The sequence below is a fragment of the Caproiciproducens sp. MSJ-32 genome (genome assembly GCF_018918055.1).
In the GTDB taxonomy this organism is placed as follows: domain Bacteria; phylum Bacillota; class Clostridia; order Clostridiales; family Clostridiaceae; genus Clostridium.
In genome coordinates this window covers 1-57,671 of record NZ_JAHLPS010000058.1, presented here as the reverse complement: position 1 = coordinate 57,671, position 57,671 = coordinate 1, and the positions used below count along the sequence as shown (strand labels likewise).

Here is a 57,671-nt window from a genome sequence, read left to right as displayed (position 1 = left end):
TACTATATCCACCTTTTCGTTTTTCGAAAAGCCCTTATCAACACAATCGAATACTTTATTAGAGAATTTAACTTTGTAGTCTTCAAGTATTATAGCATCAAATATATTACTTTCGCCGATAAATCCAGCAACAAAAGCATTGGCAGGCTCATTATATATATCTTCTGGCGTTCCCATTTGTTGTATTTTACCTTTATTCATAACAACTATTTTATCTGACATAGTTAAGGCTTCTTCTTGATCATGAGTTACAAAAATAAATGTAATTCCAAGTCTTTTTTGAATTTTCTTTAGTTCTAATTGCATTTCCTTTCTTAGTTTTAAGTCTAATGCACCTAGAGGTTCATCAAGAAGCAATACTTTTGGTTCATTAACAAGAGCTCTTGCTATAGCAATTCTTTGTTGTTGGCCACCGCTTAATGATTCTATATTTCTTTTTTCAAAACCCTCTAAAGAAACAAGTTTAAGAATATTTTTTACTTTATTATCAATTTCAGATTTCGAAAGTTTCTTTATTTTAAGGCCAAAAGCTATATTTTCATAAACATTCATATGAGGAAATAGAGCATATTTTTGAAATACGGTGTTTACTTGCCTTTTATAAGGAGGTAAAGTGGATATATCTGTACCATTAAATAATAATTCACCACTATCACTTTCTTCAAAACCAGCAATAATTCTTAAGGTAGTAGTTTTACCGCATCCACTTGGGCCTAATAATGTTAAAAATTCATTTTCTTTAATACTCAAATTAATATTATCTAAAACTAGGTTATCATCAAAAGCTTTAGAAATCCCCTTAAGTTCAATAATGTTTTGTTTCAATTAAAACACCTCTTTACATATAAATTAGAATGATGGCGGCGTACTAATCCAAAGGACTTTAGCCTGAGTTTTACCATTATTAGAAATATAATGATTTGATTTAGGTTTAAAATAAAAACTTTCTCCTTTTTTTACTTTAAATTTTTTATTTCCTATATGAAGTATTATTGATCCTGAAAGGACATATCCAAATTCTTCACCTTCATGAGGTTCTTCTTCAATGTATCGACCATTAGCTTCTAAAGTAATCATAATAGGTTCCATTTGATTTTTTTGAGCATTAGGTATAAGCCATTTGATCTTATACTTAAGTTCTTCATTTTCAGTTTCGAACATATCCTCATAGGTGAAAGTGATTTTTTCTTCACTAGCATCACTAAAAAATTCTGTTAGATTTGTTCCTAAGGTTTCTAATATATCTACTAAAGTAGCTATTGAAGGTGAGGTTAATTCGTTTTCTACTTGAGATATGAAACCCTTAGAAAGTTCACACCTATTTGCGAGTTCTTCCTGAGTTAATTGTTTTTCAATACGTAATCTACGTATTTTTTCTCCAATATTCACAAATACACCTCTATTTACTAATATTTTTATTATTGTTTATTAAGAATGACAATTATTTAGCAGAATTATCTTCTTCTTAATACTAAACACTAAGTTTATGATTACTAAACAAACAATAGATATTATATCTATTAATAAAATATAAATCAATATTTTTTTGAAAAAATATTAAAAAATTTTTTGAAAAATAATCTCTGGAACCCTTGAAAACATTGAAATAGAAGAGAATAAAGAAAAATTGAGTTTAATAAAACAACACTTGGAGTTTAGTAAAACTAAATTATTTTGTTTTTGTAATTTTTGTGAAAAAATTCTGAAAAATATTCTGTAGAAAACTGTTATTTAATAAAATAAGAAAATAAGTAGATTTTTGTAAATTATCTTTCTTGATAAAATTGCTAATTTATGAGATAGTAGTTTATATTAACTAAGATAATTAAGCAAACAGATAGGTGGTATCATGGATAAAAAATATAACTTATACATAAGGCGGGGAAATAAAGTATATATTCGTAATCCTGAATTTAAAGAATTATCTTTTGTTGAAAAATTATGGGGTTGTGAAGAAAATATGAAGGATATAGGAGGAGCTTATTCTTTTCCTAAGAAAAAATGGGAAATGTTTTATAAGAAAATGGTTTATCCAACAGATGGGAAAAATTTTTTCTGCCTTATTTATGATTTAAAGGATAATCCTGTAGGAGAGGTTAGTTTTCACGGATATAACTCAATAACTAAAGTAGCAAGAATAAATGTAAAAATAGATTATAAGCATAGAGGGCGTGGTTATGCTAGTGAGGCCTTAAAGCTGCTATTAGAGTATTATTTTTGGACTTTTGGCGGAGAAGCTATAATTGATTCGGCAGATACAAAAGAAGCAAAAAGAATATTTGAGAAATTAGGTTTTGAAATTATAAATAAATTTAAAGATCAGGTTACGTATAAATTAGATAGAAATAAGTTTGCAGCTTATAATGAAAAGGAAAAAAGGGATGTTTATATTTTATGCTATGATAATATGAATATATTAGATTATTCAATAGCAGTAAAAATTTTTATTACAGCAAATAAAGTATTGAATAATTCTTATTTTAATATTTACCTAGTTTCAAATAATAAAGAAGTGCAAACAGAAGATAAAATATTTATTACTGTTGATAAAAGTTTTAAGGAAAATGTTAATGAAAAGAGCATTTTAATAATTCCTGGAACTGATAGTGAAGAATTTAATTTGGACAGGTCCTATATTATTGATTTTATTAAAAAGGAGTATTTAAATAGTGACTATATTCTTTTATTTTCGAAAGAATTAAAGGAATTAGAAAATATATTTGATATTGAAGTTATTGAAGATAAAAATTTAATAGATTATGGCAAAATAATAATAGCGAGAGATTATAAAGAAAATATAAATGCTTGTATAAATATTATAAGAAATATTTTAGGAGAAGAAATTGCTTCAAATATTAGGTATTATTTTATATAAATAATTTAGCTTTTAGTATGGCAAGGAGAATGAGGGTAGATTTTAGCAGCTTCAAATATGCCCTCATTCTACTAGTATATTTTATAAATTTCTTACTTTTTTAAAAGATTTGAAAAATATCCAGGCTTGATTAGGCCTTTTTTCATACCTTGAATCACTGATAAATATGTTGCAGTAGTATCAAACCTTGCATCATGATAATTTCCACTACCTTTAAAAAGATCATTAGCTTTTTGAATTATTTGTTCTTCGCTTATTTTAAGAAAATCTACGACTTCAGATAATTTTGGATTTTTAATGTTACCAGTTGGACTAGGAATTTTACATATATTTTTATAATAAGACATAGTGCAAAATGTATTTTTAGGTTCCCAATTTTCTTCAATCATTCCAGCATCCCAAAGTTGCTGTATTTCATGTTTTAAAAATTTTATATCAAATTGAACGTTATGTCCAATAATAAAATCAGCTTCATAAAAATCAGGCATAAAATCTTGAATAAAATCTATAAATTCACGTCCTTCAGATAATTCATATAATTTTTCAAGGGAGAAGCCGTGTACTGCTTCAGCACCTTCATCCATATTATCTACAGTGAAAAAAAAGTTTTTACCTATTGTAGTTTGTGGTTTAGTAGAAGCATCAACAAGTATATAACTCAATTGACATATATTACCTGGTTTTATGCTGGTCGTTTCTGTATCAAAAAATAATAATTTCATTTTATCCTCCTAAGGTACTAGTTTATAAATTATATAATAACATAAATTATATCACTACTGTTTAATCTTTGATTAAAATTTCCATTGACAATTTTGATATGGTTATAATTTGTCCAATTACCATAAATTTAGACGTGAAAGTAGCCAGTAACCTTTGGTTTAATGTAATCACCACAAAAACTATAAACCTAAAGGAGGTTACTGGCTACGTGGTTAATTATATCAAATTATTTGATAAAATTATAGAGTTTATCAATTGGAACACATTGAAACATTCTGCATTTATGTTAAAAACAGATAATAAAGTTTCTAAATTTTTTACTAAAGATCATTTAAAAGCAATGATTTATTATCATATAATGCAAAAAGATAGTTTAAGAGATCTAAGTTTTGGCATTCGTATGTCTACCAAAGTAAAATCAATCGTAACAAGCGTTAGCTTGAGTACAGTGTCATACCATAATAATAAGCGCAATTACGAAGTGTTTTTGCCAGTTTTAACTGAGCTTATTAATAAAGCTTTAAATATAGGGTCAGCAAATGAATCTTTAAAGCGCTTTGGTTCTGTTAAACTAATTGATTCTACTACTATAAGTATGAGTTTAAATCTCTACCAATGGGCTCTATTTAGATCAAGCAAAGCTGGTATAAAAATTCATACTAGATTTGATTTAAATAAGGGTATTCCGGATGCATTTGTTGTTACAAATGCTGTCGAGCATGATAAAACTGCTATGGATACATTAATAGATACAAAGCATTGTATTTACGTATTTGATAAAGGCTATTTAGATTACCAAAAATTCGATCAATACACAAAGGATGAAAAATACTTTGTAACTAGGTTAAAGGATAACGCCGTAGTTACTGAAATTAAAGATTTAAGAATAAGCCACAGCGATAAACGACTTTTGGATGTTGGAACTCAAATAGTCTGTGATAAGATAGTAAAATTGGGTTCTCAATATACTTATCAAACAAAAGAAGAATATCGCCTTATAAAAATTATAGATAAATATGGTAAAGAACTAACCTTTATAACAAATATTGATGAACTTTTAAGTGAAGAAATAGCATGGCTTTATAAAAAGCGCTGGGAAATAGAACTTTTCTTTAAATGGATAAAACAAAACTTAAAATTCAAAACTTTTATAGGTCGCTCACTAAATGCAATAATGATTCAAATTATTACCGGTATCATGACCTTTACTATATTTAAGCTTATAGAGCCGCTAATGGAGAAGAAAATTACTATGATTGAAATAAAGCGAGCTATAAAAGATAATCTATTTGAGATTTACGAAGTTAACAATTATAAATGGTCTAACATTTTAAATAGTTGCTGATATAATTTCAAATAGAATCCTTCAAAACCAAATAATTCTATAAAAAATTCTGTTTTTATAACCAATTTTAATGGTATTATATTCCATATAATCATGTAGTGGAATATTTTAAAAAGTCAATGGAAATATTCACTAATAATTAAACACTAGTGAAATTATATAATAATATGAATTATAAAAAAATAACCAATAGATAAAAAATAACTCTATTGGCTATTTGTTATAAGCTTATTATACTAGACAACTAAGCTATCAGATATAAAATTTATATTTGATATTTTCTCCATAGATTTAGATGTTACTTTTAATAATTCTAAACACATTTCTAGTGTTCTATTATTTTTGTCAAGTAGAGGATTAAATTCTACAAAATCCATTGCTCTAACTAAAGAAGTATTAAATATTCTTTCAATTATCTCTTTTCCTTCTGAAAAGGTTAGTCCATCTTTGACAGGAGTACCTGTTCCAGGAACAAGAGAAGAATCTAAACTATCTATATCAAAACTAAAATGAATATTAGCTATATTTCTTGTATATAAGGTTTTAATTAATTCATCTAAAACTAAAGTTATGCCTTTGTCTTTAATTTCTTTCATTGGCCATACATTTAAATTATATTCTTTGATTAACTCTAATTCACCCGCATCTAAGTCTCTACAGCCTAATAGAAATACATTTTCAGGTTTAACTTTTTGTCCTTGATAGAAAAGATTTACTAAGCTTTCATGACCTATTCCCATGGAAGCAGCTAAAGGCATACCATGTATATTACCAGTTGGTGAGGTTTTATCTGTGTTTATATCACCATGTGCATCTATCCAAACAACGGCAATGTCATTATTAAAATATTTGCTAGATCCAGCAATGCTCCCTAAAGCTAGTGAATGATCTCCGCCTATAATTAATGGGAGACTAGAATTCGATAAAGATTCATATACTTTAGAAGCTAATAAAAAATTTGCTTTAATAACTTCATCTAAATACTTCATTTTTGCATTAGCTGTGTATTTATCCTTTGAAGAAACATTATTTACATGAACTTCACCCATATCACAGACTATATGACTTTGATTAAAGATATTTAGAAGGTTGTTTTCTCTTAAAATTTTTGGTCCTTTTTCCACACCAGGTTTATCACAGCCTAAAAATAAAGGCATATCTATAATACTAATTTTCATTAAACAAACCTCCAAATAGAATAAATTTATTGGATAACTTATTGGGCAACTTATATATTAATTGCAAATGAGGAAGTTGTAAATAGAAAATTATTGATATTTATTATTAAAATAACTAAATTATTTTACATAAAACATATTTAAATGTTTACAAAAATATAAACTACTAAAACTTACTATTATATATAGCATATGTTTTAGTAGTTAAATATTGTATATCTATGAAACCATTTCACTTAATTTTATTAATGCTTCATCTTTTGTATCAAAGAAAAATTTATTGTTTTTTATAGCTTCCTGATCTATTTCAGGAAGATCGCTTAAAGGTTTGAATTCAGTATAAACTCTTTTTTCTTCTTCAATTACTTTTCCATTTTCATCTGTTTTAAATATGCTTATATAACCTTCCTCCGCTCCTAAATAATATTTATTAGGCTCTAAAGTAGTAGAATTTACTTCTTCTGATCTTGTATAAATTATTTTTTCTTCATCCCAATCAGAAAGCTTATAGCCAACTTTTGACAATTCTTCACTTAAAGCATCTAGAGTTAGCTTACCTTCTAGATTTAATATATTTTTTAAGTTTGCCAAAGTTTCAGAGAAATCGATTTTATCTATGGTTTTAAGGGTAATAAAAGTATTTTCATCTAAATAATTTGCTGTTTCATTATAAACAGTTTTGTTATTATTGATATCGTCGTTTACTCTATATTTTGGGTTTGTAAGATAATCAGAAACAAAGTAACTTATTAAGAAACAAATAATAAATAAAGAAATAATAAAAATTGCTACAGAAATTTTCTTTTTTAATTTGATAAACTTATTTATCTCTTTGTTATTCATATAATCACCTCTCATTGAAATTATTAACAAAATTTTTAAAAAATAAACATAAAATATATAATAAACTTGAATTCTTGAGAAAATAAATAATTAAATTGAAATAAAATTGTAATGAAATTATTATCATTTTTTGATAAAATATTTATTAATTTGATAAAATATTTATTAAGTCTTATAAATAGTAATTTATTCCTAAGATTATTAGGGGAGGAGTATAAAATGAATAGCGAGAATCTAGATATTGATAAGGATAAAAAAAAGAAAAAAATTAGTAAAAAGAAGATTATTATTACAACTATTTTGGTTGTTTTGGCAGCTTTTTTAATTGCTGGAGTATCAATTTATAATAACCTTAGAAATAAAATTTATGATGAATATATTCCAGAAGAAAAAAAGGAAGAAAGTTATTCTGAAGTTGAAGGAATAACAAATGTTTTGTTAATAGGAATTGATGGAAGAACTTTAGATGAACCATCCAGATCCGATTCGATAATTATTGCAACTTTAGACAATAATAATAAAAAAATAAAATTAACATCTATTATGAGAGATACCTTAGTAAAAATACCTGATTATGATGAATATAAGATAAATACTGCCTTTTATTTAGGAAGTTTAGAAGAAGATGAAAATGGAAAGCCAAAGGGAGCAGAAGGTGGAGCGGCCTTATTAATGAAGACCATAGAAGAAAATTTTAATTTGCATTTAGATAAATATATAATCGTAAATTTCTGGGGCTTTGAAGATATAATAGATGAACTTGGAGGAATAGATGTAGATGTTAAGGATTATGAAATAGATGAAGTAAATAAGTTTATTGGAGAAGTAACAGGATTAAAGTCGCCTTTATTAACTGAACCTGGATATCAGCATTTAAATGGACAGCAGGCTTTGGCTTATGCAAGAATTAGATATGTTGGTAATGGCGGATTTGAAAGAGCAGAAAGACAAAATAGAGTATTATCAGAAATTGCAAGCAAATTTAGAGAAATTAATCCATTAAAATATGTTAGTTTAGCCAATACAGTGGCAGACTATGTAAAGACTAATATTGATATACCACTTGCTTTAAATTTAGCATATACAATATATAAACTGCCAGCATTAAATATTGAACAATTACAAATACCTCAAACAGAGTTAATTGCTGGAGATCGCCCATATAAGGATAAGGGATGGTGTTTATTAATAGACTTTGAGCAAAATTCTAAGGTGCTTTATGATTTTATTTTTAATGATAAGCTTCCTAATGTAGAAGAATTTGATTTATTGGCAGTACAAAATTTGGCGGCGCAATATGATGCTGAAGAAGCAGCTTATAATGCAATATACAACATAAATCCGGAAGATTATAATGATAGAGATAAAGAAGATATAATAGATTCTGGCAAAAATGAAGAGGAAAAGAAAGAAGAAACTTCATCAGGAGAAAAAGAAAAAGAATCAAATGAAGGAAATAAGGGAACAGAAAATAAGAATAATGGTTCTAATGAGTCTGGAGAAAATAATGGAGGCCAAGAACAAAATAATGTTCCAAATAATCCTAATAATTCTTTTGGAGATAAAAAAACAGATAATCCTAGTAATAATGAAAATACCAATACTAATACAATAGACAATAAGCAGAATTGATATTAAAAAGTATTAGTATAAAGTTCACAGCTAGGCTTAACTTTAGATTATTAAAGAGTTTTAGCTGTGGACTTTTATATTTAATTTTATAAATGACTGTTAATAGTTATTTAACATATAATAGTATTTAATTTTCATAATTATGGTATAATACAAATGTGAGGAGGTAATTATGAATAATTATTTATTACAAAAAGTTTTAGTAATTCCGGGAATTTTAATAGCCTTTACAGCTCAAGGCTATGCAAAGGCAAAGATGGCAGATAAATTAGGAGATAAAACACCAAGATTTCAAGGGAGGTTAAGCTTAAATCCTTTAGACCATATAGACATTATTGGATTTATTATGATATTAATTGCTAATTTTGGATGGACAAAACCTGTGGAAACTAATCCTAGTGCCTATAAAAATGGATATAAAGATGCTGTTAAAGTTACCTATGCATCATTATTTTCTACATTAATTGTAGCCTTTATATTTTCATTAATATTTACTTTATGGCTAAAGTTGGGAATATATTTAAATGTATCAAGTTTTATGATTATAACTTATGCTCTTAAGTTTATAATAGAAATAAATATAAATTTATTTATATTTAATTTATTACCATTACCAGGACTTGCATGTTTTGATTTATTTAGATATTTAAGTCCTAGAAACTTTTATAAATATTCTGGAATGATATATGATTATCAGCTTTATATTTTAATAGCATTTGTAGTTTTAGGTAAATATGTTTTAGCGATACCATCTGGATTAATAGAAGGATTATTCTTAAAAATAGCTGGACTATTTTTTGGAATGATTTAAAGCCTAGATTTAAATAAATTTCTTGCAATAATTTTGCTGCTTTTGTATAATTAGCTTGATAAAATAGAATATTAATATTATCGTTGAGAAGAAGAGTAGTGTATTAGATTCTTTAAGCGAGTAAGGGATGGTGGAAGCCTTATAAGATATAATACATGAAGAGAGCCTTTGAGATAACTATTTATAGTCGTTTAGCTGCGTTAAAGCATAGAGTGGCATTTTATGCAATTAGAGTGGTACCGCGGAAATATTATCCGTCTCTTATTATTAAGAGGGGGATTTTTTATTTATAAGTATGTATTTTTAAGGAGGAAAAGATGGATTACAAAAAGATAATAGCAGAACTATTAAATAAAGAAATAGATCTTGACTTAGAAACAATAGAAAAATTAATTGAAATACCGCCTAAGCCAGAATTAGGGGATTATGCTTTTCCATGTTTTCAATTAGCAAAAACCTTTAGAAAAGCTCCTAATATGATTGCTGAGGAATTAATATCTAAATTAAATAAAGATGGTTTTGAAAAAATAATCAATGTAGGTCCTTATGTAAATTTCTTTGTAGATAAGAGTATATTTACAAAAAATGCAATAGAAAAAATCTTAATAGAAGGCGAGGAATATGGTTCCTCTAATATTGGAGGGGGAAAAACAATTTGTGTCGAATATTCCTCACCTAATATAGCAAAACCATTCCATGTAGGTCATCTTTTTACAACAGCTATAGGAAATTCCTTATATAAGTTATTTAAAAAAGAAGGATATGAAGTTCAGGGCTTAAATCACCTAGGAGACTGGGGAACCCAATTTGGTAAGTTAATATCTGCTTATAAAAGATGGGGAAATGAAGAAGCTTTGGAAGAAAATGCGATTAATGAGCTGTTAAGAATATACGTAAAATTCCATGATGAAGCAGAAAAGGATAAAGCTTTAGAAGATGAGGCTAGAGCATACTTTAAAGCTTTAGAAGATGGAGATGAAGAGGCAACAGCCTTATGGAAAAGATTTAGAGATTTAAGTTTAAAAGAATTTGAAAGAATATATGACATATTTAATGTTAAATTTGATTCTTATGCTGGAGAAGCCTTCTATAATGATAAAATGGATGCAGTTGTAAATGAATTAAAAGAAAAAGGACTTTTAGTTGAAAGTAATGGAGCTCAAGTTGTTATGCTTGATGAATATAATATGCCTCCATGTATAGTATTAAAAGCTGATGGTGCATCTATATATGCAACAAGAGATTTAGCTGCTGCAATTTATAGAAAGAAAACTTACGATTTTTATAAATGTATATACGTAGTAGGTTTACCTCAATCTTTACATTTCAAACAAGTATTTAAAGTATTAGAACTTGCAGGATATGAATGGGCAAAGGACTGTATACATGTAGGCTTTGGAACAGTAAAATCAGCAACTGGTAAAATGTCAACAAGAAAAGGAGAAATGATTCTTCTTGATGATTTAATAAATGAAGCTATAGAAAAATCTTTAGAAGTAATAAATGAAAAAAATCCTAAGTTAGAAAATAAAGAAGAAGTTGCTAAAAAAATAGGAATTGGATCCATATTATTTACTTATCTTAAAAATTCTAGAGAAAAAGATATTATATTTGATTGGAAGGAAATTCTTTCTTTTGATGGAGAAACTGGTCCATATGTGCAATATTCTTATGCAAGAGCAAATAGTATTTTAGAAAGAGCTGGTGAAATTAAGGGAGAAGCAGATTATTCAAAGCTTGCTTCCAAAGAAGAATTTGAACTTGTTAAAACTTTAGAAAGCTTTGAAAACTATATTCATTTAGCAACAGAAAAGCTTGAGCCTTCAGTTATTACTAGGTATGCTATTCAAGTAGCGAAAGATTTTAATAAATTTTATAATGCTCATTCAGTATTAAATTTAGAAGATGAGCAATTAAAGCTTGCAAGAATTAATTTAGTTAAATCTACAAGTCAAGTTATAAAAAATGCGTTAGCTTTACTAGGAATTGAAGTTGTAGAAAAGATGTAATAAAAGGATGCTGTAATTTTTACAGCATCTTTTTATAATTTTAACGTTTAGTAATTGATATATTTGATGAACAGCCTGAACAATTAGTTGAACTTTTATCACTACAGCTGCAGCCACCTTTTGAGGCTTTTTTAAAGTTTTTATAAAGAACTGAAATTGCAAATGCAACAATTAATAAAGTTATCAATATTTCCATAAAAACACCTTCTTTTAAGTTTTTATAATAAAAATATTATTTTAGATGTCGATATAAGCAATGTTCTTTAAAATGAAAATCATTATCATATAATTAGTATATATAGTTATAAAATTTTAGTCAATATCTTTTGATAGAATATTTGTTTATAATTAGAAGAATTAAATATTAATATAGTAGAAGCTATATAAAATCATATAATAATATAACTATTTATTTTTTAAATATTACATATTCTTATATTAAATTAAAAATGATATAATGTTATAAGATAATAATAATGCAAGGTGATAATGATAAAGAAGAAAGAGTGGTAATGTGATTATTCGAGAAAATATAATAGATGTAGAACCCACACTTGAAGAATATATGCTAAAGACGGAAGAGATTGATAAAAATCCTGAAGAGCTTATATTTTTTGATTTAGAGCATTACGTTTATAAAAAACCTAAATGTATTGGTGTTTTTGGAGCCTGTATTTTTGAAAATAATAAGCTCCATGTTACTCAATATATGATAGAAAATAAAAGTGAAGTTATTCAAATACTATATTTAGCAAAAAAATATTTTGTTAAGATGAAAAGAAAAGGTAAAAGTGCGATAGTAACTTTTTCAGGAAATAATGATTATACAGTAATAAATTATCTTTTTGAAAAATATAATATTGATTTTAACTTTTCAAAAGAATTTCAAGATATTGATATTCAAAAAGAGTATGAAAGAGAGAAGAAACATTCTATAGGACTTAAAAATTTAGAAAAGGAATTTGGAATAATAAGAGAAGAAAGAGATTTAATAAGCGGTTCAAACTTAGCAAAAACTTTTCATAAAATATTAAAAGATAGAGAATATATTTTAAGAATGCCAAAAGAAAAAATAGAAACTATACTTTTATATAATGAAGGAGATGTAACAAATTTATATTATATTTATACTTCCTGGAAAGAATTTATTAATAATAGTAATGAGGAAAAAAAACTACAAGAAACTGTTGAAGTTGAATAATATAAATTTAAGTATTATAGAATTTTCAATTTAAGAAGAAATTCTTAAATGATAGATGCTCCTAAATTTTAGGAGCATCTATCATTTTTAAAGACTTTCCATCAGAAAGAATAAGGATTGTGCCCTTTTGGTCTGTTCTTAATATTTTTGAATTTTTTATAGTTTCTAAGACTTTCTTTGTAGGATGACCATATGAGTTATTTTTCCCTACAGAAATAACAGTTATACTAGGATTTACTTTATAGAAGAATTCTTTGCTTGTTGAAGAAGATGAGCCGTGATGACCAATTTTTAAAAGATCAGACTTTAAATTATAATTAGAATTAATAACTTCCTTTTCTATAAGTTCTTCTGCATCTCCAGTAAGGAGGAAGGAATTATTCCCGTGAGAAATTTTAATAATAGGCGAATAATTATTAATATTTTCATAGTTATCTGAAGAAGGAGAAAAGACTTCTACTTTTGTGTTTTTTCCAAGAGAAATAGATCTTATGCCTGCTTTTATTACATTAATTTTTAAGTCCTTTCTTACTAAAGCTTCTACCATTGTTTCAAAGGATTTTGTATTATTTGTTATTTTAGGAGCATAGAAATTTAATACATTATATTTATCAATAATATAAGCCATATTACCTATATGATCTTCATGGGGATGAGTGGCAATTACGTAGTCCAAGTTATTTATATTTAATAAAGATAAATAATCTAATAGATTTTCTCTACTATCTGCAGGTCCTGCATCAATAAGCATATTTTTATTATTTACCTGTACCAGAATAGAATCCCCTTGCCCTACATCAATAAAGTGAAGGAGCATATTATCTGAACTTATATTTCTAAGATTTTTATTTCGATTAAAATTAGAAAATAATAAAGTTAATAATGAGAGTATTATTAAGAATATAAAAGGCAAATAGTATTTTTTATTCAATTTACATACCCCTTAAAAAAGTTCTTTATGTAAGTATGGACATTTCAGAAAGAAAATATAATTGAAGAAAGAAAGAAATAACATTATAATAAACATAGAAAAATTATGGTGGTGAGGAAATGAATTTTATAAAGTATATTAATTATGGGTTTTATATGGCTGTTATTATGCCTTGTAAAATACTTAAACACAAATATATTAAGAAAACAAAGGGAGAAAAAGCAGCAAAAGAGTATTGTGCAAAAATTGGAGAAAAGTGGGCTGAATTTACAATAAGAACAATAGGAATGAAAATTACTGTTATAGGAAGGGAAAATATCCCAGATGTTCCGTGCTGCTATATAGGAAATCATACTAGTATTTTGGATATACCAATATTAATAAATTCAGCAGGAAGATGTATGGGATTTATAGCTAAAAAGGAAATGGCGAATACACCTATATTAGGATACTTGATGAAAGAATATAATTGTGTTGCCTTAGATAGGGAAAATGTCAGAGAAGGATTAAAATCTATAAAAGAAGGAGTCAATAATATAAAAGCTGGTTATAGCATGGCAATTTTTCCTGAAGGAACAAGAAGTAAAAATGGAAAAATGGGACAGTTTAAGAAGGGCAGCTTAAAATTAGCCACTATGGCAAAAGCTCCAATAGTACCAGTTGCTATAGAAGGAGCTTACAGGGCTTATGAAGAAAACAGAAAATTTAAGCCAATAGATATAAAAGTAATTTTTTCAAAACCTATTTTTACTGATAAACTGACTAAAGAAGAAGAAAAAGAACTTCCAGAAAGAATAAGAAGTATAATTGCAAAAAATTTAGGAGAAGAATAATCTTGAAAGTTATATTATTATAATTTATATTATAATGGTATAACTTTTTATTATTAAAAATATATTATTATGATATAAAAATTAACAATCTAATAATTTATTAGAAAAATGCAAAGAAGCACTTGTAAACTTGCAAAAAACATGGCATAATATGTTGTATTAGCAAAAAAAATGAAAGATTATAAAAGTAATTAATTCAAATAGGGGGCGTAAATATGAAAAAAGAGTTTTCAATTAGTAATGACAAAGTATTAATTAACTTTTCTGCTAATTATTGTAGTACTTTTGAAGAACTTGTAGAAAGTAGTGGTTTTAAAAGGGTAATAGAAAGTTATATAAAGAATGCAAAAAAGAAGGTAACTCTAAATTGGAGATATTTGAAGAAAAGCTTGCAAACAGAAGATGTAAGCATAATTACAAAGAAATTATGCAAAGTTTTTAAATATTGCACTGTTATGAGTGTAGACGAAATTATAGAGATAAATGATTTTTATAGTGAGTTATTTAAGGAAAGAGATCAATTTATTAACCTAGTAGAAGAGTTATATTTATTTTGGAGAAAGTTAGAAAGATATACTATAATTCATACAAATAAGAAACAAGAAGGATTATCATCAGTAAATTTTACACAAGCAAATTCAGCTTTATCAAATTTAATATTAAAGTTATATAGAAAAATAGAAAAAAATACTTTAGGATATAAGCCTAATGTATTTAGACAAATTCCAGTAGGAGGAAATGCTTCTCTAAAGGTTAACAAAATTTTATGGCCAATACCAAATGGCTACGAAATTTTAGAAGATATAGAATTTATTGATGCTATATTATTAGAAACACCGTTTATTACTTATCCTAAGAAAAATACTAGAAGTGGTATGTTTAAAGAGATAAGTTATAACCCTTTAAAAGAAGCAACATTAAATAAAGATCATTGGTTCTGCTATCCAGCAAAAGTTGGGGAATTAATTGCCTTTATTTATTTCCATAGAGATTTTATGCATCATGGAATAACCTTATGTAACTTATTTGAAATGGCTAGATGTGAAGAATATAGAGGAAAAAAACCAGATTTAGTATATGTGTTTGGAGCAAGAGATAAGGGTGAAGAAAAGAAAACTGTATTCTATGATGATAAAGAAAATGAAATTATGTTAGGATATATTAACTATAGTGATGAAATTGACTATTTTGGATATATGAAAAAAATGACATTAACATTACACAATTTAGTAATGATAAAAAGAGGATATTTACCAATACATGGAGCAATGGTAAGCATAGAATTAAAAGATGGAAAATCAGCTAATGTTGTAATTATGGGAGATAGTGGTGCTGGAAAATCAGAAAGTTTAGAAGCCTTTAGAACTTTAGGTGAAGATTATATTAGTAACATGACAATAATATTTGATGATATGGGTAAATTTAAAGATATAGATGGAAAAATAAAAGGATATGGTACAGAAATTGGAGCCTTTGTAAGGTTAGATGATTTAGATGCTGGATATGCTTTTAAAGAGTTAGATAGAAGTATTTTTATGAATCCAGATAAGATTAATGCAAGGCTTGTAATGCCTGTTTCACCATATAAAGAAATTATTAAAGGATATGATGTTGATTTATTCCTATATGCCAATAATTATACTGAAGTTAAAGAAGGAGAAAAATCTATTGAGTTCTTTAATAATCCAAAGGAAGCTGTTGAGGTGTTTAAGAGAGGTGCTAGAATGGCAAAAGGTACTACCTCTGAAAAGGGCTTAGTAGAAAGTTATTTTGCAAATCCATTCGGACCTGCTCAAAAAATAAAGGAAACAGATATACTTATAGAAAAATATTTTAAAGCTATGTTTGAGAGAAATGTAAAAGTTGGTGAAATTAAAACATGTCTAGGACTTGAAGGAAAAGAAAAAGAAGGCCCAAGAAATGCAGCTATAGAATTGCTTGAAATTATTAAAAATTTAAAATAAAAAGAGCCTTTTAGGCTCTTTTTATTTTATCTATTATCAGAGTTATTTACTTTTGAAAATAAAGATAAACAATATAGACCTGCAATTCCTACTATAGCATAAATTACTCTGCTTATTGCAGGCATAGTTGAAAATATGGCTTCTACTAGATTGAAATCAAAAAATCCAATTAGCCCCCAATTTATAGCTCCAATAATAACTAATATTAATGCTATGTTATCAATTACTTTCATAAAAACACCTCTTATAATTTGATTATTTCTTTAGTATTTTAACCAAATTAAAAGATTTTATTACAAAAATTAGATCGTAATATTTCTATCAATAGGCTGTTCTAAGGAAATTATTGTTTCTGTTCTTTGAATTCCATCTATAACATTAATTTTATTAAGTAATATGTCTTGAAGGTCTGTAGTATTTTTACAAATTACTTTTGCAAATACTGAATAATCTCCAGTTGTTAAATGTAGTTCAACAACTTCTTTTATCTTAGCTAATTCATCAAATACATTTTTAAAAGATGAAGTTCTATCTATATAAATACCTACAAAACAGCAGACATCATAACCAAGCTTTGGTAAATCAAGAACTATTCTAGTACCTTTGATTATGCCCATTTCCTCCATTTTTTTCATTCTTACGTGAATTGTACCACCACTAACGTGACATATTCTTGCGATTTCTAAATAAGGGGTCCTAGAATCTTTTATTAGTAGATCCAATATTTGAAGATCTAATTCATCTAATTGGGGATGTTGATTAAGAGCCATAAAACCACTCCTTTTAACATATTTTTATTTATGAGTATATTTTATCAAATAATTAATTAAAATAGAAGTTAATTATAATAAAATTAATAAAATTATTATAATTCCTTAATTTTATTATAATTACAATATTATAGAAAAATAACTCTAAGTAATAGTAAACTATTGAAAATGTATAGCTTTTCTTTTAATATAATAATAGTAGGATGTTAAGGAGGAGTAGTATGACTAGTTTTTTAATTGCCGTATTAAATATTGTTGTTATAGTTGCAATAATGTTCTTTTTAATGACTTTAGGCAGAAAATATGTTTTTTCAAAGATTAGAGTTAATAAGTGGATAATATTAGGAATAACCATTTTATGTTTTGCTTTGCAACTTATACTTAGACTACAAAATTATTGGTTAAATATGTTATTAACATTAGTAACTGTTTGGTTTTTCCTATGGTTTATGGAAATTCAAACTACTGGTGGTCCTAAGTTTGAAAAGAAAATAGTAATAAGACCTAAAGCTAAGCCAAATAGAGTAAAGCACTTAAAAAATGAAAAAAAATAAGAGATATAAAAGCTGTTCAAGAAATAAAATGTACCCTATGGAATAGACAATTAAAAAAAGTCTATGCCATAGGGTATTTTTATGTATAATAAAATAAATATCATTAGGAGAAGAATGTAATGAGCAAAAAATTATTTACAGAAAAAGAAATAGAAATATTTGAGAAATGTGGATTTAACATAGATATTTTAGGTATGAAACGTGTTGAATCATCAGGTAAAAGATGGCGCTCCGCATTTCGCAGAAATGGAATAACTCAATTACAGGACACTAGAAAATTTAATAATGGAAGACCGAGTGAAAAATATAAACTTAAAAATAAGGTTAGCTATTTTTGTGAGTTATCAGGTGTTTCACGTTCTGGATATTATAATTATTTCTCATCTAAATCAATTTCTAAGCGAGATAATCGAGAATCTAAAGATTTAGAAAGTTATAAAAATATTTTAGCTGCTTTCAACTTCAAAAATCGCAAAAAAGGTGCTAGACAAATAAAAATGACTTTATCATTTCTAATAGTTTAAAAATAGATATAGTAATTGATACTATTAAAGGATGAAGCATATATCAATGAGTGTAAAACATTTCAGGAATTAATTACTGAAATAGATGATTATATTGATTATTATAATAACTATAGATCTCAGTGGAATTTAAAAAAGATGACTCCTGTCCGATACAGAAGTCATCTTCTTGAAGCTGTTTCATAGTCTTTTTTTAAACTGTCCTTGACAAGGGGTACATTTTAAAAATATTACAGTTGATAGTCTTTTTGTATTTTGTTATAAAAATTATAATTTTTATTTTATAGGGGGAAAAGGGTAATATTTTTGTTAATATTCTGTAAAGAATTAGAATAAATTTATTTCTTTAAAATTTTTTAGAGATAAATATAGTATAATTAAATAAATGGTTAAGGATTTATAAATAATACTAAAGCTGAACAAACTAAAATATAGTAAAGGAGATGATATATATTTGAATTTAGTAACAGAAAAATTAAAAGAAGTATTATTATCAGTATTGCCAATAACTTTAATAGTATTAATATTAAACTTTACAATTACACCAGTAGAAAAACCCTTATTATTAAGGTTTTTAATTGGAGCAGTATTTGTTATTATTGGTTTGTCAATATTTTTAGCTGGTGTAGATATTGGAATAACCCCTATAGGTAATGTTATGGGGAGCACATTAACTAAAACTAATAAAGTTTCCATTGTAATAATCGCAGGCTTAGTACTTGGGTTCTTTATTTCGGTGGCAGAGCCTGACTTGCAAATTTTAGGCGCACAAGTTTCCTTTGTAACTTCAGGAATGGTGTCAAAATGGCTTATAGTAATAATTGTTTCCATAGGAATAGCTGTCATGCTTGCTTTAGGTTTAGGAAGAATATTATATAATATTCCTTTATATAAATTGTTAACTATTATATATGGTATTATTTTGTTACTTTCAATATTTACATCACCAGAATTTTTAGCAATATCCTTTGACGCTTCTGGTGCTACTACTGGTGCTTTGACTGTTCCTTTTATGCTGGCTCTTTCTTTAGGAGTATCCCATCTTAAAAAAGATAGTAAATCCTCTGAAAAGGATAGTTTTGGTTTGGTTGCTATAGCATCATCAGGTGCAATAATAGCAGTTATGATAATGAGTATTTTATCTAAAATAGATAGAATTACAGCAACTCTTGAAATAGATACAGAAGTATCTGCATCAATAATTGAGCCTTTCATTAAAGAGATTCCTAAGATATCTTTTGAGATAATGTTAGCTTTATTACCAATATTGATTATTTTTCTTATATTCCAAAAAATTAAGTTTAAGTTGTCAAAAAAATCTGTTAGAAAAATTTTATTTGGAATATTCTTTACATTTATAGGATTGGTTATATTTTTAGTTGGAGTAAATGCAGGTTTCATGGAGCTTGGAACGGTATTAGGATATAAAGTGGCATCTTTAGAAAATAAAACATACTTAGTTATTACTGGATTTGCATTAGGATTTGTTACAATACTTGCAGAACCAGCTGTATATGTATTGACACATCAAATAGAAGATGTTACAAGTGGATATGTTAAAAGAAAAATTGTTTTATTTGCTCTATCGATAGGAGTAGGTTTTGCAGTAGCCTTATCAATGCTAAGGATAATGATTCCTCAAATTCAGTTATGGCATTATTTATTACCTGGATATATAATATCTATTTTAATGAGTTATTATGTTCCAAAATTATTTGTTGGTATGGCTTTTGATTCAGGTGGTGTTGCATCAGGTCCAATGACAGCAACTTTTATATTAGCTTTTGCTCAAGGAGCAGCAGATGCTATTGAATGTGCAGATGTATTAATTGACGGTTTTGGAATGATTTCAATGGTGGCAATGACCCCTATAATTGCATTACAAATACTTGGTTTTATTTTTAAAGTGAAATCTATAAAAGGAGGGGTAGAAAACAATGTTGGCTAATTTTGAACTTAATCAGCCTGAGCTTATTTGTGTAATTGTAAATTTAGGATTAGGAAGTAAAGTGTTAAAAAAGGCTAAGCAGCATAATATTTCTGGAGGAACTATTTTCTTAGGTAAGGGTACGGTAAATAGTAAAATTTTAGATTATTTATGCTTATCAGATGTAAGAAAAGAAATTGTGCTTATGGTATCAGATAAAGAAACAGTGAGAACGGCTTTAAGGAAACTAAGTGAGGAGTTTAAATTCAAAAAACCTAATCATGGAATAGCTTTTACAACATCTATATGCGGCCTTGTTGGAACAAGAACTTGTAAATGTGATAAAATGAAAGATGAGAGAGGGGAAGAAAACACTATGTATAATGCTATAACTGTAATTGTTGAAAAAGGAAAGGCGGAAGAAGTTATTGATGCAGCAACTAAAGCTGGTGCTAAAGGTGGTACAATAATAAATGCAAGGGGATCTGGAATTCATGAAACAAGTAAAGTTTTTGCCATGGAAATTGAACCAGAAAAAGAAATAGTATTAATAATATCTAAAAGAGATAAAACTGGAGATATAATTTCATCCATAAAAGAAGAACTTGATATAGAGAAGCCGGGAAATGGAATTGTTTTTGTTCAAAATATAAATGAAGTTTATGGATTGTATGAATAATTTTAAATTTTATTAGAAAAATTAAAAAAAATACTTATAAGATAGATAGATTTTTGAAAAATCTATCTATTATTTTTTGAGAAAAATGTTTTATTTTGTAATTATGATTTGTTTTTGGTAATTGTGGATAATATATATTTGATATATAATATTATTAAATTAGGAGGATAGGAGGGGTGGCTTATAACTACGATATTCAGAAATATTCTAGCAAAAGATAAAAATCAAAGAAGAAATATTTTTGGAAAAGAGGAATTGGAAAAGAGATTGGATATGCTAGAAGAAAATCTCATACATATGCAGGAGCTTCTTTCTGTAGGTAGTTGGACATATGATATTCAAAAAAATGAAATATTATGTACGGAAGAAATATATAGGATATTTGAAACTACAGCAGAGTACATAGATGGAAAGTTGAATAGATTTCTTGATTTTTTTGATCCTCAGGATAGGGAATTAGTTATTAAAACATATGAAGAGGCTCTTAAGGGGAAAGAATATAACATAGAAGTTTGTGTTATCACAGCAAGAGGAAGAAAAAAATATATAAATAAAAAAGCAAGAGTATTATTTAATGAGGATAGAAATCCAATTAGGATAATAGGAACGATAGAAGATATTACAAAGAAAAAAATTCTTGAAGACAATTTAAGAGAAACAGGAAAAGACTTAAAATACTCTCAAGACATAGCAGGAATAGGTAGATTTAAATATGATGCAATAAAAGATGAAGTTTTTATATCAGAAGAAGCTTATAAGATTTGCAATATTGATCCTTTAAATATAAAAACAGATTTAGAAAGCTATTATAAAATAGTTCTAGAAGAAGATAGAAGAATTTTGGAAAAGGCAAAAGAACAATGTGTGAAAGGCCAAAAATTTAAAGTTAAAATTAGAATAAATCCAAAAGATGGAGTATTTAAATATATATTAGTTAAAGGAGAACCACAATTAGATAGGGATAATAAGGTGGTTGGAATTATAGGAATAATTCAAGATATAACAGAAAATGAATTGTTAAAAATAGATTTAGAAAAAAAGAATAGAAATTTAATTCAGGCTCAACATATATCCCAAATAGGTAGCTGGGAGCTTGATTTAAATAAAGGAATACGATATTGGTCTGAAGGAATGTTTAAAATTTATGGAATTAAAGAACATAGCAATGAGGTAAATTATGAGGAGATTTTTAAATTTGTTCATCCAGAAGACTTATATAAGATAAATAATTATTTAATAAATCCTCCTAAAGAAAGGTATACCGTAGGTGAATATCGTATTATAAGAACAGATGGGAAGATAAGAGATATATATTGTCTTACAGAAGTAGCTTTTGATGATAATGGTAAAATAGTTTCAATATGTGGAACCATACAAGATATTACAGAAATAAAAGAAATGTCAAGGAAGATAGAAGAGGAAAAAAGAATAATTGAAAGTCAAAAAAGAAGGTTTGAATTCTTAATTCAAAATTCTAATGATTGTTTAGGTATTATATCTCCTGAAGGAACTATTCTATATTCTAGCTCTGCAGTTGAAAGAATTTCTGGCTATAAAGTAGAAGAAGTATTAAATAAAAATGTATTTGATTATCTTGAGGGAGATGAAAAGATAAAATTAAAGAAAATGCTTGAGGCTGTATTAAAAAATCCAGATATTCATATGCAAGGAGAATTAATTGTTAAATCAAAGTCTAGTAAAAAAATGTGTATAGAAATTGAATTGGATAATCATATAAAAGAACCCTCTGTTGAAGGAATAGTAATAAATTGGAGGGATATTACAAAAGAAAAAGCAATATATAAGGAAATTGAATATATTGCAAATCATGATAATTTAACAAAACTTCCGAGAACTGACCTATTATTTTCCTTGATATATAAGGAGGATTATAAATGTATAGAATACTTATTATAGAAGATGATTTAGTAATAGCAAAATCGATAAAAAAGCACATAAAATCCTGGGGGTATGAAGTAGAATGTGTTACTGACTTTAAAAATGTAATTTCTGATTTTATATCTTATGATCCACAACTTGTTCTTTTAGATATTTCCCTTCCATTTTTCAATGGATTTCATTGGTGTAGTGAGATTAGAAAACTTTCTAAGGTTCCTATTATATTTATATCATCTGCATCAGATAATATGAATATAGTAATGGCTATGAATATGGGGGGAGATGATTTTATTACCAAACCCTTTGATCTTAATGTGCTTACTGCAAAGGTTATGGCTTTATTAAGACGTACTTATGATTTTGCTGGACAAACAAGTTTATTAGAACATAGAGGTGTAATACTTAATATTAGTGATGCCACTTTGATTTATAATAATGAAAAAATACAATTAACAAAGAATGAAAATAAAATACTTCATGTGCTAATAGAAAATAAGGGGAAATCTGTGACAAGGGAAGATATAATGATAAAACTTTGGGAAACAGACAGTTATGTTGATGATAATACTCTTACTGTTAATGTAACTCGTCTTCGTAAAAAGCTTCAGGATATAGGTTTAAATAATTTTATAATAACTAAAAAGGGAATAGGTTATATGGTGGAATAGTATGGATGAAAATGGTAAATTTAAATTAATAATATCTTATTTTAAGTTTCGCATTAAGGAAATAATAATATTTCTTATATTTTCTTTAATATTTACTATTATGTTTTTTCTTTATAATCTTCCTATAGAACCTTTGCTTTATGGTTTTTTATTATGTACTTTTGTTGGAATTATATATATTGGAGTAGATTTTATTAATTTTTATAATAAGCATAAATTACTCAATAATTTAAAAAGAGAAATTATTTTAAATATAGATGAGCTGCCAGAGGCAAAAAATATAATTGAAGAGGATTATAATAAATTAATTTCAATTATTCAGAAGGAAAAGATTAGAATTGCTTCTGAGGCAGATATGGCTAAAAGTGATTTAATGGATTATTATACTTTATGGGCTCACCAAATAAAAACTCCTATTGCGGCTATGAGGCTTTTACTTCAGTCGGAAGATAATGAGCAAAATTATGAACTATCAATGGAATTATTTAAAATAGAGCAGTATGTTGAATTTGTTTTACAATATTTGAGGCTTGAAAGTATGTCTTCAGATCTAGTATTAAAAGAATATAATCTTGATGATATTGTGAAACAGGCAGTAAGAAAATATGCTAAAGTCTTTATAAGAAATAGGATTAAGCTTAATTTTAATGACTTGAATTGTAGAGTGTTAACAGATGAAAAATGGCTCTTATTTGTGATAGAACAGATATTATCAAATGGTCTTAAATATACAAAAGAGGGCAGTATTTCAATATATATGGATAAGGATAGTGAAAAGACACTAGTGATTGAAGATACTGGAATTGGTATAAGGCCTGAGGATCTTCCAAGAGTTTTTGAAAGGGGATATACAGGATATAATGGGCGTTTAGATAAAAAATCTACTGGGATAGGTTTATATCTTTGCAAGAAAATTTTAAATAAACTATCTCATAATATAAAAATAGAGTCTGAAATTGATAAAGGTACTAAGGTAAAAATTGACCTTTCAACAATTAATATTAAGATTGAATAGACCTTACAAAGCTGTAAGGTTAAAAGGGGAAATGTAAGCTAAACTTATGGCTGGGCATTTCCCTTTATTGCTATAATTTGAACATGATAAGAAATGGAGGTTGTTTATTATTATGCTAGAAGTAAAAAATTTAAAAAAGATATATACTACACGATTTGGAGGAAATCAAGTTAAAGCTTTATCTGATGTTTCCTTTTCTGTAGAAGAGGGTGAATATGTTGCTGTTATGGGTGAATCTGGCTCGGGCAAAACTACATTATTAAATATCCTTGCTGCTCTAGATAAACCTACTAGTGGAGATGTAATTCTTGAAGGTAAAAGTTTAAGTTCAATTAAAGAAAGAGAGATATCAAAGTTTCGTCGTGATAATTTAGGATTTGTATTTCAGGATTTTAATTTATTAGATACATTTTCATTACAAGATAATATTTTTCTTCCCCTTGTTCTATCAGGAAAATCCTATGAGGAAATGAGCAAAAGATTAAAGCCTATAGCCAAAAAACTTGGAATTTCAGATATTCTTCATAAGTTTCCTTATGAGGTTTCAGGAGGACAAAAGCAAAGAGCTGCAGTTGCTAGGGCATTAATTACAAATCCAAAGCTTATTCTTGCAGACGAACCTACTGGAGCTTTAGACTCTCGTTCAAGTGATGACTTACTTCGCTTATTTAAAGAAATAAATAATGAAGGGCAAACAATAATCATGGTTACTCATAGCACAAAGGCAGCAAGCCATGCAAAACGTGTACTTTTTATTAAAGATGGTGAGGTATTTCACCAACTTTATAAGGTTTCTATGTCTGATGAGGAAATGTATCAAAAAATTTCTGACACTTTAACTATAATTGCAACAGGTGGTGCTAGAAATGAGTAAGATTTTTTATGCAAAACTGGCTTTAATAAATATAAAAAAGAATGGAAAGACTTATTTTCCATATATGGTTGCAGCCATTAGTACAATTATGATGTTTTATACAATGCATTTTATATCTATAAATGATGGATTAAATAATATGTCTGGAGGAGATTCATTAAAAATTATATTAGGCCTTGGGAATTATGTAATTGGTCTATTTTCTATAATTTTTCTTTTTTACACTAATAGTTTTTTAATAAAACGCCGTAAGAATGAAATTGGATTATATAATATATTAGGCATGGAGAAAAGACATATTGCTAGAGTAATGATTTGGGAAACATTTTTTGTAGGGATTTCAACTATAGTAATTGGATTATTAAGTGGAATATTAATAAGCAAATTAATGTTCTTAGTGCTTTTAAAGATTCTAACTTTTGAGGTGCCATTAGGTTTCTTTATTTCTAAAGAATCAATAGCCATTACAGTAATACTATTTGGAGCAATATTTATTTTAACTCTTCTAAATAATTTAGGGCAAATTCATTTATCTAAACCTGTTGAGCTATTAAGGGGAGGACAGGTTGGAGAAAAAGAACCTAAGACAAAATGGATTATGACAATTATAGGTGTAATTTCTCTTTCAGCAGGATATTATATTGCTCTTACTACAGAATCACCTCTTGCAGCAATATATTTGTTCTTTGTTGCAGTTATACTTGTTATTATAGGAACTTATAGTTTATTTACAGCTGCTAGTATTGCATTGTTAAAAATATTAAGAAAAAATAAGAAATTTTATTATAAAACTAATAATTTTATAAATGTATCAGGTATGATTTATCGTATGAAACAAAATGCAGTAGGTTTATCTAATATATGTATTCTTTCAACCTGTGTTCTTGTTATGCTTTCTACTACAGTATCCTTATATATTGGAATGGAAGATGTTCTTAGAAATAGGTATCCTCGTGATATTGCTGTAAGGGTAGATAATGTATCTGATGAGATGGAAGAAAAATTAGATAATATCATAATAAAAGAAGCAGAAAAACATAATATTTCTATTAAGGATATAATTAAATATAGATCTATAGAAGTTCCTATGTTTCAAAAAAATAATAGTTTTTCTTTGGCCAATAGAGATATAGGAAATTATTCTGATATAAGTTTACTAAACATAATGCCCTTAGAATCTTATAATAGTCAGGAGAATAAGTCTATAAATTTAGAAGATAATGAGGTACTTTTATATGCTTTTAGAGGAGAAATAAAAGAAGATACCGTAAATATTTTAGGTAATGAATTTAAAGTAAAAGAGCAATTAAAGGATTTTAATTCAGAAGGTATTTTATCAGCAATAGCGGCCAAAAGTTATTATATAGTCGTAAAAGACGTAGAAACTATTGAAAAGTTACTTTTTAATGTAGATATATATGGAGAAAAATTTGAAAACCTTTCTTATTTTTACGCCTTTAATACAGAAGGAGATGCTGAAAATCAAATTAATTTAATTAATGTTTTATCCAATATGATTTCAGAAGCTTCACTTTCAGGTTATGCAGAAGGACTAGAGGAATCTAGAGGAGCCTTTTTTTCCTTATATGGAGGGCTATTCTTCCTTGGTTTATTTTTAGGTTTCTTATTCATTATGGCCACTGTACTTATTATGTATTATAAGCAGGTTTCAGAGGGCTATGATGATAAGCAGCGTTTTGAAATAATGCAGAAGGTTGGATTAAGTAAGGAGGAAGTTAAAAAGTCAATTAAAAGCCAGGTTCTTATGGTATTTTTCCTACCTTTATTAATGGCAATTATTCATATTGCTTTTGCATTTAAAGTTATAACAAAATTGCTTTCAGTTTTAAATTTAACTAATGTTACATTATTCGCCTTATGTACTGTTGGAACAATTTTAGTCTTTGCAGTATTTTATGGAATTGTATATTCTCTTACTGCCAGGGTATATTATAAACTTGTGAGTTAATTTAACTTATTAATTTTGATTTATAGAGAGAGTATTTAAATGTGTTTTTAAACAATAATTGACAATTGATAATATTTATCAATTGTCAATTTTAATTTTGAATTATTTTTCTTTTATCTTATTTCTTCTTTTTCTCTTTTGCAATTTTTATAAATTGTTGAGTTCTTCCCATATTATAAGCTAACTTTATAATATCTTTTTCTTCTTTAGTCATTTCGCGGCAGTACATTTTTTCAAATTGTTGAATTAGCTTGTAATAGTCTACCTGAACCTTAGGCTTTCTTGTTTTTGCTTTTACCTGATATGGGTCATATATTTGCGGTTTAATCGAAGAACTATATATTTTTTTAAATACTTCAGCTGTATAGTGGGCATCATAAAGAGCATTATGAAATTCAAAAGTTATTGGAAGACTTAGTTCCTCTACAGCATTTTGAAGATTAAAGAGTTTTTGAATAGAAAGTCCAAAATGTTTGGAAACATAGGGCTGAATATTTATATATTTTCTAGGTAAAAGGTCAGAATTTAATTTATGATAAAAGGTATTTTTGAATAGCTCTTGAATATCAGACATACCCCAGATACAAAATACAGCATCTTTATCATTTATGAAATTTATAAAGTCTTTAAAAACTTCTGGAAAAGCTTTTTCTGAAATAAGCTGTTCAAATTTAATACCTGTTAATTCTTCTATAAAGGGGTTTATTTTTGAATAAATTGTTGGTTTAACATAACGATTAAAGTTTCCTTTATTGTTAAAATCAGCATCTAATTTTACTGCGCCAATTTGAATAATTTCAAAGGGATATTTAGATTTTTTTTCTTCTGAATTTGAGTGTTTTAAATTAGAAAAATCTTGATTAAATTCTAAATCAAAAATAATGTAGTGCATATTAGATAACCCCTTATCTTTTATACTTAAATTTATTTTTGGCTAAATTTTTAATATTATTCTATAAAGAAATAGTTAGGTTCTAGTAAATAAAATTATAAAAATGCAAGATTGGAATTATATTTAGATAAATCTGAGCTAGTTTTTTATTTTAGTAAGTATCTAACTTATAAGTACCATAATTATTAATGGACTACTACAATATAAGCTGGAAGTAATTAAAACTTTATAATAATAAAACATTTAAGAATAATATTCGTATTATTACGATTGAAATAATAAAAAATAAAAATAATATTCGACTTTTTTAAAGTTTTGTGTTATATTATTTATGCAAAGAAAATTACTAAAAATTTATATAAAAAAACTGGGGGAGGCACTATGAATAAAAAATTAACAGTATTATTGTCATCACTACTAACAGCAGCACTTTTATTAACAGGATGCGCAGGTGCAAGCAATGAAAAACAAACTGGGGGCACAACAGGAACAGAAGTTAATTCAGAAGATTTAAAAGTAGGTTTTGTTTATGTAGGACCTATAACTGATCAAGGATATGTATATGCTCATGATTTAGGTAGACAAGCAGTTGAAAAGGAACTAGGAGTTGAAACTATTTATAAGGAAAATGTGAAAGAAGATAAAGCAGAAGTTAGGGCAGCTATTGATAATTTAATTCAGCAAGGTGCTAATGTAATATTCACAACAAGTTTTGGATTTATGGATGCTACAGAAGAAGCAGCAAAAGATTATCCAGAAGTTAAGTTTTTACATTGTTCAGGTTACAAATCAAATGGAAGTAATTTTGTTAATTACTTTGGAAAAATGGAGGAGCCAAGATATTTAGCAGGTATAGCAGCAGGCCTTAAGACCAAAACAAATAAAATTGGATTTGTTGGGGCTTTTCCAATTCCGGAAGTTATTAGAGCAGTTGATGCCTTTGCTTTAGGTGTTAAATCTGTAAACCCTGATGCAGTTGTTAAAGTTACTTGGACAAATACTTGGTATGATCCAGCTAAGGAAAAAGAAGCTGCAAAAGCATTAATAGACGAAGGCGTAGATGTATTAGCACAACATCAAAATTCAGCAGCAACACAACAAGCAGCAGAAGAAGCTGGCATATATTCAATTGGATATAACCTTAGCATGAAGGAATATGCACCAAATGCATATATGACAGGAGCAGTTTGGAATTGGGGAGCTTATTATGTTGAGGCAGTTAGACAGATAAAAGAAGGTACTTGGAAAGCTGAAAATTATTTAGGCGGATTAAAAGATGGCGTTGTACAACTAGACGAGCTTAATGCAAATGTACCAGATGAAGCTAAAGCTTTAATTGATGAAGCTAAGGCTAAGATAGAAGCAGGAGAATTAAACATATTTGCAGGACCAATAAAGGACCAAAGTGGATCAATTAGGGTAAAAGAAGGGCAAGTATTAATAGATGAAGAAATGCTTCAAATTGATTATCTAATTGAAGGCGTAGAAGGCGTAATTGAACAATAGTATTAGGGGGAAAAATGAATACTAAGGGAATTAAAATCAAAAATATTACTAAGATTTTTGGAAAAGTTGTTGCCAATAAAAATGTAAATTTTGAAGTAAAACCAGGAGAAATTCATTGCCTTCTAGGAGAAAATGGTGCAGGAAAAAGTACATTAATGAGTATTCTATCAGGAGTTTATACTCCTGATAATGGCTCTATTTTTGTGGATGGTAAAAGGGTTAATTTTAATTCTCCTAGAGATTCAATAAAACATGGCATAGGAATGGTATATCAGCATTTTAAATTGGTAGAATCAATGACGGCTCTTCAAAATATTTTATTAGGAAATAGTAAGGGAATTTTTTCAAAGACTAAAGAAAAGGAAAAAGAAATTAGAGGAATAATTGATAAATACGGTTTTGATGTGGATTGAAATAAATTAGTTTGTAATATGTCAGTTGGAGAAAAGGAAAATCTTGAAATATTAAAGGTTATATATAGAGGAGCAAGAGTATTAGTACTTGATGAGCCTACAGCAGTATTTACACCTCAAGAGACAGAAAGACTGTTTTCTGTTATGAAAAAAATGAAAGAAGATGGATGTGCAATTATCTTTATAACTCATAAGTTAGATGAAGTTATGAAGGTTGCTGATAGAATTACTATCTTAAGAAAGGGAGAAACTGTAGCAACAATAAATAAAGATAAGGCTAATCCACAGATTTTAACAGAATTAATGGTAGGCAGAAAAGTTAATCTTTCAATTAATTCAGTAAAATCAAAATTAGGAAAAGAAATATTAAGAGTGAAAAATTTAAAAGTAAAAGGCAGTGAGGGATTAGAGGCAGTCAAGGGAATTTCCTTTAGTATTAGAGCAGGGGAAGTTCTTGGAGTAGCAGGAATTACAGGAAGTGGACAGAAGGAATTATGTGAGGCCATAGCAGGAATTATTCCTATAGAAGATGGTAATATATTTTTTGAAAATAAAGATATAACTAATATAGATTCAACAAAATATTTCGAAGAAGACATTAGGTTAAGTTATATCCCTGAAGATAGATTAGGTATGGGCTTAATTGGTGATATGGGAATAACTGATAATTTACTTCTTAAAAATTACAAGAAGGAAAAGGGAGTATTTTTAAATAGAAAGTCTTCTTATAATGAAGCAAACTATATAATAAAAGAATTTGAGGTTAAAACTCCAGGAATAGACTATCCAATAAGATATATGTCAGGTGGAAATATACAAAAAATATTACTAGGCAGGGAATTAAATTCTAATCCTAAATTAATAGTTATGGCTTATCCAGTTAGGGGATTAGATATAACCACTTGTTATGCAATATATGACATTATTATAAGGGAAAAGCAGAAGGGAAGTGCAATCTTATTTATTGGAGAAGATTTAGATGTATTAATGGCAATAAGCGATAGGATTATGGTTATGTATTCTGGAGAAGTAACTGGAATTATTGAAGCAGAAAATACAACAAGAGAAAGTATAGGATTAATGATGATGGGTAGGAAGGATATAGGTGAAGAATATGTCAATGAGGTTTGTTAAGCGAGGAGAAATATGTAAGAAGCAACAGGTAATTACATCAATTATTGCTGTAGTTTTATCTTTGGCTGCTTCAAGTGTATTTTTACTGGCTTTAAAACTTAACCCAATAGAAGTATATGGTGAAATGATAAGGGGGGCTCTTGGAAATAAAATAAGTTTTAGACAGACTGTTATAGAGGCAATTCCACTAGCTATAACTGGATTGGGAATAGCTGTTGCTTTCAAAATGAATTATTCTAACATTGGGGGAGAAGGACAGATTATAATGGGAGCTTTTGGAGCAGCTCTCATAGCATTAAAACTTCCTAATTTTTCACAGCCATTTATGCTTCTAATGATGTTTTTTAGTGGAATGCTCTTTGCTGGTATTTGGGCCGTTATTCCAGGATTTTTAAGAATTAAATGGAAGGTAAGTGAAGCAATAACTACTCTAATGATGAATTATATTGCTTTAAAATTTGTTGCTTACTTACAGTATGGTCCTTGGAGAGATAAAAGTGCCCTTGGCTTTCCTAAAATAGCTAACTTCGGAGAAAATGCTCTTTTACCAAAGCTTTTTAATATCAACATAGGATGGCTTATTGCTATTATTCTTTCAATTATGGTTTATATATTTTTAAATAAAAGCAAAAAAGGTTTTGAAATTTTAGTCATAGGAAAGGGAGAAAATACTGCCAAGTATGCAGGAATAAAGATAAAAAGGACTATGCTTCAAACAATTATTATAAGTGGAGTGATTTGTGGAATTGCTGGAGTAATACAGGCAGCTGGTGTTAGTGGAACCTTGTCGGTTGAAGTATCTGGAGGTGTAGGATACACTGCAATAATAATTGCCTGTCTAGCAAAACATAATCCATATATGATAGGATTAATTTCTTTTCTGTTTGCTGCTCTTGTACAAGGAGGATCTTATATTCAAACTGTTTATAGTGTTCCTGATTCAGTCGCTTTTATTATACAAGCTATGATATTATTTTTTGTGCTTGGTAGTGAGATATTTATAAATTATAGAGTTGTAATTAGAAATAGTTATAATAATAAGCAAGAGAAATCACTTGTTGAGGAGGTGGCATAAATGGAATGGATAACAAATTTTTTAGTAGCAGCAGTTGTAGCTGGAACACCTCTTTTATTTGCAACTTTAGGTGAAATAATAACAGAAAAGGCTGGTAATTTAAACCTAGGTGTAGAGGGAATGATGTTAATGGGGGCAGTAATAGGTTTTATTATAGGCTTAAAGACAGAAAATGCAATAATGGCTTTATTAGCTGCTATGGCAGCAGGAGCTTTAGGTGCTTTTATATATGCTTTTTTAACAGTGAGCTTAAAAGCTAATCAAAATGTTACTGGTCTTACTCTAACTATTTTTGGAAGTGGATTTTCAAGTTTTGTAGGTAAGTCAGTAGTTGGTCAAGTAACTCCTGATAGTATAAAGAATTTTTTTAGACCTATAGAAATACCTATATTATCGGATATTCCTATATTAGGTAAGGCTTTATTCAGCCAGGATTTATTCATATATATGGGATATCTTTGTACTATTATACTAACTATTTATTTATATAACACAAATCTAGGATTAAATTTAACTGCAGTAGGGGAGAATCCATCTGCTGCAGCTTCAGCAAGCATTAATATAGAGTTATATAAATATATTCATATCTTGCTTGGTGGAGCCTTATGTGGACTTGGTGGAGCTTATCTTTCTTTAGTATATGTTCCAGCATGGCAGGAAAATATAACTGCAGGTAGAGGATGGATTGCTGTCGCTTTAGTAGTTTTTGCAGCTTGGAGACCTAATAAGGCAATTATAGGAGCTTATTTATTTGGAGGTTTAGATATAATAAGATTTAGAATAACTAACCCTTTTATTTCAATATATTTTATGGATATGATTCCTTATGTTGTAACAATAGTTATACTTGTCTTTATTGGAATTAGGAAATCAACTAGGAATGCACCGCCAAAGTCATTGGGTATGCTATACTTTAGTGAAGAAAGATAGTATTGGAATAAGGTTTCTATATATTTCGAATAAGAACACTCCAAATTAGCCTGGAGTGTTTTTATTATATAAATCATAAATGTATATTTAAAGAAAGTTCTATTAAAATCTCAATTTAGTTATTTTTTATTAAAAAATTAAATATTATCTAGTATAAAGACTTTAATTTATAGGAGTGTGTTTTAATGTTATCTTTCTTTCTTTGTTTAGTTATTTTAATAGGTGGTTACTTTATATATGGCAAAGTTGTTGAAAGTAACTTTGGACCAGATGATAGGGAAACCCCAGCAGTTACTATGGCAGATGGAGCAGATTATGTAGTAATGCCAAATTGGAGAGTATTCCTTGTTCAGTTGCTAAATATAGCAGGATTAGGTCCTATATTTGGAGCTATAGCAGGAGCTTTATGGGGTCCTTCAGTATTTTTATGGATTACCTTTGGTACTATTCTTGCAGGAGGAGTTCATGATTATTTATCAGGCATGATGTCAATGCGTCATAATGGAATTACCGTTGGTGAAATAGTTGGTATTTATTTAGGAACTTTTATGCAAAAGGTTATGCGTATATTTTCTGTTGTATTGCTTGTTTTAGTTGGAGTTTCCTTTACGACTGGTCCAGCTGCTCTTTTAGCAATGCTTACTCCAAATGCTTTAAATTTTACTTTTTGGCTAATAGTGATACTTGTTTATTATTTTTTAGCAACATTTTTACCAGTAGATAAGATAATTGGTAAAGTTTATCCTGTTTTTGGTTTGAGTTTAATTGTTATGGCTGTAGGGGTAATTGGAGGAATTATTTTTAAGGGATATAAAATACCAGAGATTACATTTACTTCTCTTCATCCTAGTAATACTCCTATATGGCCAATGATGTTTGTATCTGTTGCTTGTGGGGCAATTTCAGGTTTTCATGCTACTCAATCTCCAATCATGGCTAGATGTATGAAATCAGAGAGAGATGGTAGAAAAATATTTTATGGTGCAATGGTAGCAGAAGGGGTCATAGCACTTATATGGGCAGCTGCAGGTGTTGCTTTTTATGGTTCAACTGGTGGTTTACAAACTGCAATTAAGGAATTAGGCGGACAAGGACCGGTTGTTTATGAAATTACTAGAGGTTTACTTGGACCAATAGGAGCAATTTTTGCTATGATAGGTGTAATTGTTTGTCCTATATCATCGGGAGATACAGCTTTTAGAAGTGCTAGACTTGTTATTGCAGATTGGTTTAAAATAGATCAAAAGAAGATTAAAAAAAGATTAGTTCTTGCAATAATTATTTTAGGTGTTGGTGCAATATTAACTCAAGTTGATGTACAAATTATATGGAGATATTTTGCATGGAGTAATCAAACTTTAGCAATGCTTGTTTTATGGGCTGGTGGAGTTTATCTTCATAAAAATGGAAAGAATGGCTGGATGGCTGCATTGCCAGCAACCTTTATGTCAGCAGTAAGTATGACTTATATTTTAATGGCTCCAGAAGGATTTGAGTTAAGTTCATCAATCTCCTATCCTATAGGAATTATTTTTGCTCTTTTATGTTTAGGTTTATATTTGCGATGTATAAAAGGTAATATTAAAAATAAATAATTAAAAAATAGCACTTTAAAAGTGCTATTTTTTAATTATTTAAAGAAGAAGGTGTAAAATTTATATTAAACTTAATTTTTTTAATTACTTCAATCAAAAATACTTGAAATATATAAAGATAAACTTTAATATATTAATATATATAATATTTTTGCAATAATTAATAGATAGGGAGAGAGGTGAATTTTAGCAGAATAAATATATTCATGCTAAGAAATATGGATAAGATTGATTTAAAATTAGTAAAATTATTACAAGAAAATTCAAGGTATTCACTTAAACATTTAGCAGAAGAAGTATATTTATCTACTCCAGCCGTTTCTTCACGTATTTTAAAATTAGAGGAAGAAGGAGTTATTACTGGTTATACTGCTCAAGTTGATTATTTGAAGTTAGGATATAATATTAAAGCCTTTATAAATTTAAAGATGACTCCCCAACAGAAACCGGAATTTTACCCTTTTATAAAAGCATGTCCTAATGTTATTGAATGTAACTGTGTAACTGGTGCTTATTCTATGCTTATAGAAGTTGCCTTCCGTACAACAATGGAACTAGATGAATTTATTGGGGTATTACAAAGATTTGGAGATACAGATACTCAAATTGTATTTTCCACCCCTGTTGAACATAGAGGAATTGATATACCTTTATAAAAAAATATATAAAATAAATTAGAATAAATACTTGCCTTATTTCACAAAATAAATTTGAGGTGATATTTATGGCTAAGGCAGGAATGAGAAGACCAAATCCAAAAGAACCACATGGTACAGAAAGCAATAAAAAATTACATATACCTAAAAATACTCAGGATCCTGTACCTGAAATTCAAGGAAAAGCAAAGGCTGGGCACGAAAAAGCAAGGCCTTTTTAGAAATTTTTTATAATAATTAGAATTTAAAGGTCCATCTATTTAAAATTATTTTTAGTAGATGGACCTTAATTACTATCTGGAAATTATAAAATTAAGTTAGTCTTCTTTCGGAGCTTCTATAGCTATTTTGGCTAATTTCATTATTCCTTCTCTTGTTTCAGTTATAGCGATAAATCTTCCTGTATGGCAGAATATAGCATCAGGAATACCAGTTACAGCCGCTAATTCTTCCCCTCTTAATCCAGCCCAGGCTTTTGGAAGCTTCTTTTTATCTATTTTATTCTCATCTCTTATAGATTGAAGGGCATAACTATCTTCTCTTGGATAAATCACATATAAAACTTCTTCCTTAGCATCAATTTCCCTAAGGGAAGAGCTGTAAGGACAGTATCTATCTAGAATTAATAATTCAGGAATAGTTCTATTTTTATAAGCTCTTAAAACATGTTCTTTAGAATCTAGCACAGAAAATTTATATTCAATAGCATTATTTAATATAGTCCTTGCAAGTTCTACAGCTTCATTAAAAGCTTCATTTTCATCTTTATCAGAATTCCAAAGAGGATTGAATTTTTCGATTATGGCACTTATATGCAGTAATGGTATTTCCGTTTTATCTATCCAAATTCCATTATCAAGGGCATCAGCACCTTCTTCAAATTTCTTTTATTTTAGTATATACCAAATTACAATTTGTTATATTGTCAATTAATTGTTAACTTATGGTTTTATGGTAATTAAATTTATTTTGTTTAAGTTGTATAATTAATATTAGGTTACATAAATAATTTTTTATATGCAAGTTTAGAATTTAGAAAAAATTAAGAAAATATTAGATAAAAACTATATAATTTATAATAAAATTAATATAGAAACTTATATAAGAAATAAAAGGGTATTTTGTTTTATAGAAGAAAGAAATATAATAAATTAATGTAAAGTAATAACATATTAATTAATATAATTCTTATAAATATATAGATTATTATATTTATTTGAGTAATAAAAATATAAAATATGGAGGAGAAAAATGTTATTAATTGAATTATTAAAGGCAGCTTTTTTAGGAATAGTTGAAGGAATAACTGAATGGCTTCCTATAAGCAGTACTGGTCACATGATTTTAGTTGAGGAATTTATTAAGTTAAATGTTTCAGATGCATTTAAAGAAATGTTTTTTGTAGTTATACAATTAGGAGCTATTTTAGCTGTAGTTCTTTTGTATTTTAACAAATTAAATCCTTTTTCATCTAATAAGTCTTCAAAAGAGATAAAATCTACTATGCAGATTTGGTATAAGGTAATTATAGGTGTATTACCAGCTGGAGTTTTAGGGGTATTGTTTGATGATTGGTTAGATGAGCACTTATATAATTATCAAACAGTTGCTATAACACTTATTATTTATGGAATTTTATTTATTATTATAGAAAATCGTAATAAAAACAAACTATCTAAAATAAATAGTTTTGAGGAGTTATCTTATGCTACTGCTTTTGGAATAGGATTGTTTCAAGTATTATCATTAATCCCTGGTACTTCACGTTCTGGAGCAACTATTCTTGGAGCAATTATTCTTGGAACTTCTCGTTATATTGCAGCAGAATATTCATTTTTTCTGTCAATTCCGGTAATGTTTGGAGCAAGTGCTCTTAAACTAATTAAATTTGGATTTGATTTCACAGGCATGGAAGTAGCTATTTTAATGGTAGGTATGATTGTTGCTTTTGTGGTTTCTATAATTGCAATAAGATTTTTAATGAAATATATTAAAAATAACGATTTTAAAGCTTTTGGCTGGTACCGTATTATATTAGGATTATTAGTTGTTGGATACTTTTTATTAGCATAATATAAATGCAGGATAGCTTTGATAAGGTGATTTTGCTTATCAAAGCTATTTTTTATTTAAAAGGGATGTGTACAAAATTAATAGCTGTGGAGAAAGGCTTTATGTTTAAGATAAATATAAAAACATTATTTATTGAGAATAAAAAATAAATAAAAAAGTTTAAAAAACATATTTACAAAATCTAATTTATATGCAATACTAATTGCAGGATAAATAAAATCTTTAAAGTGGTGCGGGACACCAGTAAGATTTGAAATATTGTGCAGTGGAAATAATATTAGCTTTTTTATGCTGCTAATTTTCGAATCTTGCTAAAAGCAAGATTTTTTTTATGATTTTTTTTATCCTTTTAAATTATTAAAATTTAGGAGGTATTAATATGACAACAAAATCAACAAACAATCAATTAATGGGCTATTTACCAGATGAAAGGCCACCATTCTTTGAACTTATCTTATTTGCACTTCAACAAATAGTGGTAATGTTTCCTGCCACAGTTCTAGTAGCATTAATTACAGGTTTCCATGTTTCAACAACAATTTTTGCTAGCGGGCTTGCAACTTTAGGATTTATATTAATTACAGGAAAGAAACTTCCATTATACTATGGTTCAAGTTTTTCATATATAGCAGCAATAGCTTCAATAATGAGTGCGGATGCTTTTGCAAGTTATACATTAAATGATAAAATTTCAATAGCTCAATTTGGAATTGTAATGTCTGGCTTTGTTTCAATAATAGCTGGATTGATAATAAATAAAAGTGGAAAGAAGTTTATTGAGAGAGTTCTTCCAGCAACAGTAACAGGAAGTATAGCAATTATTATAGGATTATCATTAGCAGCAAATGCTATGGGAAATGCAGCTGCAGTTCCTGCAGGAGTTGCTGAAGCAGATCAAGCTATGGCAGCAGGTTATGCTTGGGTAATAGCTTTAGTAACATTATTATCAACTATAATATACTCAGTTTATCTAAAGGGTAAACTTAGTCAGCTTCCAATTCTATTTGGACTTCTAACAGGATATTTAACAGCTTTAGTAATAGGATCAATAACAGGAATACCATTTGTGAATTTTAATACAGTAGAAACAAATAGCATTTTTAGTATTCCAATATTCACATTCCCTAAACCATCATGGGAAGCTTTAATTGCAATAATGCCTATAGCAATAGCAACTATACCTGAATCAACTGCCCATGTATATCAATTACACACCTATGTTAATGATTTAGCTAAGAAAAAGGGTTCTAAAAAGGTATATGAAATTGAAGATAAACTAGGTTTAAACTTAATTGGTGATGGTATGGGAGATATAATCTCAGGCTTAATTGGTGGACCAGCTGGTACAAACTATGGTGAAAATATTAGTACAATGGCGATATCAAAGAATTTCTCTGTACCAGTTTTAATGGCAGCAGCAGTGATAACAATGATTATTTCATGCTTTACACCATTAATAAATGTAATTTATTCTATACCAACATCAGTAATTGGAGGGCTTTCAGTATATCTTTATGGAGTTATAGGAGCACAAGGAATAACAATCATGATGGATAAGAAAGTAGATATGTTTAGCTCTAAGAACTTAGCTGTTATAGCAGTAATATTAATTGTAGGACTAGGTGGAAACTATGCCTTTGAAGGTGGAATGATACCAATGTTCGGAATACAACTTCCAGCTTTAGCAACAGCTGCTGTTGTGGGAATAGTTTTAAATCTTATTTTATCAATTGGCAATAAAGAAGAAGTTACGGTTAATGAAGAAATTAATGAAGTTAATGAAGGGGTACAAGCTGATTTAGCATAAAAAAATTAAAGAGAAGCAATAGGATAAATATAAGGGGATATTAAAGAGAATAAATAGGGCTAATAATAGACTATATAGAGGTTTTAATATAATATGGAGGGCTGCCTAAGCAGTCCTTTTATATTTTGTGCCCATCATAAAGATTTATATCCAAAAGGAAATGAGTATCAAGGAATAGATAGTGAATTATTAATAGGAAGGGAAATTGGTAATGATTTTTCAGGAAAAGACGGGTTTAGTATGTATCATGGTAAGTTAGTTCCAGGATTTCCTGTACATCCTCACAGAGGATTCGAAACTATAACTATAGTTCTTGATGGATATGTAGATCATTTTGATTCAAAAGGATCTTATGGACGTTATGGTAATGGTGATGTACAATGGTTAACAACAGGATCAGGATGTCAGCATACAGAAATGTTTCCTCTTGTTAACGAAAATAAAGAGAATCCGGTAGAGTTGTTTCAAATATGGATTAATCTCCCATCAAAAAATAAATTTGTAGAAGCTGATTATAAGATGTTATGGGCTGAAGATATTCCGGTAATAGATATTAGAAATGAAAAGGGGAGAAAAACCAATATCAGGCTAATTACTGGCAAATTAGAAGGAAGAGAAAGTTTAGAGCCAAATAAAAATTCATGGGCAGCAGATAAAAATAATAATGTAGGAATATATTTGATAAAAATGGAATCAGAAGTATCTATGACATTGCCAGCTGTTTCAGAAACATTAATAAGAAACTTGTATTTTTATCAAGGAGAAGGCAAGCTTATTATTGAAGGGAATGCTATCGAAGCATCAACTCGTATAAAGCTAGCTGGAAATGAAGAAATTTCAATAGTTAATGGAGAAAAAGAGGATTATTTTATAGTTTTAGAAGGAGAGCCAATAAAGGAGCCTGTAGTACAATATGGACCTTTTGTTATGAATACCAAGGAGGAAATATACCAAGCCTTTGCAGATTATCAAGAAACCCAATTTGGCGGCTGGCCTTATGATAGAGAAGATCCTGTTAATAAACGAACTTCAGGAAGGTTTGCTCATTATGCTGATGGAAGGGAAGAAAAAAGATATGATGAAAGTAGTAAGGGTTAAAGATATAATAATTGGTGAAGGAATGCCCAAAATTGCTGTACCTATTGTAGGAAGAAATATTACTGAAATTATAGAAGAAGTTAAAGAACTAAAAAAAATAGATTTTGATATTGCAGAATGGAGAGCAGATTTTTTTGAAAATGCAACTGATATAAGTAAGGATATAGAGGTTTTAGAGAAAATTAGGGAAATTATTCCAAAGAGAGTTATTTTATTTACTTTCCGTAGTTTTGATGAAGGCGGGGCAAGAGAAATTGATGAAGAGCTATATTTTGAATTAAATAAAAGGGTATCTGAGACAAAACTTGTTGATATTATAGATCTTGAATTATTTAAAGATCATAATAAGATAAGAGAATTAATTGATTCAGTTCATAAAAATAAGCTGCTTGTAATTATCTCTAATCATGATTTTGAGAAGACACCAGAAAAAGATGAAATAGTAAAGCGTCTTTGTAAGGCTGTTGAATTAGGAGCAGATATTCCTAAAATTGCAGTTATGCCTAATTCAGCTGAAGATGTAATTACATTATTAGATGCAACGCGTATTGCAAAAGAAAAGTATATAAAAGGTCCAATTATAACAATGTCAATGACAGGAAAGGGGATAATTAGTAGATTATCTGGAGAATTATTTGGATCCGCAATTACTTTTGGTTCAGCTAAAAAGGCATCTGCTCCAGGACAAATTTCTGTAAAGGAGCTGCGTAAAGTTTTAAATATATTGCATACTAATATGTAATAAATATATTATAAAAATAATAGTAATAAAAATATTTTTGATTATTAGTATTATTATGTAACAACAGATTAATAATAACATATTATAAAATTAAATATAAAAAATATTCATTTGTGTACAAGCAATTATCATGAATAACAAATACTTTTATTACAAAAAATAAATTAGAAAAAAGTATTGACAAGCATAATAAAAGCCTGTACACTAAAGACATAAAATTTACAATTGAATATAAGGCCTCACTTTTACAGGTGAGGTAGAGGCGCAATATTTAACAGTCTTTAGTGGAGTTCGAGAAAACGTTGAAGCTAAGGAGAAGGAAATATTGCCGAAGTGTATAATATTTCTCGGTATTATATGCTGGGCTTACAGTTAATAGCTGTAAGACTGTCTCAATAAACAACCCGGTTTATTGAGTTGTGCTATCTCAAATGGGAAAAGATGGGGATGAAGGTGAAGTATATCTATATGCCTGAGTCTATCTCGGGCATTTTTATTTAACTAAATCTCCTGAATTCTTAGATAGCGCAATCCTGACTTTAGGGATTGGCATTTTTTATTTTAAGAAAAAATTAAAAAAGGAGAGATTATTATGAAAAAAAGACTATCAGTACTAGTATCATTAGCATTAACAGCTATGTTAGCATTAACAGGCTGTGCATCAGCAAACAATGAAAAGACAGAAGAAAGCAATTTATTTAGAGTGGGAATGGAAGCAGGATATCCACCATTTAACTGGACACAAGGTGATGATTCAAATGGAGCAGTAGCAATTGAAGGAAGTTCAGAATATGCAGGTGGATATGACGTTGAAATAGCTAAAAGAATAGCAGAAGGCTTAGGAAAGGAATTAGTTATTGTTAAAACTGAATGGGATGGATTAGTTCCAGCTTTAACTTCAGGTAAAATAGATGCAATTATCGCAGGCATGTCACCAACGGCAGAGCGTAAAGAATCAATAGATTTTTCAGATAATTATTATAATTCACAATTAGTTCTAGTTGTTAAAAATAATGGACCATATGCTAATGCTAAAACTTTAGCAGATTTTAAGGGAGCAAAAGTTACTGCACAATTAAATACTTTTCACTATTCAGTAATAGATCAAATTGAAGGTGTAAATAAACAAGAAGCTATGGATAACTTTCCAGCAATGAGAGTTGCTCTTGAATCAGGAGTAATTGATGCTTATGTATCAGAAAGACCTGAAGCTGTAAGTGCACAAGCTGCTAATTCAAACTTTAAAATGATAGAGCTTACAGATGGTTTTGAAACAAATCCAGAGGACACAGCAATTGCGGTTGGATTAAAGAAGAATAGTGAATTAACTGAAAAGATAAATGAAATTTTAGCAGGTATTTCAGCAGAAGAACAAACAGAAATAATGGATAATGCTATTAAAAATCAACCAGCAGCTCAATAATTTACTTTGAATGGGTTATCTTTTAGCCCATTCAATTTTATTAATTTAGAGATTTTAGGAGGCTAATAATGAGTATTGAATCAATAGTAAAAATAGTTCAAGAAAATTGGCCAATGTTTCTTCGTGGAGCATGGGTAACAATTTATATTTCAATAATTGGTACTTTAATTGGTACTTTAATTGGACTATTAGTAGGAGTAATAAGAACTATACCAGTTCCTGAAAGGGGAATAAAAAAGGTATTTCTTAAAGTTATAAATGTTATTCTTTCTATTTATATAGAGTTTTTTAGAGGAACTCCTATGATAGTACAATCAATGGTTATTTATTATGGATCAGCTCAGTTTTTAGGAATAGATATAAATAGAATAGTAGCAGCGTTATTTATAGTTTCTATTAACACAGGAGCTTATATGTCAGAGATTGTTAGAGGAGGAATTGTTTCTATAGATAAAGGACAATTCGAGGCAGCTCAAGCAATTGGAATGAGCCATGCTCAAACAATGTTCAATGTAATTTTACCACAAGTAATCCGTAATATTTTACCAGCAACAGGTAATGAATTTGTAGTTAATATAAAAGATACTTCAGTGCTTAATGTAATTTCTGTTTCGGAATTATTCTTCCAGACTAAGTCAATAGCAGGTAATAATTTTAAATATTTTGAATCCTTCTCTGTTGCATGTATTATCTACTTGATCTTAACTTTTACAATAACAAGAATTTTAAGATTTATAGAAAGAAAGTTAGATGGGCCTGAAAATTATATTATACCTGGTAATCAAATGCAGGTAAAAACTCCAGAAATTGTAGCAGATAAATAATAAGTTGGAAAGGAGGAAGTTGGAGATGGAAAAAATAATAGAAATCAAACACTTAAGTAAAAATTTTGGAGATCATGAAGTATTAAAAGATATTGATTTTTCAGTAAATAAAGGGGAAGTTGTTTGTATAATAGGTTCTTCAGGATCAGGTAAGTCAACTCTTCTTCGCTGCATTAATCTTCTAGAAAAGCCAACTGGTGGAGAGATAATTTATAAGGGAGAAAATATATTGGATGATAAACATGATATTCGTAAATATCGTACAAAGTTAGGCATGGTTTTTCAGCAATTTAATTTATTTAATAATCATAATGTCTTAAGTAATTGTGTTGTTGGACAAATGAAAGTTTTAAAGCGTTCTAAAGAAGAAGCTGAAAAAATAGCAATGAAATATTTAAAAGTAGTTGGAATGGAAAAGTATATTAATGCTAAGCCTAAGCAGCTTTCAGGAGGGCAAAAACAACGTGTTGCTATTGCAAGAGCCCTTTCGATGGAACCAGATGTTATTCTTTTTGATGAGCCAACTTCAGCTTTAGATCCAGAAATGGTAGGAGAAGTTCTTAAAGTTATGAAAGAACTTGCAGAAACAGGTCTTACAATGTTAGTTGTAACTCATGAAATGGAATTTGCAAGAGAGGTATCTGATCGTGTAGTATTTATGGATAAGGGAGTTATAGAAGAGGAAGGAACTCCAGAACAAATATTCAATAATCCAACTAAGGAACGTACACGTGAATTCTTAAAAAGAACACTAGAAAAACTTTAACTTGTAAAAGTTAAAGTTTTTCTGTTTTTATAGGGATTAATATAATTTCTTTAATAATCTAATATAATGATTAGCTTCTCTAAGAACATGATCAGCTAGAAGAGGAGAGATAATAGCTTTAATTTTACAATTCAATAGACCTTCTACCCCTTCTTCTTTAAATTTTTTAATTTCTTTTGCAGCCTCTAATGATTTAGCTGTAACTTCTTTTAGAAGTTTTTTAGAGTCATTTATTTTATTTGCTTCCTTTCTTAAAGTTTCAAATTTATTTCCAAAATTATTAGCTAAATTAAATAAATCAATTTCAGTTGGATCTAATAAACCTCTAATAAAGAAAGAATGGTCAGACATTATTTTATTCCAAAAAGCTTCTTGAGCAGCAGGCTTTAAGTTGATACTAATTTCAACCCCATTTTGTAATCTTGTTAATAATTCCTTATAAGCTATGGCTTCATAAAGAAGATGTTTTAAAAATTCTGGATAAGCATTAATAAATAGTCTGCAGGATAATACTTCCTTTAAAAGTATCTGCTTGAATTGTATAAGCATTGAAAGAGTTCTTATTATGTTTTCATTTAGTACAAAAATTTCATCTGTTAAATTTGATAAAGCCTTATTATTTACCGCTGATAAAGAAAGTTCTCTGGAACTTATAGATGTATCAATTAAAATTCCAGTAGCCATTTGAGTAGCTTTTTCAGCATCTATTGTATATTTAGTTATAAGTTCATTTGAGTTTATCACAGTTGAAGGAAGAAGTCCATCGGCTAATGTTACTGCATGAGATAGTAGGTGAGAAAATTCATTTTTAAAGGATTCTGCTTGGTTAATTAAGTTTTTGTCTTTAGGTAAGAATACTGCTTCTAATTTATTATTTAAACTATTATTAATATATTCAAATATGCAATTTTTGATATAAGAAAAGTTTAACAAGATATTATGAAAGGGCAGTGTAATATTTTTGCACTGCCCTATATTTTAAAATAAAATTATAATACTAGCATTTATCAACATATTCAGCTTCAACTTTAATTGTCAAATCAACAGCATGGCAAACTTTATTCTTTGGAAGATCAAATTTTACTTCTTTCTTAAATACGCCACAGCCCTTATCAGAACATGATTTCTTGTTTTTACGCAATATTGCCTTAAATTCTTTAGTTTCAATTACTTTTCCACATTTATCTAATAAGGCAACTTTTACCTTGAATTTTCTATTAAAGCAAACATTTTTTAGAACTATTTTTGCCTTTAAGTCTCTTTCTAAGCAATTACTTAAATCTACAGGTTCAGTATCTACAACTTTATATAATTCACAAGGATTAAAGTGGATTTTTGTACAAGATTTACATTTATCCTTATCTTTGTCATAATTATCTTCATAATAATCCCAGTCATAATCTCTATCGTCATATCCACATGAATATTCATAATTGACCATATTGTATCTTCTCATATTATCCATATTATCGTTCCTCCCAATAATAAATTATTATCATTTGTTGTTTGGCCTTTATTCTATATATTGAATTCTTATATATAGATTCTTAACATATAAAAACGTTTAGTAAATTCAATCTATATATAAAGAACTTTAAATTATTAGAATAAAGGATTATTGTTTTATCTACAATCATATTATGCTTTGGCTATGATATGTGTTACAGCTTTATTAAAATGATTTAATTAATAATAAAATAAGTTCATATTTTCACATTTAAACAGAAAAGAAAGATTATAGTAAACGGTTAAAGAAAAAAATATAAATATATATAATTAAATTATAAGAAGGAGTGATAAGTATGGAGCTTAATAAGGAATGTATGGAGATACTTCAATATATGATTAATAAGGACAATTATATAAAAGTTGAAGAATTAGCAAAAAAATATAATCTTACAGATAGAGCTATAAGATACAAGATAGATAAAATAGAAAGATTTTTAATTAGAAGTGGATTTGGATATTTTGATAAAAAGTATGGAAAAGGTATTAGAGTAACTAATAGTAAAGAACTTAAAGTTTATATAGATAAGTTTGTATCAGAAGACACTCCATATAAATATGCATATTCAAAAGAAGAAAGAGAGTTATTTATAACTTTAAAACTTCTTCAGGCAAATGATAATATGAAACTTAAATATTTTGAAGAAAAGCTTTGTATTTCTAAAAATACTCTTTTAAAGGCAATTGATAATATAGAGGAATTTTTAAGCAGATATAATCTTAAATTAATAAGAAAATCTAAAGTAGGACTTTATGTTGAAGGTAATGAAAATTATAAAAGAAAGGCAATATTGGATATTATATCTCAAAGTGTTTCGGCTGAGGATTTTGTGAAATATGTTTCTAAAAAATCAAGTGAATCTAAAATTAATAAACTTCAATTTGATACTTTATTTGCTGACATAGATATAGATTTTATTGATAGTTTAGTAAAAGAAGCTGAAAAAAAATTAAAAAGAGAGTTTAGTGATGAAGCATACGGAGGGTTAATGACCCATTTAGCAATTATGATAAAAAGAGTTCAAATAGATAAGGTTATAAATAAATTTGAATTTAATAATGATTTTGTAGAAAATACCTTGGAATATGAAGTTGCATTAGAAATTATTAAGAAAATAGAAGATAAATATAAAATAGAAGTTCCAAAAGATGAGATTTCTTATATAGTAATTCATCTTTTAGGAGCTAAAGTTGTTAATAATAGCTATCAAGTTGATATGAGGGAAGATAATAAACTTTTGCATATCATAGATTTTATGACTAAATATATAGAGTCTTATTACAAAATTAATTTAGAAGAAGAAAGGGAATCTTTATATCAGGGTTTATTACTACATTTGAGGCCAAGCTTATATAGGATAAAATATGGTTCTAAAATTGTAAATCCACTTATTGAAAGAATAAAATCTGAGCAATCTCAATTATTTAAAGTAGTAACTTTAGCCTGCAAATATCTTGAGGAGTATATAAATAGTGAATTAGGAGAGCATGAAATATCATATATAGTACTTCATTATGCAGCAGCAATTGCTAGATATAAACAAAAAAATAATAGAAAAGCAAGAGTAATAGTTGTTTGTGGCTCAGGAGTAGGATCATCTAAATTAATTGCATCTAAGATTATAGAAAAATTTAATGTAGAAATATTAGGCACTTATGCTAGTAGAAGTATTACAAGTGAAATGAAAAATAATTGTGATTTTATTATAAGTACTTTAGACATTCCTAGTTTAAATAAAGATGAATATATTAAAGTCTCTCCATTAATTACAAATGAAGATTTAAGGAAAATTGAGAAATATATTATACCTATCGCAAAAGCAAAAAAAGATAGTGGGGAAATTTCCTTGCTTAATAGGATTTTAGATAAAGTTAGAAAGTATTGCAAAATTAGTAATGAAGAGCAATTACGATATGAAATATTATATGAAATTAAAAAACGAGAAGACATAGATGAAGAAATAGATAATGATTTTAAAGAAAAGTATTTTTTAAGAGATTTTATAAAAAGAGAAAATATTGAATTAAAAGTAAACTGCAAGGATTGGAAAGATGCTATATCTAAAGGGGTAGATATTTTAATAAGAAAAAATAATGTAACAGAAGCATATAAGAGTGAAATAATTAAAAAATTAGAAGAACTTGGACCATATATGGTTATAGCTCCAGGAATATGCTTATCTCATATTGATATGGTAGATGAAATTGATAAAACATCAATGAGCCTTATAAATTTGAAATATCCAGTTAAATTCAATAGTGAGTTTAATGATCCTGTAAGGTTGATTTTAACCTTTGCATCTAAGGATAAAGAATCTCATCTTAATGCTTTGTTGGGATTTATGAATTTAATAAATAATCCTGAGGACAGAAATAAATTGTTTTTTGCCTCATCTAAAGATGAAGTTATAGATGTAATTAAAAAATATTAATAAAAGTCTATTAAAGGAGGAAGAAGTTATGAAAAAGCAAGAAATTAGTTTTCTTGAAGAAAAATGTAAAGAAGTGAGAAGACTTATATTAAAAGAAATTCATAGTATTGGAAAGGGTCATTATGGTGGTTCTCTTTCAATAGTAGAAGCTCTAGTTCTTCTTTATAATAAAGAAATGAATATTAATGTAGAAAATCCTAAAATGGAAGGAAGAGATAGATTAGTTTTATCTAAGGGACATGCAGGCCCAGCTCTTTATGCAGTATTAGCAGATAAAGGATATATATCAAAAGAAGAATTATTAACATTAAATAAGGGAAATACCAATTTACCAAGTCATTGCGATATGAATAAAACTAATGGAGTAGATATGACAACAGGATCTTTAGGACAAGGAATAAGTTGTGCTGTTGGTATGGCAAAGGCCTCCAAGATAAAGAAAGATAATGCATATATTTATTGTATTGTAGGAGATGGAGAATGTGATGAAGGAGAGGTTTGGGAAGCAGCATTGGCGGCTAGTTCTTTTAATCTAAATAATTTAATTGTTTTTGTTGATTATAATAAAATGCAACTGGATGGGAAGCTAGAAGATATAATAAGAATGGATAATATGGATAAAAAGTGGGAGGCTTTTGGGTTTTTTGTTCAAAATATTAAAAATGGCCACGATATAGAGGAAATTCATGAAGCAATAGAAAAAGGTAAAAAGCAGGATAAGCCAGTTGCAATTATATTAAATACAGTAAAAGGAAAAGGCATATCTTTAATTGAAAGTGCAGGATATAAAAATCATAGTATGGGATTAACTGATGAGCAATTTAAAAAAGCATTAGAAGAGTTGAAATAGGAGGATAAAACTATGGAAATGAGAAAAGTCTTATGTAGTGTTATGGAAGAATTAATGCATAAAGATGAGAATATAGTATTTATGGATGCAGATTTAGCAGAAGCTAATGGGACAATGCCACTAAGAGATATTTTCCCAGAAAGAGCTTTTGATGTTGGAATAAGTGAACAAAATATGGCAGGAATGGCCGCTGGGATGAGTGCTTATGGAATGAAACCATATATTTGCACATTTACTCCATTTGCATCAAGGAGAATATGTGACCAAATAGCAATTTCTATGGCTTATGCAAAACAAAATGTGAAAATTATAGCAACGGATGCTGGTATAGCAGCTGAAACAAATGGTGGAACTCATATGAGTTTTGAAGATATTGGAGTATTAAGAAGTATTCCAAGTATCACTATTATAGATGTTGTCGATGAATTTCAATTAAGAGAAGTACTATATAAAACTGTTGATTATAAAGGAGTTGTTTATATAAGAATAGTTAGAAAAGAGACTGCAAAAGTTTTTGATGAAAATTATAAGTTTAATTTATTAAAGGCTGATGTTTTAAAAGAAGGAAAAGATATAACTATCTTTTCAACAGGTATAATGACTGGCTTTGCAGTAGAAGCCGCAGCTATTCTAAAAGAACAAGGTATAGATGCTGAGGTTATTTCTGTTCATACTATTAAACCGATAGATAGAGAAACAATAGTAAATTCTCTTAAGAAAACTAAAAAAGCAGTTACAATTGAAAATCATAATGTAATAGGTGGATTATATAGCGCTATTGCAGAAGTTTCATGTAGTGAATCTCCAAGTTATATAAGGGCATTAGGAGTACAAGATCATTTTGGTGAAGTTGGAAATATGAAATTTTTAAGAGAAAAATATAAAATGGCTACTGAAGATATAGTTGATGAATGTAAAAAGATGTTGGGTTTTTAAATTTTAAATTAATATAAAGTTCAATTTTTCAAAATTTATTTGAATGTAATAGTGCTGTAAACATATTCATTGTTAGGATGGAAGTTAATATAATAAAAATATGCAGAAGGTCAAAGAAATGGGAGATATGAATATATGTTAATAGATATACTAAGAGAAGAACTAATAAAATTAAATGTAAAATGTAATGATTGGAAGGAGGCGATAGAGGAAGGTGCTTATTTATTAGAAAAGGAAGGCATAGTAAATAAAAATTATAAAGAAGCAATAATAAATAATTTTTATGAATTAGGACCATATATGGTAATAGCCCCAGGAATTGTATTATCCCATGCAAGACCGGAAGCTGGAGTAAATAAGAATGGAATTAGTATTCTGACATTAGAGAGTCCTATAGAATTTGGAAGTGAGTTGAATGATCCAGTTAAATTAATAATTACGCTAGCAGCCAAGGATAATACAAGTCATTTAAGTTCTTTATCGAAATTAATGGAGATTCTAATGAATAGTGATGATTTAAACTCTATAATTAATGCTAAAACAGTTCAAGAAGTAGTAAAAATTATTGAAAAGTATAGTTAGGAGGAATGTATTATGAAAATTTTAGTTTGTTGCGGATCAGGATTAGGAAGCAGTTTTATGATTGAAATGAATATTAAAAATGTATTGAAATCTTTAGGAATAAATGGAGTAACTGTTGAACATTCAGACTTGTCATCAGCAAAAGGCATTAAGGCAGATGTTTATGTGGGTACAAGAGATATAGCTGTTAGACTTGAAGGATTAGGTGGAGAGGTGGTATCTCTAAATAATATGATAGATAAAAAAGAACTAGAAGATAAGTTAGTAGAAGTATTAAAAAAATTAAATTATATTTAAATATAAAAATTATTAATTAATAGGGGGATAAAATATGTTAGATTTTATAGTTGATATACTTAGTGAACCATCTGTGTTGGTTGGATTAGTTGCACTTATAGGATTAATATTACAGAGGAAGTCTATTACTGATTGTATTACAGGAACAGTTAAAACAATAATGGGATTTTTAGTTTTAAGCGGTGGAGCTGCATTAGTACAAGGAGCACTTGGTCATTTTGGAAATATGTTTGAATATGGATTTGGAATGACTGGTATAGTTCCAAATAACGAAGCAATAGTAAGTGTTGCTCTTAATGATTTAGGAAGAGAAACAGCTTTAATTATGGCTTTAGGTATGGTAGTTAATATTTTAATTGCAAGATTTACAAAGATGAAATATATATTTTTAACAGGTCACCATTCTTTATATATGGCTTGTATGTTAGCAGCTATTTTATTTGCAGGAGGAATTAAAGGAACAGCTGCAATAGTTATAGGTGCATTATTATTAGGATTCATTATGGCGGCAATGCCTGCAATGATTCAACCTTTTATGAAAAAGCTTACTGGATCAGATGATGTTGCATTCGGACACTTTGGTACTTTTGGATATGTTGTATCAGCATTAGTTGGAAAAGTTGTTGGTAAAAATTCTAAATCAACAGAAGAAATAAATTTTCCACAAGGTTTGACATTTTTAAGAGATACATCAGTTGCAATTTCCTTAACTATGCTAGTTTTATTTTTAGTCGTAGCAATAGCAGCTGGCCCAGAATATGTAGCAGAAATTAGTGGTGGACAAAACTTTTTAGTATTTTCTCTAATTCAAGCTATAACATTTGCTGGTGGAGTTTATGTTATATTAGCTGGTGTTAGATTAATTCTTGCAGAAATAGTTCCAGCATTTAGAGGAATTGCTATGAAGTTAGTTCCTAATGCTAAACCTGCTTTAGATTGTCCTGTTGTTTTCCCTTATGCACCAAATGCAGTTTTAATAGGGTTCTTATCAAGCTTTGTTGGTGGTATTGTTGGATTATTTATATTATTAGCATTAGGTGCGCCAGCAATTTTACCAGGGGTTGTTCCTCATTTCTTCTGTGGAGCTACTGCAGGTGTATTTGGTAATACTACAGGTGGTAGAAGAGGAGCTATAATAGGAGCTTTTGTTCATGGATTATTAATAACATTCTTACCAGCATTATTGATGCCAGTATTAGGAAATCTTGGATTTGCGGGTTCAACATTTAGTGATGCAGACTTTGGAGTATTTGGAATATTAATAGGAAAAATATTAACATTATTCCAATAATGCTGTTTTAACTTAGGAGGTAAATTATGAAGTTATTTTTAGATACAGCAATAGTTGATGATATAAAAAGAGCTAATGATATGGGAGTAATTAGTGGAGTTACAACAAATCCTACTCTTATAGCTAGGTCAGGAAGAGATTTTATAGAAGTAATAAAAGAAATTACATCTATTGTAGATGGACCTATAAGTGCAGAAGTTATGGGAAAGACTGCAGAAGAAATGATAATGGAAGGATTGGAACTTTCAAAAATTCATGATAATATAGTTATTAAAATTCCTATGTGTGAAGAAGGTTTAAAGGCTACAAAAGAATTAAGTAAAAAAGGAATAAAGGTAAATGTAACACTTATCTTTTCATCAGGACAAGCTTTATTAGCTGCAAGAGCAGGTGCTAGCTTTGTAAGTCCATTCTTAGGAAGACTTGACGATATTGGATTTGATGGAATGTATTTAATAGAAGAAGTTTCTAAAATTTTTAAAGCTCAAGGAATTAAAACTGAAATAATAGCAGCAAGTATAAGAAATCCAATTCATGTTTCAAAAGCAGCTATGCTTGGCGCAGATATTGCCACAATTCCTATGTCAGTATTAAATCAAATGATGAAACATCCTCTTACTGATTCAGGAATTGCAAAATTTATTGCTGATTGGAACAGTGTAAACAATATATAAAATTAAACAAGAATCTACATTATAGAACAATAAAACAATGTCTATATGTAGATTCTTTTTTATATAAATAGAACAAATAAAGATTCAGCTAACACTATTATAAATAATTTATTATATATAAATAATCTTTCGACTAAGTATACACAAATCACTACTCATAATAGTACTTCGCTCCACCATATAAGATATTTACACAACCTTATTTAACCTCACAGCCAAATAAGATCATTACAACACCTTATATGATGTTATCTCAACTATATATGATAGATTGGAGTATTATTATAGTAAAAGAATATTAATAAATCTTCGACCATAATAACACTTTTCTCCACCATATATAATCTACTAAAAGGAACCAAATCATTCTTCTGGAGCCAAGAATAGTTTAGTTCGTGATGAATCTTTATTTGTTCTACAATAATATTTTCACCAAATTTATTATTAGTATTCTGGTAATTTATTCTTATGAATGATATTATTTATATAGAGATATAATATTTTAGAATATTATAATCTTATTTTTAAAATTATGGGACAGGAGGATTTATGATGAAATTTTTTTTAGACACAGCTAATATTAATGATATCAGGGAAATTAATAGCTTAGGTGTTATAGCAGGCGTAACTACAAATCCATCATTAATTGCAAAAGAAAAGAAGGATTTATTTGAAACTCTAAAGGAAATAGCTTCAATAGTAGATGGCCCAATAAGTGGTGAAGTTATTAGTTTAGATTATGAGAATATGATAAAGGAAGCAGAAAATTTAGCAGCTATTCATCCTAATATAGTAGTGAAAATACCTATGACTTACGATGGATTGAAATCGGTTTCCTATTTATCTAAAAAAGGAATAAAAACAAATGTTACTTTAATTTTTTCAGCAGCACAAGCATTGCTTGCAGCTAGAGCAGGAGCTGCTTATGTTTCACCATTCTTAGGAAGATTAGACGATATTGGTTCTAATGGCTTAATGTTAATTAAAGATGTTAGTGAGATATTTAATATTCATGGAATAAAAACAGAAATAATTGCAGCATCAATTAGAAATCCAATTCATGTAATTGAGGCTGCAAAATTAGGAGCACATATAGGAACAGTTCCTCCATCAGTAATAAGAACTTTATTAAAGCATCCATTAACTGATATAGGAATAGAGAAGTTTATGGCAGATTGGAAATCTGTTAATAACTAGAAAGTTAAATTAAAAGGCTGAAAAATCAGCCTTTTAATTTTATCTAAAAGCTTCATAGCATATTCTAATATCTTATTGGAAAAATAATTTAAAAGATAAAATTATTATTTTACAAAAGATAAAGGAGCTGCTATGAATATAATAGATTTTTATAATAGTTTAGCTAGAGTCAATTCCAAGGAAGTTATAGAAAGATTTTTATTATTTCATAGTTCTTTGGTTATTTCTGGAATAAAGCCTTCTGTAACAATTACCATTAAGAAAAATAAAGAAGATTTTTATGAAAGCTGGATTAAATATGGGAATGAATTTTTAAATAAATTAAATTTAGAATATATAATTTTAAGAGAAAATGATAGTTCTATAATATTATTAATTTTTAATAGAAAAATTTTAAAAAATCATCTTTTTCAAGAGAGTAACATTAAATTTTTAAAGAGAATTGGCTATAGTGAAAATAGGGATTTAAACTATTATTTGAGAAAGTTAAAGAATAGATATAAGAAATATAATTGCCCTAATGAATTAGGAATTTTTCTTGGAATACCAGTTGCTGATGTTATTGATTTTATAGAAAATAATAAAAAATGTTTAGGGATTGGCTACTGGAAAATATATAATGATTATGATACAGCAATTAAAATTTTTAAAAAATATGATGAAGTAAGAAATAAAACAATAAATGATATAATAAAGGGGATTCCTTTAGAAAAAATAATAAAAAATATTAGTGTATTATAATTTTCATAAGAAGAATGGTATGATAAATAAAGAAAGAGAACATCAAATTGTTTTGAAAAGATATATTAATGAAAATGATTATAAAATAATTAATGAATTGCAGGAACTTTGCATTAAAGAAGATAAGGTAAATTTAAAGTTAGAGTTAGATTATAAGCTTAAGCTTCCTAAAAACTATGAAAAATCTTTTAAAGAAACTAATGAATATTTATATTATATTAATGATAAATTAGCAGCTTATCTTGGTATTTCAAGCTTTGACGGAAATACAGCTGAAATAAATGGAATGGTTCATCCTGTGTGGAGAAGAAGGGGAATATTTACTAAGCTATGTTCTTTAGCTATTGAGGAAAGTATAAGAAGAAAGCAAAGCTTTTATAACAGGTTTTGGAATAACTCCTGAATTTAGAGCTAGAGGGTATGGAAGACAAGCCTTATCTACAATTCTAAATTTACTTAATAAGGAAGATATATTTTGGGCTGAATTAGATGTAGAAGTTAAAAATAAAGGAGCTCTTAAATTATATACTTCCTGCGGTTTTAAAGAAGAGTCTATTATGAATTATTATGAATATAGGGGTTAGACTATAGAGCTTTGAGTAAAAATTAATATATCCTCCGAAAAAAATCATTCCTTTTTCTAAGGTATAAAAGATAATAATTTACACAAGATAATATAGGAGGTGTTTTTATTATGAATTTTACATTAACTCAAAAGGAAAGAATGCTACTTGAAGATCAAAAGAATCATGAGCAAATTTGTATAGAAAAATATAGTAAATATGCATGTGAAGCTCAAGATCCACAATTAAAACAAATACTTAAAGAAAATGAACAAATTGAAAGAACTCACCTAGCTACTATTAATCAATTATTAAATGGAACAATTCCTCAAATGAACCAACAACAAGGTCAACAAGGACAACAACAAGGTCAACAACAAAATCAAGGAATGCAGGCTCAGGGAATGCAACAAGCTCAAGGGGCAAATATGCAGCAAAATCAAGCTTCTCCTCAAGGAAAATTATCTGATAAAGATATATGCACAGATTTATTAATGACAGAAAAATATGTTTCTGGAACTTATGATGTTGCAATTTTTGAGTTTACAAATCCTCAAGTTCGTGATGTTTTAAATCATATACAAAAAGAAGAACAGCAACATGGAGAAAAAATATTTAATTATATGCAAAGCAAAGGAATGTATAATGTTCAATAAGTAGAAAGCTGGCTTAAAAGTCAGCTTTTTATTTTATATGAATTTACAAAAGTATTTACAAATAAACATATGTTCGATATTATAAAAGGAGAATATATGTTTGGGGTTGATGTTATGAATGAGAACCAGGATAAGATAATTTTTCATATTGATGTTAATTCTGCATATTTATCTTGGAGTGCAGTAAAACTTTTACAGTATGGTGGAAAGGTTGACATTAGAAATTTACCTGCTGTTATTGGGGGGAGCGAAAAAAATAGGCATGGAATAGTTTTAGCAGCTTCAATACCTGCAAAACAATTTGGAATAAAAACGGGAGAAACTCTTTATTCAGCTAGGCAGAAATGCAGAAATTTAAAAATATATCCTCCAGATTATAGCTGGTATTTAAAAAGCAGCAATGCATTATATGAACTTTTGAAATTATATTCTCCATTTGTTGAAAGATATAGTATAGATGAATGTTTTATGGATGTAACTCATTTTAAAGACAATTATTTGAATATAGCGGAAGAGATAAAGAATAGAATATCAAAAGAACTTGGATTTAATTGTAATATAGGAATTTCAACTAATAAGTTATTAGCTAAAATGGCAAGTGATTTAAAACCTAAGAATGCCATTCATACCTTATTTAAATATGAAATAAAAGATAAAATGTGGCCTCTTCCAGTTGAGAATTTATTTATGGTAGGGAGGGCAACTGAAAGGAAATTAAAAAATTTAAATATTAATACCATTGAGGAGCTGGCAAATTATGATGATAATATTTTAAGAACTAAGCTTAAATCTTATGGAAAGATAATAAAGGATTATGCAAATGGAATTGATAATTCTCAAGTTAGGAAAAATGGTAATTTAGATATTAAGGGAATAGGAAATTCAGTAACAATAGCTTATGATGTTATAAATGAAAAGGAAGCCTTTAATATTTTGCTATCATTAACAGAGAGTGTTGCTTTAAGGCTTAGAGAGAGTAAAAAGTTATGCTCAGTAGTTGTAGTCAGTATAAAGACAAGTAATTTTATATATTATTCTCACCAGAGAAAAATTGCAACTCCTACTGATTCTACTAATTTAATATTTAATGAAGTAAAAAAGACTTTTAGGGAAATGTGGAATAAAGAAAGTATTAGGAGTCTAGGAGTAAGGGTAACAGATCTTTCTAATTTAGAGTATTATCAAGGAGATTTTTTTAATTTTAAAAAAATAGAAAAAGAAGTTAAATTAGATAGAGCTATAGATTTCATAAGAAAAAAATATGGAAATGAGGCTATAATTAGGTCAAATTTTTTGCATTCGGGATTAAGACCTTTGAGTGGGGGAACAGGATCTTTTTATGATTATCCTATGATGAGAAGCATGTTATAATAAATAGTAATTGCGATAAATTATAATATAAAATAGGTGATAAATATGATAAGTGGATTTTGCTATAAAACAGCAATGGGTGATATAACAATCATAGAGAATGGAGAGGCAATTATAGAAGTTGATTTTGGAAATAATTTAAATAGAGAAACAGAAATAAAAGAAACTAAATTAATAAGGAAGGCTAAAGAACAATTAGATGAATATTTTAATGGAGAGAGAAAAGAATTTACTTTGCCTTTAGAACCAAAAGGCACAGATTTTCAAAGAAAGGTTTGGCAAACTTTAATCAATTAAGATAGTGTAAAGTTTCGTATGAAAAAATGAGCAGAAGTTTATTTGAGCAATTTTAATAACTTAACATTAATTTATTAGATTAATTTGTAATTTCAAGCACAAGAAAAAGGCCTTCGGTTG

General features: G+C 28.0%; 56 protein-coding genes, 3 pseudogenes, 1 riboswitch and 1 other annotated feature (1 of these 61 running past the window's edge). Of the genes and pseudogenes, 46 read left to right on the top strand and 13 right to left on the bottom strand.

All coding sequences use genetic code 11. The features are described 5' to 3' along the window. Both potA and KQI16_RS06820 read right to left on the bottom strand, forming a co-directional pair. A protein-coding gene (gene potA, locus KQI16_RS06825) for a spermidine/putrescine ABC transporter ATP-binding protein (RefSeq protein ID WP_216433012.1) crosses the window boundary here: on the bottom strand, nucleotides 1–825 show its 5' portion. It extends 225 nt beyond the left edge of the window; only the first 825 of its 1,050 coding nucleotides appear in the window; the start codon lies at nucleotides 823–825; the stop codon falls past the left edge of the window. 24 nt (nucleotides 826–849) lie between these two features. Then, entirely contained in the window at nucleotides 850–1,389 is a 540-nt protein-coding gene (locus tag KQI16_RS06820; protein ID WP_216433010.1) for a helix-turn-helix domain-containing protein, read from the bottom strand. A gap of 460 nt (nucleotides 1,390–1,849) precedes the next feature. Here KQI16_RS06820 and KQI16_RS06815 point away from each other — a divergent pair, with 460 nt between their 5' ends. Continuing rightward, a complete protein-coding gene (locus KQI16_RS06815) occupies nucleotides 1,850–2,875 on the top strand; it encodes a GNAT family N-acetyltransferase (RefSeq protein WP_216433008.1) in 1,026 nt (341 codons plus the stop codon). A 92-nt stretch (nucleotides 2,876–2,967) separates the two neighbouring features. On the opposite strand, the gene KQI16_RS06810 is transcribed toward KQI16_RS06815, so the two are convergent. Then, nucleotides 2,968–3,597, bottom strand: coding sequence for a 3'-5' exonuclease (locus tag KQI16_RS06810; protein WP_216433006.1), 630 nt, complete (start codon nucleotides 3,595–3,597; stop codon nucleotides 2,968–2,970). A 98-nt stretch (nucleotides 3,598–3,695) separates the two neighbouring features. Between KQI16_RS06810 and KQI16_RS06805 the strand changes: the two genes are divergently transcribed. Further along, nucleotides 3,696–4,943: an IS4 family transposase gene (locus KQI16_RS06805; RefSeq protein ID WP_286172926.1), complete on the top strand. Its 1,248-nt coding sequence runs from the start codon at nucleotides 3,696–3,698 to the stop codon at nucleotides 4,941–4,943. A 236-nt stretch (nucleotides 4,944–5,179) separates the two neighbouring features. Here KQI16_RS06805 and rocF read toward each other — a convergent pair whose 3' ends face one another. Then, entirely contained in the window at nucleotides 5,180–6,121 is a 942-nt protein-coding gene (gene rocF, locus KQI16_RS06800; RefSeq protein WP_216433003.1) for an arginase, read from the bottom strand. A gap of 219 nt (nucleotides 6,122–6,340) precedes the next feature. Beyond that, nucleotides 6,341–6,964, bottom strand: coding sequence for a hypothetical protein (locus KQI16_RS06795; protein ID WP_286172924.1), 624 nt, complete (start codon nucleotides 6,962–6,964; stop codon nucleotides 6,341–6,343). Between the two features lie 219 nt (nucleotides 6,965–7,183). On the opposite strand from KQI16_RS06795, the gene KQI16_RS06790 reads away from it, so the two are divergent. The 3 genes from KQI16_RS06790 to argS all read left to right on the top strand — a co-directional run bounded on the left by KQI16_RS06790 (nucleotide 7,184) and on the right by argS (nucleotide 11,416). Continuing rightward, entirely contained in the window at nucleotides 7,184–8,596 is a 1,413-nt protein-coding gene (locus KQI16_RS06790; RefSeq protein WP_216432999.1) for an LCP family protein, read from the top strand. A gap of 172 nt (nucleotides 8,597–8,768) precedes the next feature. Further along, nucleotides 8,769–9,407, top strand: coding sequence for a site-2 protease family protein (locus tag KQI16_RS06785; RefSeq protein WP_216432997.1), 639 nt, complete (start codon nucleotides 8,769–8,771; stop codon nucleotides 9,405–9,407). A 74-nt stretch (nucleotides 9,408–9,481) separates the two neighbouring features. After that, nucleotides 9,482–9,672: a binding site (T-box leader), on the top strand. Nucleotides 9,673–9,724: 52 nt separating this feature from the next. Continuing rightward, a complete protein-coding gene (argS, locus tag KQI16_RS06780) occupies nucleotides 9,725–11,416 on the top strand; it encodes an arginine--tRNA ligase (protein WP_216432995.1) in 1,692 nt (563 codons plus the stop codon). A 40-nt stretch (nucleotides 11,417–11,456) separates the two neighbouring features. Here the strand turns inward: argS and KQI16_RS06775 are convergent, their stop codons facing one another. Next, nucleotides 11,457–11,612: a FeoB-associated Cys-rich membrane protein gene (locus tag KQI16_RS06775; protein ID WP_216432993.1), complete on the bottom strand. Its 156-nt coding sequence runs from the start codon at nucleotides 11,610–11,612 to the stop codon at nucleotides 11,457–11,459. A gap of 318 nt (nucleotides 11,613–11,930) precedes the next feature. Here KQI16_RS06775 and KQI16_RS06770 point away from each other — a divergent pair, with 318 nt between their 5' ends. After that, a complete protein-coding gene (locus KQI16_RS06770) occupies nucleotides 11,931–12,617 on the top strand; it encodes a ribonuclease H-like domain-containing protein (protein WP_216432991.1) in 687 nt (228 codons plus the stop codon). A 61-nt stretch (nucleotides 12,618–12,678) separates the two neighbouring features. Here the strand turns inward: KQI16_RS06770 and KQI16_RS06765 are convergent, their stop codons facing one another. Beyond that, nucleotides 12,679–13,548, bottom strand: a complete 870-nt coding sequence (locus tag KQI16_RS06765) for a ComEC/Rec2 family competence protein (protein WP_216432989.1) — start codon at nucleotides 13,546–13,548, stop codon at nucleotides 12,679–12,681. 119 nt (nucleotides 13,549–13,667) lie between these two features. Here KQI16_RS06765 and KQI16_RS06760 point away from each other — a divergent pair, with 119 nt between their 5' ends. After that, a complete protein-coding gene (locus tag KQI16_RS06760) occupies nucleotides 13,668–14,381 on the top strand; it encodes a lysophospholipid acyltransferase family protein (protein ID WP_216432987.1) in 714 nt (237 codons plus the stop codon). Between the two features lie 215 nt (nucleotides 14,382–14,596). Beyond that, nucleotides 14,597–16,345 carry a phosphoenolpyruvate carboxykinase gene (locus KQI16_RS06755; RefSeq protein WP_216432985.1) on the top strand — a complete coding sequence of 583 codons (1,749 nt, stop codon included), beginning with the start codon at nucleotides 14,597–14,599 and terminating at the stop codon, nucleotides 16,343–16,345. Between the two features lie 26 nt (nucleotides 16,346–16,371). Here KQI16_RS06755 and KQI16_RS06750 read toward each other — a convergent pair whose 3' ends face one another. After that, nucleotides 16,372–16,578, bottom strand: a complete 207-nt coding sequence (locus tag KQI16_RS06750) for a DUF378 domain-containing protein (protein ID WP_216432983.1) — start codon at nucleotides 16,576–16,578, stop codon at nucleotides 16,372–16,374. A gap of 69 nt (nucleotides 16,579–16,647) precedes the next feature. Continuing rightward, nucleotides 16,648–17,115: an Lrp/AsnC ligand binding domain-containing protein gene (locus KQI16_RS06745; RefSeq protein WP_216432981.1), complete on the bottom strand. Its 468-nt coding sequence runs from the start codon at nucleotides 17,113–17,115 to the stop codon at nucleotides 16,648–16,650. A gap of 221 nt (nucleotides 17,116–17,336) precedes the next feature. Here KQI16_RS06745 and KQI16_RS06740 point away from each other — a divergent pair, with 221 nt between their 5' ends. From KQI16_RS06740 to KQI16_RS06700, 10 genes and pseudogenes are all read left to right on the top strand, one after another. Next, a complete protein-coding gene (locus tag KQI16_RS06740; RefSeq protein WP_216432979.1) occupies nucleotides 17,337–17,669 on the top strand; it encodes a hypothetical protein in 333 nt (110 codons plus the stop codon). 152 nt (nucleotides 17,670–17,821) lie between these two features. After that, a pseudogene (locus tag KQI16_RS13300) lies at nucleotides 17,822–18,178 on the top strand (IS3 family transposase); the annotation flags it as partial. Between the two features lie 30 nt (nucleotides 18,179–18,208). Continuing rightward, nucleotides 18,209–18,379 carry an IS3 family transposase gene (locus KQI16_RS13295; protein WP_442861801.1) on the top strand — a complete coding sequence of 57 codons (171 nt, stop codon included), beginning with the start codon at nucleotides 18,209–18,211 and terminating at the stop codon, nucleotides 18,377–18,379. 268 nt (nucleotides 18,380–18,647) lie between these two features. Next, nucleotides 18,648–20,141 (top strand): DUF1538 domain-containing protein, encoded by a 1,494-nt coding sequence (locus KQI16_RS06730; RefSeq protein ID WP_216432976.1) that lies wholly within the window; start codon nucleotides 18,648–18,650, stop codon nucleotides 20,139–20,141. Beyond that, entirely contained in the window at nucleotides 20,131–20,799 is a 669-nt protein-coding gene (locus KQI16_RS06725; RefSeq protein WP_216432974.1) for a P-II family nitrogen regulator, read from the top strand. Before KQI16_RS06730 ends, KQI16_RS06725 begins: the two co-directional genes overlap by 11 nt. Before the next feature lie 255 nt (nucleotides 20,800–21,054). Beyond that, nucleotides 21,055–22,716 (top strand): PAS domain-containing protein, encoded by a 1,662-nt coding sequence (locus KQI16_RS06720; RefSeq protein ID WP_216432972.1) that lies wholly within the window; start codon nucleotides 21,055–21,057, stop codon nucleotides 22,714–22,716. Continuing rightward, entirely contained in the window at nucleotides 22,695–23,366 is a 672-nt protein-coding gene (locus KQI16_RS06715; protein WP_216432970.1) for a response regulator transcription factor, read from the top strand. Before KQI16_RS06720 ends, KQI16_RS06715 begins: the two co-directional genes overlap by 22 nt. A gap of 1 nt (nucleotide 23,367) precedes the next feature. Beyond that, on the top strand, nucleotides 23,368–24,381 hold the full coding sequence (locus KQI16_RS06710) for a sensor histidine kinase (protein WP_216432968.1): 1,014 nt from the start codon (nucleotides 23,368–23,370) through the stop codon (nucleotides 24,379–24,381). A 106-nt stretch (nucleotides 24,382–24,487) separates the two neighbouring features. Next, on the top strand, nucleotides 24,488–25,255 hold the full coding sequence (locus KQI16_RS06705) for an ABC transporter ATP-binding protein (RefSeq protein WP_119866630.1): 768 nt from the start codon (nucleotides 24,488–24,490) through the stop codon (nucleotides 25,253–25,255). Continuing rightward, the gene (locus tag KQI16_RS06700; RefSeq protein WP_216432966.1) at nucleotides 25,248–27,224 is read left to right on the top strand and encodes an FtsX-like permease family protein; all 1,977 of its coding nucleotides are present in this window, start codon (nucleotides 25,248–25,250) and stop codon (nucleotides 27,222–27,224) included. The genes KQI16_RS06705 and KQI16_RS06700 overlap by 8 nt, the downstream gene beginning before the upstream one ends. A gap of 118 nt (nucleotides 27,225–27,342) precedes the next feature. Here the strand turns inward: KQI16_RS06700 and KQI16_RS06695 are convergent, their stop codons facing one another. Further along, complete coding sequence (locus tag KQI16_RS06695) at nucleotides 27,343–28,116, bottom strand: 3'-5' exonuclease (RefSeq protein ID WP_216432964.1); 774 nt, start codon at nucleotides 28,114–28,116, stop codon at nucleotides 27,343–27,345. Nucleotides 28,117–28,497: 381 nt separating this feature from the next. On the opposite strand from KQI16_RS06695, the gene KQI16_RS06690 reads away from it, so the two are divergent. From KQI16_RS06690 to KQI16_RS06660, 7 genes and pseudogenes are all read left to right on the top strand, one after another. Then, complete coding sequence (locus tag KQI16_RS06690; RefSeq protein ID WP_216432961.1) at nucleotides 28,498–29,622, top strand: BMP family ABC transporter substrate-binding protein; 1,125 nt, start codon at nucleotides 28,498–28,500, stop codon at nucleotides 29,620–29,622. Nucleotides 29,623–29,636: 14 nt separating this feature from the next. Beyond that, a pseudogene (locus KQI16_RS06685) lies at nucleotides 29,637–31,169 on the top strand (ABC transporter ATP-binding protein). Further along, on the top strand, nucleotides 31,150–32,244 hold the full coding sequence (locus KQI16_RS06680) for an ABC transporter permease (protein WP_216433038.1): 1,095 nt from the start codon (nucleotides 31,150–31,152) through the stop codon (nucleotides 32,242–32,244). The pseudogene KQI16_RS06685 and the gene KQI16_RS06680 overlap by 20 nt, the downstream one beginning before the upstream one ends. Continuing rightward, nucleotides 32,245–33,174: an ABC transporter permease gene (locus KQI16_RS06675; protein WP_216432959.1), complete on the top strand. Its 930-nt coding sequence runs from the start codon at nucleotides 32,245–32,247 to the stop codon at nucleotides 33,172–33,174. A 185-nt stretch (nucleotides 33,175–33,359) separates the two neighbouring features. Beyond that, nucleotides 33,360–34,769 (top strand): carbon starvation CstA family protein, encoded by a 1,410-nt coding sequence (locus KQI16_RS06670; RefSeq protein WP_216432957.1) that lies wholly within the window; start codon nucleotides 33,360–33,362, stop codon nucleotides 34,767–34,769. Nucleotides 34,770–34,987: 218 nt separating this feature from the next. After that, a complete protein-coding gene (locus KQI16_RS06665) occupies nucleotides 34,988–35,425 on the top strand; it encodes an Lrp/AsnC family transcriptional regulator (protein ID WP_216433036.1) in 438 nt (145 codons plus the stop codon). A gap of 68 nt (nucleotides 35,426–35,493) precedes the next feature. After that, the gene (locus KQI16_RS06660; RefSeq protein WP_216432956.1) at nucleotides 35,494–35,646 is read left to right on the top strand and encodes a hypothetical protein; all 153 of its coding nucleotides are present in this window, start codon (nucleotides 35,494–35,496) and stop codon (nucleotides 35,644–35,646) included. Between the two features lie 96 nt (nucleotides 35,647–35,742). Here the strand turns inward: KQI16_RS06660 and KQI16_RS06655 are convergent. Beyond that, nucleotides 35,743–36,297 (bottom strand): annotated as a pseudogene (locus tag KQI16_RS06655) (MYG1 family protein); the annotation flags it as partial. Between the two features lie 379 nt (nucleotides 36,298–36,676). On the opposite strand from KQI16_RS06655, the gene KQI16_RS06650 reads away from it, so the two are divergent. The 7 genes from KQI16_RS06650 (at nucleotide 36,677) to KQI16_RS06620 (ending at nucleotide 44,158) form a co-directional block, all read left to right on the top strand. Continuing rightward, nucleotides 36,677–37,498 (top strand): undecaprenyl-diphosphate phosphatase, encoded by an 822-nt coding sequence (locus KQI16_RS06650; protein ID WP_216432953.1) that lies wholly within the window; start codon nucleotides 36,677–36,679, stop codon nucleotides 37,496–37,498. 379 nt (nucleotides 37,499–37,877) lie between these two features. Further along, entirely contained in the window at nucleotides 37,878–39,305 is a 1,428-nt protein-coding gene (locus KQI16_RS06645) for a uracil-xanthine permease family protein (protein ID WP_216432951.1), read from the top strand. Nucleotides 39,306–39,398: 93 nt separating this feature from the next. Further along, entirely contained in the window at nucleotides 39,399–40,403 is a 1,005-nt protein-coding gene (locus tag KQI16_RS06640) for a pirin family protein (protein WP_216432950.1), read from the top strand. Then, on the top strand, nucleotides 40,381–41,145 hold the full coding sequence (aroD, locus tag KQI16_RS06635; RefSeq protein WP_216433032.1) for a type I 3-dehydroquinate dehydratase: 765 nt from the start codon (nucleotides 40,381–40,383) through the stop codon (nucleotides 41,143–41,145). The genes KQI16_RS06640 and aroD overlap by 23 nt, the downstream gene beginning before the upstream one ends. A 249-nt stretch (nucleotides 41,146–41,394) precedes the next feature. Next, nucleotides 41,395–41,578: riboswitch (Lysine riboswitch) on the top strand. Nucleotides 41,579–41,737: 159 nt separating this feature from the next. Further along, on the top strand, nucleotides 41,738–42,568 hold the full coding sequence (locus tag KQI16_RS06630) for a transporter substrate-binding domain-containing protein (RefSeq protein ID WP_216432948.1): 831 nt from the start codon (nucleotides 41,738–41,740) through the stop codon (nucleotides 42,566–42,568). 68 nt (nucleotides 42,569–42,636) lie between these two features. Beyond that, on the top strand, nucleotides 42,637–43,392 hold the full coding sequence (locus KQI16_RS06625) for an amino acid ABC transporter permease (protein WP_216432946.1): 756 nt from the start codon (nucleotides 42,637–42,639) through the stop codon (nucleotides 43,390–43,392). A gap of 25 nt (nucleotides 43,393–43,417) precedes the next feature. Continuing rightward, complete coding sequence (locus KQI16_RS06620) at nucleotides 43,418–44,158, top strand: amino acid ABC transporter ATP-binding protein (protein WP_286172919.1); 741 nt, start codon at nucleotides 43,418–43,420, stop codon at nucleotides 44,156–44,158. A 36-nt stretch (nucleotides 44,159–44,194) separates the two neighbouring features. On the opposite strand, the gene KQI16_RS06615 is transcribed toward KQI16_RS06620, so the two are convergent. Both KQI16_RS06615 and KQI16_RS06610 read right to left on the bottom strand, forming a co-directional pair. Further along, nucleotides 44,195–45,091, bottom strand: coding sequence for a DUF2935 domain-containing protein (locus tag KQI16_RS06615; RefSeq protein WP_216432944.1), 897 nt, complete (start codon nucleotides 45,089–45,091; stop codon nucleotides 44,195–44,197). 64 nt (nucleotides 45,092–45,155) lie between these two features. After that, a complete protein-coding gene (locus KQI16_RS06610; protein ID WP_216432942.1) occupies nucleotides 45,156–45,623 on the bottom strand; it encodes a hypothetical protein in 468 nt (155 codons plus the stop codon). Nucleotides 45,624–45,960: 337 nt separating this feature from the next. Here KQI16_RS06610 and KQI16_RS06605 point away from each other — a divergent pair, with 337 nt between their 5' ends. The 14 genes from KQI16_RS06605 to KQI16_RS06545 all read left to right on the top strand — a co-directional run bounded on the left by KQI16_RS06605 (nucleotide 45,961) and on the right by KQI16_RS06545 (nucleotide 57,551). Then, a complete protein-coding gene (locus KQI16_RS06605; protein ID WP_216432940.1) occupies nucleotides 45,961–48,096 on the top strand; it encodes a BglG family transcription antiterminator in 2,136 nt (711 codons plus the stop codon). Nucleotides 48,097–48,124: 28 nt separating this feature from the next. After that, complete coding sequence (locus tag KQI16_RS06600) at nucleotides 48,125–48,946, top strand: transketolase (RefSeq protein WP_216432939.1); 822 nt, start codon at nucleotides 48,125–48,127, stop codon at nucleotides 48,944–48,946. 12 nt (nucleotides 48,947–48,958) lie between these two features. Beyond that, nucleotides 48,959–49,882 carry a transketolase family protein gene (locus KQI16_RS06595; RefSeq protein ID WP_216432938.1) on the top strand — a complete coding sequence of 308 codons (924 nt, stop codon included), beginning with the start codon at nucleotides 48,959–48,961 and terminating at the stop codon, nucleotides 49,880–49,882. A 135-nt stretch (nucleotides 49,883–50,017) separates the two neighbouring features. Next, nucleotides 50,018–50,464 carry a PTS sugar transporter subunit IIA gene (locus KQI16_RS06590; protein WP_216432937.1) on the top strand — a complete coding sequence of 149 codons (447 nt, stop codon included), beginning with the start codon at nucleotides 50,018–50,020 and terminating at the stop codon, nucleotides 50,462–50,464. A gap of 12 nt (nucleotides 50,465–50,476) precedes the next feature. After that, the gene (locus KQI16_RS06585; RefSeq protein WP_216432936.1) at nucleotides 50,477–50,761 is read left to right on the top strand and encodes a PTS sugar transporter subunit IIB; all 285 of its coding nucleotides are present in this window, start codon (nucleotides 50,477–50,479) and stop codon (nucleotides 50,759–50,761) included. A gap of 34 nt (nucleotides 50,762–50,795) precedes the next feature. Beyond that, nucleotides 50,796–52,052 (top strand): PTS ascorbate transporter subunit IIC, encoded by a 1,257-nt coding sequence (locus KQI16_RS06580; RefSeq protein WP_216432935.1) that lies wholly within the window; start codon nucleotides 50,796–50,798, stop codon nucleotides 52,050–52,052. Nucleotides 52,053–52,078: 26 nt separating this feature from the next. After that, nucleotides 52,079–52,726, top strand: coding sequence for a fructose-6-phosphate aldolase (gene fsa, locus KQI16_RS06575; RefSeq protein ID WP_216432933.1), 648 nt, complete (start codon nucleotides 52,079–52,081; stop codon nucleotides 52,724–52,726). 552 nt (nucleotides 52,727–53,278) lie between these two features. Then, on the top strand, nucleotides 53,279–53,923 hold the full coding sequence (gene fsa / locus KQI16_RS06570; protein ID WP_216432931.1) for a fructose-6-phosphate aldolase: 645 nt from the start codon (nucleotides 53,279–53,281) through the stop codon (nucleotides 53,921–53,923). Nucleotides 53,924–54,055: 132 nt separating this feature from the next. Then, nucleotides 54,056–54,664: a DUF3793 family protein gene (locus tag KQI16_RS06565; RefSeq protein WP_216432929.1), complete on the top strand. Its 609-nt coding sequence runs from the start codon at nucleotides 54,056–54,058 to the stop codon at nucleotides 54,662–54,664. Between the two features lie 19 nt (nucleotides 54,665–54,683). Further along, the gene (locus tag KQI16_RS06560; protein WP_286172917.1) at nucleotides 54,684–55,067 is read left to right on the top strand and encodes a GNAT family N-acetyltransferase; all 384 of its coding nucleotides are present in this window, start codon (nucleotides 54,684–54,686) and stop codon (nucleotides 55,065–55,067) included. Continuing rightward, the gene (locus tag KQI16_RS12955) at nucleotides 55,042–55,248 is read left to right on the top strand and encodes a GNAT family N-acetyltransferase (protein WP_330654154.1); all 207 of its coding nucleotides are present in this window, start codon (nucleotides 55,042–55,044) and stop codon (nucleotides 55,246–55,248) included. Before KQI16_RS06560 ends, KQI16_RS12955 begins: the two co-directional genes overlap by 26 nt. A 110-nt stretch (nucleotides 55,249–55,358) precedes the next feature. Further along, nucleotides 55,359–55,883, top strand: a complete 525-nt coding sequence (locus KQI16_RS06555) for a spore coat protein (protein ID WP_216432927.1) — start codon at nucleotides 55,359–55,361, stop codon at nucleotides 55,881–55,883. 96 nt (nucleotides 55,884–55,979) lie between these two features. Further along, nucleotides 55,980–57,254: a Y-family DNA polymerase gene (locus tag KQI16_RS06550; protein WP_286172916.1), complete on the top strand. Its 1,275-nt coding sequence runs from the start codon at nucleotides 55,980–55,982 to the stop codon at nucleotides 57,252–57,254. Nucleotides 57,255–57,299: 45 nt separating this feature from the next. Next, the gene (locus KQI16_RS06545) at nucleotides 57,300–57,551 is read left to right on the top strand and encodes a hypothetical protein (protein ID WP_216432925.1); all 252 of its coding nucleotides are present in this window, start codon (nucleotides 57,300–57,302) and stop codon (nucleotides 57,549–57,551) included. Nucleotides 57,552–57,671: the final 120 nt, after the last annotated feature.

Excerpts from the sequence above, each read along its gene's own strand:
- KQI16_RS06815 (WP_216433008.1), top strand. The coding sequence starts at position 1,850 with ATGGATAAAAAATATAACTTATACATAAGGCGGGGAAATAAAGTATAT.
- KQI16_RS06810 (WP_216433006.1), bottom strand. The coding sequence starts at position 3,597 with ATGAAATTATTATTTTTTGATACAGAAACGACCAGCATAAAACCAGGT.
- KQI16_RS06805 (WP_286172926.1), top strand. The coding sequence starts at position 3,696 with ATGGTTATAATTTGTCCAATTACCATAAATTTAGACGTGAAAGTAGCC.
- rocF (WP_216433003.1), bottom strand. The coding sequence starts at position 6,121 with ATGAAAATTAGTATTATAGATATGCCTTTATTTTTAGGCTGTGATAAA.
- KQI16_RS06795 (WP_286172924.1), bottom strand. The coding sequence starts at position 6,964 with ATGAATAACAAAGAGATAAATAAGTTTATCAAATTAAAAAAGAAAATT.
- KQI16_RS06790 (WP_216432999.1), top strand. The coding sequence starts at position 7,184 with ATGAATAGCGAGAATCTAGATATTGATAAGGATAAAAAAAAGAAAAAA.
- KQI16_RS06785 (WP_216432997.1), top strand. The coding sequence starts at position 8,769 with ATGAATAATTATTTATTACAAAAAGTTTTAGTAATTCCGGGAATTTTA.
- argS (WP_216432995.1), top strand. The coding sequence starts at position 9,725 with ATGGATTACAAAAAGATAATAGCAGAACTATTAAATAAAGAAATAGAT.
- KQI16_RS06775 (WP_216432993.1), bottom strand. The coding sequence starts at position 11,612 with ATGGAAATATTGATAACTTTATTAATTGTTGCATTTGCAATTTCAGTT.
- KQI16_RS06760 (WP_216432987.1), top strand. The coding sequence starts at position 13,668 with ATGAATTTTATAAAGTATATTAATTATGGGTTTTATATGGCTGTTATT.
- KQI16_RS06755 (WP_216432985.1), top strand. The coding sequence starts at position 14,597 with ATGAAAAAAGAGTTTTCAATTAGTAATGACAAAGTATTAATTAACTTT.
- KQI16_RS06750 (WP_216432983.1), bottom strand. The coding sequence starts at position 16,578 with ATGAAAGTAATTGATAACATAGCATTAATATTAGTTATTATTGGAGCT.
- KQI16_RS06745 (WP_216432981.1), bottom strand. The coding sequence starts at position 17,115 with ATGGCTCTTAATCAACATCCCCAATTAGATGAATTAGATCTTCAAATA.
- KQI16_RS06740 (WP_216432979.1), top strand. The coding sequence starts at position 17,337 with ATGACTAGTTTTTTAATTGCCGTATTAAATATTGTTGTTATAGTTGCA.
- KQI16_RS06725 (WP_216432974.1), top strand. The coding sequence starts at position 20,131 with ATGTTGGCTAATTTTGAACTTAATCAGCCTGAGCTTATTTGTGTAATT.
- KQI16_RS06715 (WP_216432970.1), top strand. The coding sequence starts at position 22,695 with ATGTATAGAATACTTATTATAGAAGATGATTTAGTAATAGCAAAATCG.
- KQI16_RS06710 (WP_216432968.1), top strand. The coding sequence starts at position 23,368 with ATGGATGAAAATGGTAAATTTAAATTAATAATATCTTATTTTAAGTTT.
- KQI16_RS06700 (WP_216432966.1), top strand. The coding sequence starts at position 25,248 with ATGAGTAAGATTTTTTATGCAAAACTGGCTTTAATAAATATAAAAAAG.
- KQI16_RS06695 (WP_216432964.1), bottom strand. The coding sequence starts at position 28,116 with ATGCACTACATTATTTTTGATTTAGAATTTAATCAAGATTTTTCTAAT.
- KQI16_RS06690 (WP_216432961.1), top strand. The coding sequence starts at position 28,498 with ATGAATAAAAAATTAACAGTATTATTGTCATCACTACTAACAGCAGCA.
- KQI16_RS06680 (WP_216433038.1), top strand. The coding sequence starts at position 31,150 with ATGTCAATGAGGTTTGTTAAGCGAGGAGAAATATGTAAGAAGCAACAG.
- KQI16_RS06675 (WP_216432959.1), top strand. The coding sequence starts at position 32,245 with ATGGAATGGATAACAAATTTTTTAGTAGCAGCAGTTGTAGCTGGAACA.
- KQI16_RS06670 (WP_216432957.1), top strand. The coding sequence starts at position 33,360 with ATGTTATCTTTCTTTCTTTGTTTAGTTATTTTAATAGGTGGTTACTTT.
- KQI16_RS06665 (WP_216433036.1), top strand. The coding sequence starts at position 34,988 with ATGGATAAGATTGATTTAAAATTAGTAAAATTATTACAAGAAAATTCA.
- KQI16_RS06660 (WP_216432956.1), top strand. The coding sequence starts at position 35,494 with ATGGCTAAGGCAGGAATGAGAAGACCAAATCCAAAAGAACCACATGGT.
- KQI16_RS06650 (WP_216432953.1), top strand. The coding sequence starts at position 36,677 with ATGTTATTAATTGAATTATTAAAGGCAGCTTTTTTAGGAATAGTTGAA.
- KQI16_RS06645 (WP_216432951.1), top strand. The coding sequence starts at position 37,878 with ATGACAACAAAATCAACAAACAATCAATTAATGGGCTATTTACCAGAT.
- KQI16_RS06640 (WP_216432950.1), top strand. The coding sequence starts at position 39,399 with ATGGAGGGCTGCCTAAGCAGTCCTTTTATATTTTGTGCCCATCATAAA.
- aroD (WP_216433032.1), top strand. The coding sequence starts at position 40,381 with ATGATGAAAGTAGTAAGGGTTAAAGATATAATAATTGGTGAAGGAATG.
- KQI16_RS06630 (WP_216432948.1), top strand. The coding sequence starts at position 41,738 with ATGAAAAAAAGACTATCAGTACTAGTATCATTAGCATTAACAGCTATG.
- KQI16_RS06625 (WP_216432946.1), top strand. The coding sequence starts at position 42,637 with ATGAGTATTGAATCAATAGTAAAAATAGTTCAAGAAAATTGGCCAATG.
- KQI16_RS06620 (WP_286172919.1), top strand. The coding sequence starts at position 43,418 with ATGGAAAAAATAATAGAAATCAAACACTTAAGTAAAAATTTTGGAGAT.
- KQI16_RS06610 (WP_216432942.1), bottom strand. The coding sequence starts at position 45,623 with ATGGATAATATGAGAAGATACAATATGGTCAATTATGAATATTCATGT.
- KQI16_RS06605 (WP_216432940.1), top strand. The coding sequence starts at position 45,961 with ATGGAGCTTAATAAGGAATGTATGGAGATACTTCAATATATGATTAAT.
- KQI16_RS06600 (WP_216432939.1), top strand. The coding sequence starts at position 48,125 with ATGAAAAAGCAAGAAATTAGTTTTCTTGAAGAAAAATGTAAAGAAGTG.
- KQI16_RS06595 (WP_216432938.1), top strand. The coding sequence starts at position 48,959 with ATGGAAATGAGAAAAGTCTTATGTAGTGTTATGGAAGAATTAATGCAT.
- KQI16_RS06590 (WP_216432937.1), top strand. The coding sequence starts at position 50,018 with ATGTTAATAGATATACTAAGAGAAGAACTAATAAAATTAAATGTAAAA.
- KQI16_RS06585 (WP_216432936.1), top strand. The coding sequence starts at position 50,477 with ATGAAAATTTTAGTTTGTTGCGGATCAGGATTAGGAAGCAGTTTTATG.
- KQI16_RS06580 (WP_216432935.1), top strand. The coding sequence starts at position 50,796 with ATGTTAGATTTTATAGTTGATATACTTAGTGAACCATCTGTGTTGGTT.
- fsa (WP_216432933.1), top strand. The coding sequence starts at position 52,079 with ATGAAGTTATTTTTAGATACAGCAATAGTTGATGATATAAAAAGAGCT.
- fsa (WP_216432931.1), top strand. The coding sequence starts at position 53,279 with ATGAAATTTTTTTTAGACACAGCTAATATTAATGATATCAGGGAAATT.
- KQI16_RS06565 (WP_216432929.1), top strand. The coding sequence starts at position 54,056 with ATGAATATAATAGATTTTTATAATAGTTTAGCTAGAGTCAATTCCAAG.
- KQI16_RS06560 (WP_286172917.1), top strand. The coding sequence starts at position 54,684 with ATGATAAATAAAGAAAGAGAACATCAAATTGTTTTGAAAAGATATATT.
- KQI16_RS06555 (WP_216432927.1), top strand. The coding sequence starts at position 55,359 with ATGAATTTTACATTAACTCAAAAGGAAAGAATGCTACTTGAAGATCAA.
- KQI16_RS06550 (WP_286172916.1), top strand. The coding sequence starts at position 55,980 with ATGTTTGGGGTTGATGTTATGAATGAGAACCAGGATAAGATAATTTTT.
- KQI16_RS06545 (WP_216432925.1), top strand. The coding sequence starts at position 57,300 with ATGATAAGTGGATTTTGCTATAAAACAGCAATGGGTGATATAACAATC.